This window comes from Stenotrophomonas sp. ZAC14D2_NAIMI4_7 (assembly GCF_003086675.1).
In the GTDB taxonomy this organism is placed as follows: Bacteria; Pseudomonadota; Gammaproteobacteria; order Xanthomonadales; family Xanthomonadaceae; genus Stenotrophomonas.
On record NZ_CP025995.1, the window covers coordinates 4,267,315 to 4,323,978 of the forward strand.

Below are 56,664 nucleotides of genomic sequence, written 5' to 3' on the forward strand. Positions count from 1 at the left end.
GACGCCGCGGGCGTCGGGCAGTACGCCCAGGTGGCGGCGCACTTCCACCGGATCGCGCGCCGCGTCGATGCCATCGACGGTGATGCTGCCCTGGTCGGGGGTCATCAGCGTGTACAGCATGCGCATGGTGGTGGTCTTGCCGGCGCCGTTGGGGCCCAGCAGGCCGGTGATGCGGCCATCAGCAGCAGTGAAGCCGACGTTGGCCACGGCCTGGATGCGGCCGGTGCGGGTGTCGAAACCCTTGTGCAGGTTCTCGGCGACGATCATGGGGCCCATCCGTTGAACGAGGTGAATGCCGGCACGTAGCTCAGCGTGTCCAGGCAGCTGGCATCCAGTGCCTTGGCGTCGGTGGTGTCGATGAACTGGCCGAGCAGGCGCGGCATGCAGCCGGCGCTGAGCGTGCCGTGGCCCTGGCCGCGGGCGACCAGGGCGCGCCCGTTGGGCAGGCCCTTGACCACCTGGTCGGCGTAACGCGGCGGGGTGACCGGGTCCAGTTCGCCGGACAGCAGCAGCACCGGCAGATCGCCCTTCAGCGCGGCGGTGGTGGCTGCCGGCGCCGGCTGGTGCGGCCACACCGGGCAGGCGGCGAAGAACGCGCGTGCCGCTTCGGCACCGAACAGGGCGTCATCGCTTTCCGGCGGGGCCTGGAAGCGCGGCGCGTCTTCGCTGCAGATGACCGACCACTGCATGCCGCGGTTGATTTGGAAATCCATGCTGCGGGTGGCACCGCGTACCAGCGAGGCCAGCGGCGCGTAACGGCCCTGCGCCGCTTCATCCAGCACCAGCGGCAGCAGCGATGAATATTCGGGCACGTAGGAGAAAGCGAACGCCAGACCGGCCACGCTGTCCGGCGACAGCACGTCCTGGCGCGGCGCATTGGTGCCGGGGTCGCGGTAATCCACAGTGACCGGCGCGCGGCGCAGGGTGTCGGCCACGCTGCGCAGCTGTTCGCGGGTATCCACCGGGAAGCGCGTGCTGCAGGCGGCATCCTTGCGGCACTGCGCCGACTGCAGGGTGATGGCGTTGTCGAAGGTCTTGGCGAACTCGCCGCCGACCACCAGGTCGTTGGGCACCACGCCGTCAATGACGATGCTGCGGGTGTGCTGCGGGTAGGCCATGGCATAGCGCTGGGCCACGCGCGTGCCATACGAGCCGCCCACCAGGTTCAGCTTTTCCGCACCCAGCGCCTGGCGCACGGCGTCCAGATCGGCGATGGCTTCGGTGGTGGTGTAGAAGCGCGGGTCGGCACGGCCCTTCAGCGAGGCCAGGCACTGCGTGGCGAAGTCGCGCATCACCGCTTCGGTGGGCGCAGCGTCTTCGTCCAGCTGCAGTTCCTTGCCATCGGCACCCAGGCAGCTGAGCGGGTTGGAGCCGCCGGTGCCGCGCTGGTCGATCAGGAAGATGTCGCGCTGCTTGCGCACCTGGCGCAGGGCGGTATCGACAATGACGGCCACCTCGCTGGCGGCCTGGCCCGGCCCACCGGCCAGGAAGAACACCGGGTCCGGCGCACCGGCACCGCTGTTGCCCGCTTCCAGCAGGGCAATGCGCAGGTCGATGCTGCGGCCGGCCGGGTTGGCGCGGTCCTCGGGCACCTTGAAGGTGGCGCACTGTGCTTCCACGTTGGCGCTGGCGCCCACGGTGGACAGCGTGCAGGGACGGAAATCGATCTGGCCGTAACGGCGGCTGGGACTGTCACCGCCATCGGCGGTGCCAGCGGAAGGCGGCGCGCTGCAGCCGGCGGCAAGCAGGCTGGCCAGTACCCCGGCCAGTACAAGTGGGTGCTTTTGCATCGTGCGTGTTTCCCCTGGAGGACGTTCCTGTCGACCACGACGCGCGGTCGCGGCGGATGTGACCAACTGCAGGGGACAACTTACACGGGCGCGCTGCTGGCGGCGATGGGCAATCGCGCTGGGCGCTGTCTGCGCTCGGCCTTGGCGCCGTGCAGCGCGGCACCGGCACGGGCGAAAAGCCCTGCCAGCCCAGGTTCCCTGCGCGTCCTGGCGGTCCTGATGCTGCAGGGGGGCCCGTGCACGGGCGAGGAGAGCACGGGCTTTGCGGTGCACGTCCCATGGAAACGGTTAACGCGTTCGCATTCGTGCGCTTTTAGGAATCGTTGCATGGTCGGAACAGCGCCTGATTCGGAGACTGGACGCTCTTCCACACGCCCAAGGACACCCTACATGCCCCCCCCGCCTCCTGCTCGCCCTCGCCGCGACTCAGATCTGGAAGCGTTCTGCACCCTGGGCAATGTGCCGCTGTCGGAAGGTGGCGTGTACAAACTGGATGTCCCGCTGCCCGAGCGCAGCGGCCAGCACGTGATCCGCAACACCTGGCAGCGCTCGGATTCGCAGGAGGCGTTCTACACCTGTGCCGACGTGCGCTTCGAGGGCAGTGACGTGACCCCGCCGACGCAATGGCCGCTGGTGCTGGCGCGCAAGACCCATGCCACTGCCGCACAGGCGCGCGTGGGCATCCTGCGCGATGGCGTGGGCTCGGCCTGGCGGAATGCCTGGATTCCCTACTGACCCTTGAATGAGCGCGGTGCCGACGGCCGGCAGCGCGCACGTGCCGGCCGTCGCCGCTGCGGTGGCCGGCGGCTCATACACGAAGGAACACACCGCATGAATTTTCTGAAGTGGGACCTTGGCCATCTGAAAGCAGGTGACGTGCTGCGGATCACGCTGACCCGGGCGGCCAACGTCCGCCTCATGACCACCAGCAACCTTTCCAGTTACCGGAGCGGGAGACGCCACCACTACCATGGTGGTCTGGTGCGGCAGTCCCCGTTCGACCTGACCATCCCATCGGGCGGCGTCTGGCATCTGGTCGTGGATATGGCAGGCCTTGCCGGCACCACGCAGGCCTCGGTGGAGGTTGTGCCCCGCCCGCTGCCACCTGCCATCTAGGCCACCTACTTGCTGCTGACGTACTTCTCGCGCCGCACCTGCGGGTTGCCCAGGCCGGCCGCCTTCAGCGCCTCGGCGCAGGCATCGACCATGTCCGGGTTGCCGCACAGGTAGGCGATGTCGGTGGCCGGGTCCGGCTGGATGCCGGCCAGGGCCTGCTGCACGTAGCCGTGGTGCACGTCCGGGTGCGGCTCGGCCGGCAGTTCGCGCGACAGGCACGGCACATAACGGAAGTTCGGGTGCTTTTCGGCGAAGCTGTAGAAATCATCGCTGTACAGCAGTTCACCGGGGCTGCGTGCGCCCTGCAGAAGCACTACCTGCACGCCGCGCTCGGCCATGGCCGTTGCCAGCAGCGGCAGCATCGACCGGTACGGGGTGACGCCGGTGCCGGTGGCGATCAGCAGGTAGCGGGCATTGTGGTCGCCGGGCTGCAGGCAGAAGCGGCCGTACGGGCCGGACGCGCTGACCTGGCCGCCGATGTCCAGCGCCTCGAACAGCGCCGTGGCGGCGCCGCCGGGCACGAAGCTGACGGCGATGTCGACCGCCTCGCCAGGGCCCAGGGCGTGGTCATGGATGGTTGCCAGCGAGTAGCTGCGCTTGGTTTCGGTGCCGTCGGCGTAGGCGAAATGGACCTGGATGAACTGGCCGGGCTGGAAATCCAGCGGCTGGCCGTCATCACGCACGAACTGGTAGTGGCCGATGGTCGGCGCCAGCATGCGGCGGCCGACCAGCTTGATGGGGAATTGGACAGGCACGACTTTTCGGGACAGTGTGTAGCCGGGGCAAGCCCTCGGGGTCTTCTATAATAGACCCTCCCCGCCCCTCTCCTGCGCCAGCCCATGGGCGCGAAGGCTGCAAGCTTGGCTTCCCTGAACGAAACGGCGCCCGCCCTGCGCGTGCGCGACCTGCGCAAGACCTACGACAACGGCACCCAGGCCCTGAAGGGGGTCTCGCTGGAGGTCGCCCCGGGCGACTTCTTCGCCCTGCTGGGCCCCAACGGCGCCGGCAAATCGACCCTGATCGGCATCATCAGCTCCCTGGTCAACCTGAGCCAGGGCAAGGTGGAAGTGTTCGGCAGCGACCTGGTGCAGCACCGCAGTGCCACCATGCGCCTGATCGGGCTGGTGCCGCAGGAAATCAACTTCAACCTGTTCGAGAAGCCCTTCGACATCCTGGTGAACTACGCCGGTTTCTACGGCGTGGCCCGCGAGGAAGCCGAGCAGCGCGCCGAAGAGGAGCTGAAGCGTGCCCACCTGTGGGAAAAGGCGCAGGTGATGAGCCGCACCCTGTCCGGCGGCATGAAGCGCCGCCTGATGATCGCCCGCGCGATGATGACCCGGCCGCGCCTGCTGATCCTGGACGAACCCACCGCCGGCGTGGACATCGAGATCCGCCGCGACATGTGGCGAGTGCTGAAGGAGATCAATGCCGCCGGCACCACGATCATCCTCACCACCCATTACCTGGAAGAGGCCGAGTACCTGTGCCGCAACCTGGCCATCATCAACCACGGCCAGATCGTGGAGCAGGGGCCGATGCGCACCCTGCTGGCCAAACTTGATGTGGAAGGCTTCCTGCTGGACATCGACGGTGACCTGCCGGCGCAGCTGCCAGTGATCGAGGGCGCGACCCTGACCGCGCCCGATGCGCACACGCTGGACATCGACATGCCGCGCGCCATGGACCTCAACCGCGTGTTCGCCACGCTGAACGAGGCCGGCATCCGCGTACGTTCGATGCGCACCAAGAGCAACCGCCTGGAGGAGCTGTTCGTGCGCCTCACCGGCAACCAGGAGACGTCTGCATGAGCACCACCGAGCTGACCGACGGCCAGCGCAACCGCATCGCGCTGATGACCATCGTGCGCCGGGAAGTCGCGCGCATCCTGCGCATCTGGGGCCAGACCCTGGTGCCGCCGGCGATCACCATGACCCTGTACTTCCTCATCTTCGGCCGCCTGATCGGCTCGCGGGTGGGCGACATGGGCGAATACAGCTACATGGAGTTCATCGTGCCGGGCCTGGTGATGATGAGCGTGATCCAGAACAGCTACGGCAACATCAGTTCCTCGTTCTTCGGCGCCAAGTTCGGCCGCCACGTGGAAGAGCTGCTGGTCAGCCCGATGCCGAACTGGGTGATCCTGTGGGGCTACGTGGCCGGTGCGGTGCTGCGCGGCCTGATGGTTGGCGTGATCGTGCTGATCATCGCCATGTTCTTCACCCCGGTGCGCATCCCGCACCCGCTGGTGACGCTGAGCACGGTGATCCTGGGCGCGACCATCTTCTCGCTGGCCGGCTTCATCAACGCGGTGTACGCCAAGAAGTTCGATGACGTGGCGATCGTGCCGACCTTCATCCTGACCCCGCTGACCTACCTGGGTGGCGTGTTCTATTCGGTGAAGCTGCTGCCGACCTGGGCCGAAGCGGCCACCCACGCCAACCCGATCTTCTACATGGTCAACGCGTTCCGCTACGGCCTGCTGGGCAGCAGCGATGTGCCGGTGTGGGTGGCCTATGCCCTGATGATCGGCTTCGTGGTGGTGCTGACCGCGCTTGCGCTGTGGCTGCTGCGCCGCGGCGTGGGCATGCGCAGCTGAGGTTCCCCCCCTGCGGGGGTGAACCGCTACCGGTGGCGCCAGGGCACTTGCCTGGCGCCCGGTTCGGTCGTCTAATCGATGCGCTTCATCAGACCGACCAGCGGGCCCCCGGGCCGGCTGGTTTTTCATATGTCATGGACGCACCAGGGGACCCAACCAGATGTTCACCCGTCGTACTGCCGGCCCTGCCCGGCTCGTCGCTGCATCGCTGTTCCTGCTCGTTCTGGCCGGCTGCGCTTCCCGGCCCATTCCGTTGAACTACGCCCCCAGTTCGGTGCTGACTGCCGAAGGCCGGGTGGATGTGACCGCGTTCGAATACCTGCCGGCCAAGGGCGGGGAGATCAAGCCCAACCAGGTGCGCAACACCGCCATGGGCAACATCCTGTTCGAGAAGAACGTGGATGCGATCATGCGCGATGCGGTGTTTTCCGAGCTGCGCCTGGTCGGCATCAAGATGGACAAGGAAGGCAATGTGCTGAGCGGCAAGGTCGAAGAGTTCCTGATCGACGATCTGGGCTACAGCGTGGACTGGACGCTGCGCGTGCGCTACATCGTGACCGACCCGCAGGGCCAGGTGGTCTACGACCAGGTGAAGAACGTGCAGCGCAACACCTCCAAGTTCGTGAACATCTTTGGTTCGCTGAACGAGACCATCAAGCTCAACATTGAACAGACCATCAAGGATCCGGCCTTCATCACCGCGATCAATTGAACCCTGCCGGGTAATCCATGTGCTGCGTGGATGCCAGCAGCTGAAGAGCCGGGCGCATGCCCGGCTTTTCTTTCTGCGGCGACACCGAATTCGGAAGGAGCCAACCGCCGCGGGCCGCGATCTCCGGCACAATCGGCAGGTGACCCCTCAACTGCGGTGACGGTGTGATGCGTATCCTGATTCTTGGTGCCGGTGGCACCGGCGGTTACTTCGGCGGCCGCCTGGCCCAGTCCGGCGTGGATGTGACCTTCCTGGTGCGCCCCGCGCGCGCCGCCCAGCTCGACCGCGACGGGCTGGTGATCCAGAGTCCGCTGGGCGATGCGCGCTTCCCGGTGCAGCATGTCACCGCCGATGCCCTGCCCGCGCTGGCCGCCGCGCAGCCGTTCGACCTGGTGATGCTGAGCTGCAAGGCCTACGACCTGGACAGTTCGATCGATGCCATCGCCCCGGCCGTGGGTGCCGGTACCACGGTGCTGCCGATCCTCAATGGACTGCACCACTACGGCGCGCTGGACGCACGCTTCGGCCGCGAGGCGGTACTGGGCGGGCTGTGCTTCATCAGTGCCACCAAGGCCGCCGACGGCGCGGTGCTGCACCTGGGCCGGCCGGCCAAGCTGACCTTCGGCGAGCGTGATGGCGGCGCCCTGTCGCCGCGCGTGCAGGCCTTCGCTGCCGCCTGCGTGCAGGCCGGCGTGGACCACCTGGCCAGCGGCCAGATCGGCCAGGAGCAGTGGATCAAGTACACCTTCCTGACCGCGCTGGCCGCCGCCACCTGCCTGCTGCGCGCGGACATCGGCACCATCGTGGCCACCGATGATGGCCAGGCCATCGTGCGCGGCCTGTACGACGAATGCCTGGCCGTGGCCGAAGCCGCCGGCGAACCGATTCCCGATGATGCGCAGGACGTTGCCCGCAGCACCCTGACCCAGGCAGGTTCGGCGCTGAAAGCCTCGATGCTGCGCGATCTGGAAGCCGGGCAGCAGGTCGAGGCTGGGCAGATCGTGGGCGACATGCTGGCCCGTGCACGCAGCGCCGGGCAGGAGGCCTTGCTGCTGCAGGTGGCCTACAGCAGCCTGCAGGCCTACCAGGCGCAGCGCGCGGCGTGAGCGCGGCGCTGCCCGCACCGGTGCTGATCCTGGGCCTGGGCTGGAGTGGCCGCGTGCTGGCCGCCCGCCTGCAGGCGCTGGGGGTGCCGGTGGCAGGCACGGTGCGTGACCCCACCGCCGCGCCGGCTGATGGGCTACACCGGTTCGCGCTGCGCGCCGATGCGGCGCCGTCAGCGGCCCTGCTGCAGGCCGTCTCGCAGGCGCAGGCCGTGCTATGCAGCGTGCCAGCCGATACCGAGGGTGATCCAGCGCTGCGCCTGCTGCAGCCTGCATTGCTGGCCAGCCCGGCGCTGCGCTGGGTCGTCTATCTGTCGTCCACCTCGGTGTATGCCGACCGCGATGGTGGCTGGGTGGATGCGCACAGCGTGGCCGACAGCACCGACACCGCGGGCGTGCAACGCCTGCGCGCGGAGGCGCAGTGGCAGGCACTGGCGGATGCACGCGGCAGCGCATCGGCGGTGTTCCGCCTGCCGGGCCTCTATGGGCCCGGGCGCAATGCGCTGCTGCAGCTGGCGCAGGGCCGCGCCCGCCATGTGGTGCGCCCCGGGCTGGTGTTCAACCGGTTGCACGTGGAGGATCTGGCCGCGGTGATCATCGCGGCGATGCAGCGGCCTGTGCCGGGTGGACTGTACCTGCCCGCCGACGACGAACCCGCGCCACCGCAGGACGTGCTGGCGTATGCCGCGCAGCTGGGGGGCTTCACCCTGCCACCGGCGGTGGCCTGGGATGACCCGGCGGTGAGCGCGACGCTGCGCCGCTTCTATGCCAGCAACAAGCGCATCGACAGCCGTAGCACGCGCGAAGCGCTGGGGTGGGCGCCGCGGTTTGCGACGTATCGCGAGGGGCTGGAAGATCTGGCCGATTCGCTCGCCGGGCACGGCCCGGCGCTACCCGATGCCTGCGTTGGCGGGTTGCCGGCACCGTAGCGGCAACGTCGGTTCGTTCAACATCACGACGCGCGGCGTTTGGCCACGCCGCCCCGCGGTCAACCCGCGTTGGGCAACCGGAAGAACGTGCGCGTGGCCGCGGTGGCATTGGCTGAGGTCACCGCCACGTCTTCGCCACGGTCACGGGCCAGCTCTTCCACGATGTGCGACAGGAACATCGGTTCGTTGCGGCGGTCCTTCGGCATCGGCTTCAGGGTGCGCGGCAGCAGGTACGGCGCGTCGGTCTCGATCATCAGGCGGTTGGCCGGAATGTTCTTCACCAGTTCGCGCAGGTGCGCGCCACGGCGTTCGTCGCACAACCAGCCGGTGATGCCGATGTACCAATCCTGGTCCAGGTAATCGAACAGCTCGTCACGTTCGCCGGTGAAACAATGCACCACCGCCGGGCCCAGGCGGCCGTCGAAGTTCTTCATCTGCGCCATGAAATCGGCGTGCGCGTCGCGCTGGTGCAGGAACAACGGCTTGCCATTGTCGGCCGCCAGTTGCAGTTGGCGCTCGAACGCACGGTGCTGGGCCGGGCGCGGGGCGAAATCACGGAAGTAATCCAGCCCGCATTCGCCCACGGCCACCACTTCGGCATGCGCATGCAGCGCGCGCATTTCCGCATCGCATTCGTCGGTGTATTCCACCGCGTGGTGCGGGTGGACGCCGGCGGTGGCGTACAGGAAGCCCGGGTGCTGCTGCGCCAGCTGCAGGGCCAACGGCGAATGCTCGCGGCTGGCGCCGGTGATCACCATCTGCACCACCCCGGCCTGGCGTGCGCGGTCCAGTACGGCGTCGCGGTCGCGATCGAAGGAATCGTGGGTGAGGTTGGCGCCGATATCGATCAGGTGCATGGGGGCAGCAGAGACAGGAAAACCCGCGCATTGTACCTGCGCCGCGCTGCGCCCCTTATCCTTTGCACATGAATGCCCCGCTCTTCCCGATTTCGCCGCTGCTGCCGCAGATCCAGCGGCACCTGGCCGACCACCCGCGCCTGGTGCTGGAAGCCCCTCCCGGCGCTGGCAAGACCACCCAGGTGCCGCTGGCCCTGCTGGATGCACCGTGGCTGCAGGGCCGGAAGATCATCCTGCTGGAACCGCGCCGGGTGGCCGCACGCAGCGCGGCGCTGTTCATGGCCCGGCAACTGGGCGAGGACGTGGGTGGCACGGTGGGCTACCGCATCCGCTTCGAGAACAAGGTTTCGGCGCGCACCCGCATCGAGGTGGTCACCGAGGGCATCCTGACCCGCATGCTGCAGGACGACCCGATGCTGGAAACGGTGGGCGCGATCCTGTTCGATGAATTCCACGAGCGCCATCTGAGCGGCGACCTGGGTCTGGCACTGGCGCTGGACGTGCAGGCGCAGCTGCGTGACGACCTGCGCCTGCTGGTGATGTCGGCCACCCTGGACGGCGAGCGCCTGGCGCGCTTCCTGGATGCGCCACGACTGAGCAGCGAAGGCCGCAGCTACCCGGTGGCGATCAGCCACTTCCCCGCCCGGCGCGACGAGACCCTGGAACTGCAGGTACGCCGCGCGGTGCAGCAGGCCCTGGCCGAACACCCTGGCGACGCGCTGGTGTTCCTGCCCGGCCAGCGCGAGATCGCGCGCGTGCAGGCCGGCCTGCAGGACGCGCTGGACAGCAGCGTGGAGGTGCTGGCCCTGCATGGTGAACTGCCGGTGGAACAGCAGGCGCGCGTGCTGCAGTCGGCCAGCGATGGCCGCCGCCGCGTGGTGCTGGCCACCAACGTGGCCGAATCGTCGGTGACCCTGCCCGGCGTGCGCGTGGTGATCGACAGTGGCCAGGCCCGCGAACCGCGCTACGACCCCAACAGCGGCTTCACCCGGCTGGACGTGGTGGCGATCGCGCAGGCCTCGGCCGACCAGCGTGCCGGCCGCGCCGGCCGCGTGGCCGAAGGCGTGGCCTGGCGGCTGTGGCCGCAGTCGCAACGGCTGGAGCCGCAGCGGCGTGCGGAAATCGAACAGGTGGAACTGGCCGGGCTGGCGCTGGAGCTGGCCGCCTGGGGCACCAGCAATCTGCGCTTCGTCGACACCCCGCCGAGCGGGCCGATGGCCGCCGCGCGCGAACTGCTGCAGCGGCTGGGCGCGCTGTCGGAAACCGGCGCGATCACCGCGCTGGGCCGCCGCGTACTGGCGCTCGGCACACACCCGCGGCTGGCGGCGATGCTGCTGGCCGCCGCGGATGCGCGCGCGCAGGCACTGGCCGCCGATCTGGCCGCGTTGCTGGAAGCACGTGATCCACTGCGCCAGGGCGGCGATGCGCTGGCGGCGCGCTGGCGTGCACTGGCCGCGTTCCGCAATGGCCGTGCACCGGCCGATGCCAACCGCAGCGGCCTGGCCGCGATCGATGCGGCTGCCAAGCAGTGGCGCCGACGCCTGCGCTGCGATGCGCTGCCACCGTCCAGCATTGAAGCGCACGAACTGGGCGATCTGCTGGCCCACGCCTTCCCCGACCGCATCGCGTTCCAGCATCCGTCCGACCCGCTGCGCTACCTGCTGGCCAACGGCCGCAGCGCGCGCCTGCACGAGCTGAGCGACCTGCGCGGTGAACCGTGGCTGGTGGCCAGCGAACTGCGCTTCGAGGCCCGCGACGCACTGCTGCTGCGCGCCGCGCCGGTGGACGAAGGCTATCTGCGTGCCACCTGGCCGCAGCGCTTCGTGACCGGGGACACCGTTCGCTGGGACGGCGAGCGGCGTGCCTTGGTAGCGCTGCGCGAGACGCGCTTCGACCGCATCGTGCTGGACAGCCGTTCGGCCGGGCGGGTGGACCCGCAGCACGCCGCGCAGGCGCTGACCGATGCCGTGGCCGAACTGGGCCTGCAGGCATTGCCGTGGACCGAGGGCCTGCGCCAATGGCAGGCACGGGTGGAGTCGCTGCGCCGCTGGATGCCCGACCTGGGCCTGCCCGACTGCAGTGATGCGGCCCTGCTGGCCAGCCGCGCGCAGTGGCTGCAACCGGCCTTTGCCGGCAAGACGCGGCTGGATGCGCTGGACGAGAGCAGTTTCGGCGAAGCGCTGAAATCGCCGCTGGAGTGGGCGCAACGGCAGCTGGTGGAACGCCATGCGCCCACCCGCATCAGCGTGCCTTCGGGGCTGGAACGGGCGATCACCTATGGCCTGGATAGTGAAACCGGCGAACCGCAGCCACCGGTGCTGGCGGTGAAGCTGCAGGAGCTGTTCGGCCTGGCCGACACCCCGCGCATTGCCGATGGGCGGGTGCCGCTGACCCTGCACCTGCTGTCGCCCGGCGGCCGCCCGCTGCAGGTCACCCAGGACCTGCGCAACTTCTGGGAAAACACCTATGCCGAGGTGAAGAAGGAAATGAAGGGGCGCTACCCGCGCCACCCGTGGCCGGATGACCCGTGGACGGCCACCGCGACCCACCGCGCCAAACCGCGCGGGACCTGAGTGACGGGGTCGGATCCCTTTGCAACGCAAAGGGCTCTGACCCCGGGGCGCGGCTGGGGGGGTCAGAGCCCTTTCCCGGGGGAAAGGGATCCGCCCCCGGCCTGCCGGATGCTGAACGGCTGCGGTTGCGTCAAGGCGCGTACCCACCTGCCTGACATACCGTTTACAGGCAGCACGACACACTGGACTTCGACCCGAGGCAAAGGACCCCCGCATGAGCAAGCTGACCGTAATCACCGACCGCGCCCTGGAGCGCGCCCTGGACCTGGCCCACAGCGCTGGCGATGGCCTGAAGAGTGCCGGCGGCAGCCTGCGCCACCTGGGCCCGCAGGCCAGCGACTGGATCAAGACCGGCGCTGCGCTGGGTGCGGTGAAGACCGGGGGCAAGGTGGCCACCAAGTTCGCCCGCCGCAACCCGGCGGTGACCATTGCCGCCGCGGCGGTGGGCGTGGGCCTGCTGGGCTACGCGCTGTACCGCAAGCAGCAGAAGAAGAAGGCGGCCAACGGCCATGTGGTGAATGGCCAGGCGCAGCGCATCCACGCGCGTGACCGCCGCAACGACACCGTGGTGGACGAGCACAGCGATATCGGCAGCGATACCTGAGCCCCATCAGGGGTCGGAGCCCTTCCTGCGGAAGGGGTCTGACCCCGATCAAGGGTCGGAGTCCTTCCGCAAGGAAGGGCTCCGACCCTTTTCGTTTCAGCCGATCTGCCGCCACTGCCCCGGCTGCAGATCATCCAGCCGGTACGGGCCCATCGCCACGCGCACCAGGCGCAGGGTCGGCAGGTTCACTGCGGCCGTCATGCGCCGCACCTGGCGGTTGCGGCCCTCGCGGACGGTGATGGCCAGCCAGCTGTCGGGCACGGTCTTGCGGAACCGCACCGGCGGATCGCGCAGCCACAGCGCCGGCGCCGGATCGAGGCGCTCGATCTTCGCCGGCAGGGTCGGCCCGTCATTCAGTACCACGCCATCGCGCAGCTGCTGCAGCTGCTCGTCGCTGGGCGTGCCTTCCACCTGCACCCAGTAGGTCTTGTCGGCCTTGTGCCGCGGGTCGGTCAGCTTGTGCGCCAGCGTGCCGTTGTCGGTCAGCAGCAGCAGGCCCTCGCTGTCATGGTCCAGGCGGCCGGCGGCATACACGCGCGGCGGCAGGCCGAACCCGGCCAGGGTCGGCCGCGGCGGCACGCTGCGGTCGGTGAACTGGCAGAGCACGTTGAAGGGCTTGTTGAAGGCGATCAGCATTGCAGGGGGCGGCAGGCGGCGATGGGCTATTGTCCCACGCCGCGCTGCGCGCTCGCCGGGCGCTGCCCGGCACCGACGGCTTACGGCTTCACGAAACGCAGGGTCATGCGGTCGCTTTCACCGATGGCCTGGTACTTGGCGTCGTCGGCCTTGTCATGCTGGTTGGTCGGCGGCAGCGTCCACACGCCATTGGGGTGGTCCTTGGTATCGCGCGGGTTCGCATTCACTTCGGTACGCGCGTCCAGCTTGAAGCCGGCGGCCTCGGCCATGGCGATCACCTGCTGCTGGCCCACATAGCCGGTGTCATCGTCGTCGGCCACGTCGGCCTTGGCACGGTGCTCGACCACGCCCAGCACGCCGCCCGGCTTGAGCACGTTGAAGAAGCCCTGGAACATGGCTTGTGCCTGGCCGGCCTTGCGCCAGTTGTGCACGTTGCGGAAGGTCAGCACCACATCGGCCGAAGCGGCCGGGCCGAACACCGGCTTGGCCGGGTCGTAGGCCACCACGGCGGTCTTGTCGAACTGCGCCGGAGCGCCGGCGAACTTCTTTTCCAGGCCGTCGCGGCTGCGCTGCTGGTAATCGCGGCCGCGCCCTTCAGCCACCGCCTGCGGATCGACCACTGCGGCAATGTAGTGGCCCTTGTCGCGCAGCAGCGGCGCCAGGATTTCCGAGTACCAGCCGTTGCCGGGGGTGATCTCGATGACGGTCTTTTCCGGTGCCACGGTGAAGAACGCCAGCGTCTGCGCAGGATGACGGTATCCGTCACGCTTCACGTTGCTGGCATCGCGGGTGGGTGCCTTGATCGCGGCCTGCAGTGACGGCGATACCTGGATCTTCGCCGGCGCCACGACGGCAGCGGGCGCGGCGATGGCGGGAAGCGCTACCAGCAGCGCCGAAGCAAGCAGCAGGCGGCAACCACGCAGGGACGAAACAGCATTCATCGGGACGACTCCAGCGGAAGATGCGGCGAGACTAGCAGTCGCCGCGCCGCAGGTGTTCACAAAACGTTAGCGGCGTGCGCGTTGCGGAACACTGTTTTGTGGTCACCGCCGCAACACGGTCACAGGGGGCGCTCTATGCTGGAGGACTTCCCCCAAGGAGTCCGTGTCCATGACGGCAACCCGCGAACTCGGCCGTTCCGGCCTGCATGTACGTCCGCTCGCCTTCGGCGGCAATGTGTTCGGTTGGAGCGCCGATGAAAAGGCCAGCTTCGCCCTGCTCGATGCCTTCGTCGATGCCGGCTTCAACCTGGTCGATACCGCCGATGTGTATTCGGCGTGGGTACCGGGCAACCAGGGCGGTGAATCGGAAACGCTGATCGGCAAGTGGTTCGCCCGCAGCGGCAAGCGTGACAAGGTCATCCTGGCGACCAAGGTGGCCAAGTGGGCCGAGCGCCCGGGCCTGACCCCGGACAACATCGATGCGGCGGTGGAAGATTCGCTGCGCCGCCTGCAGACCGATGTGATCGATCTGTACCAGGCCCACGAAGATGATGAATCCACCCCGCTGGAAGCTACCCTGGCCGCGTTCGGCCGGCTGATCGAGGCTGGCAAGGTGCGCGCCATTGGTGCCTCCAACTACAGCGCCACGCGTCTGGCCGATGCGCTGAAGGTATCCAGCGACTACAAGCTGCCGCGCTATGAAACCCTGCAGCCGGAATACAACCTGTACGACCGCGCCGGCTATGAAACCGAACTGGAGCCGCTGGTGCAGCGCGAACAGATCGGTGTAATCGGCTACTACGCGCTGGCCAGCGGCTTCCTGAGCGGCAAGTACCGCACCGCTGCCGATGCGGCCAAGAGCCCGGCGCGTGGCGAGATGGTGGTCAAGCGCTATCTGAACCCGCGCGGCCTGCGCATCCTGCAGGCGCTGGACGATGTGGCCAGCACGCACAACGCCAGTGCCGCGCAGATTGCACTGGCCTGGCAGATCGCACGGCCGTCGGTCACCGCACCGATTGTCAGCGCCACCAGCGTTGAACAGCTGCACGATCTGCTGGCCGCGGCCAACCTTGGCCTGAGCGTGCAGGACATCGCGCAGCTGGATGCCGCCAGCGCGGAAGGCTGAGGCAACGGACCAATCGCCGTGCATTGCGTGGTTGCGCACCACGGGTTCGTGGTTTATGGTGCGCGCCACGTTTCAACAGCTACCGGATTCCTTCCTTGAACACACCCGCCGTCGCCATCGCCAACCTGCTGCCATGCCTGCGCATGGACGTGGCGATCCGTGCGTCGGTGAAGGAATTCCCGCTGACAACGGCCTGATACCCGCGCTGCGGAGATCGGTCGCCCCGATCTCCGAGGCTTGGCGACGCCCTCGGAATGCAGTTCCGGGGGCGTTTTCGTTTGCGTCGTCACACGTATCGGCATTGCGCCGCGCACGCCTCCGTGCCCGCACTGCAACCACAGGAAAATGCCCACGGCCGCACCGTGGTGCCGACCTGTGCAGGACATTCATCACGACATGGACATTCAACACAATTATCAATGGCTGCATGCCGAAGGCAGCACGCCGATCAAGGGCTGGGTGGACGGCGTTCCGCTGGAAGCCGAGGCACACGCGCAGCTGCGCAACATCGCCGCGATCCCGTTCGTCGGGCCGTGGGTGGCGGTCATGCCCGACGTACACCTGGGCAAGGGCGCAACCGTCGGCTCGGTCATCCCCACCCGGGGCGCGATCATTCCGGCCGCGGTGGGCGTGGACATCGGCTGTGGCATGGCCGCGGTACGCACCACGCTGCGTGCCAACGACCTGCCCGATGACCTGCGCCAATTGCGCAGCGGCATCGAGCGCAGTGTGCCGGTCGGCAACGGCCGTGGCGGCGAACACCAGCGGCTGCCCGACAGCATCGGCACCCGATTGGTGCAGTCGGGGTTGGCCGCGGGGCTGGAGCGCATCAAGGAAAAGCACCGGAAGATCCGCACCGACAAGCTGGATTGCCAGCTGGGCACGCTGGGCGGTGGCAACCATTTCATCGAACTCTGCCTGGATGAAACCGATGCAGTGTGGGTGATGTTGCACAGCGGCTCGCGCGGCACCGGCAACCTGATCGGCACCTACTTCATCGAACAGGCGCGGCGTGAACTGGAGCGCCGCGTGCTCGGCTTCCATCTGCCCGACAAGGACCTGGCGTTCTTCATGGAAGGCGAACCGCTGTTCGACGATTACGTGCAGGCGGTGTCGTGGGCGCAGGACTACGCGCGGCAGAACCGCGAGGCGATGATGGCGCGCGTGCTGGTCGAGATGCGCCAGCGCCTGCCGAAGTTCAAGCTGGCGGCGATGGCGGTGAACTGCCACCACAACTACGTGCAGAAGGAATCGCACGCCGGGCAGGAACTGCTGGTGACGCGCAAGGGTGCAGTCAGCGCCCGTGCGGGCGAGCTGGGCATCATCCCCGGCAGCATGGGCACGCGCAGCTACATCGTGCGCGGCAAGGGCAACGCGGACAGCTTCCACAGCTGCAGCCACGGTGCCGGCCGGGTGATGAGCCGGGGTGCGGCGCGACAGCAGATCACCCTGGCCCAGCACCGCGAAGCCACCGCGCACGTGGAGTGCCGCAAGGACAGCGGCGTGCTGGATGAATCACCGGCGGCGTACAAGTCGATCGATGATGTGATGGCCGCGCAGCGGGACCTGGTCGAAGTGGTGCACACGCTGCGCCAGGTGCTGTGCGTGAAGGGCTGAGGGTTCCCACCGCTCCGGTAGGTGTCGACCTTGGTCGACACATCGAATCCACGCCCTGCACGGTGGTGGATCCACGCCATGCGTGGATGCGGGGGTCAGAGCCCTTTCTGCGAAAGGGATCCGACCCCGGATCCGACCCCGCTGCTGTCTTCGCCCACCAGGGCGTGGTGGACGCCGATGCCGGCGCGCACGCCTTCGGCCATCGCCAGGGTGATGTTGCCCACGGTGGTGGCATCGCCGGCGGCATATACGTTCGCCACGCTGGTCTGCTTCATCGCGTCCACCTGCACCAGTACGCCCATCGGGTGTTCCACCGGCGCGCAGCCCAGCTGCTGGACCAGCGGGGTCGCCATCGCCTGCGGCGCGGCCACGAACAGCGCACGCTGGGCAATGCGGCGGCCATCGGCCAGCTCCACTTCCAGCCACGTGTCCTGATCGCCGCGCACGCCCAACACCGGCGTGTCTTCCACCTGCACGTTGCGCTGCTGCATGGCCGCGCGCTCATCGTCGCTGATCGGCAGGCCCTGGCTGTAGAACGTCACGTTGCCCCATTCGGCGAACAGCGGCGCCTTGCCTGCCGACAGCGGATGGCCACCCAGCACGCCGATGGCACCGCCGCCCACCTCGTAGCCATGGCAGTACGGGCAGTGCAGCACGGTGCTGCCCCAGCGCTCGGCCAGGCCCGGCAGATCCGGCACCTGGTCGGCGATGCCGGTGGCCAGCAGCAGCTTGCGCGCGGCCAGCACCTGTCCATCGGCAGTGCGCACCTGCACGCCATCGTCGCCGGCCTGCGCATCCACCGCTTCGCCCTGCAGCCAGCGCACGGTCGGGTAGTCCAGCAGCTGCTGGCGCGCGTTCTTCAGCAGCTCGGCACCGCTGATCCCGTCCTGCCCTGGCACGCCGTGCGAGTGGCTGGCGAAGCGGTTGCGCGGCAGGCCGCTGTCGATGACGGTGATCGGGCGCCGTGCGCGTGCCAGGATCAGGCCGGCGGCGATGCCGGCGTAGCTGCCGCCGACGATGATGACGTCAGGATTCATGGGGACCTTCCAGGGAACGATGATGGGCAAGGTGACGGGCGAAGTCGGCGCCCAGCTGGTCCAGCGTGCTCGCCTGCAGACGCGCTTCCAGCAGGCGCTGGGCCTCGCGCGCGCCGTCCAGCAGCGCCTGGTTGACCAGCTGCTGGATCGGGCAGCCGCCGCCGCTGTCGCGCGTACCGACCTGCACCAGCGGCGGTGAGCCCACCGCCACGTAGACGTCGTGCAGGCTGATCGCGGCCGCGTCGCGGGCCAGCTGGCTGCCACCGCCGTGGCCGCGGCTGCTGTGCACCAGGCCCGCCTTGTGCAGCTGCGCCAGCAGGCGGCGGATCACCACCGGGTGGGTGGGCAGGCACGCGGCCAGTTGTTCGGAGGTACGCGGGCCCGGCTGGCCGACCAGATGGGCCATAACATGCAGCGCGTCGGACAGTGGATTGGCGGATTTCATGTAACAACAATAGTTACATTTAAACCGCCCGTCTACTGTCCGCTTTCGTTTCGTCTGGACACATTTGTCCTATGAAACACAATCTTCACCTCTCTAAACGGAACGGTAATGTGATCTGAATCTCACTTCAGGAGGCTCAAGAACGGTCGATACCGCATCGCCATTCATCCGTGAGCCCCTTCCATGAACGTGTCGTCCGCTGCGCCGCGACTGCAGTCCAAGTTGCTCGGTGCCGTCTCTGTTGGTCTGGCTGTCGTACTGCTGTGTGCCCTGGCCGGTCTGGCCACGGCCTGGCTGAAGTTGTCCACCGAAGTGCCGCCGGAGGTCGCGCTCAGCCGCGATGCCGAGCGCCTGCAACGCGAGTTCCGCAGCCAGGTGCAGGAATGGAAGAACGTGCTGCTGCGTGGCCACGACGACGCGCTGCGGCAGCGCCATCTGGATGCTTTCGACAGCGAGGGCCGCGTGGTGGCCGAGCTTGCGCAGCGCGTGGCGGCCAGCCCCGATGCGCGTACGCGCGAGCTGGCGCAGGCCTTCAGCGCGCAGCACACGCAGCTGCAGCAGGCCTACCACGGTGCGCTGCAGGCCTTTGCCGAGGCCCAGTACGACCCGGCCGCCGGTGACACCTTGGTGCGCGGCAAGGACCGCCCGGTCGCGGCCGCGCTGGATGCGCTGGGTGACCACACGGCCAAGGTGGCCGAGGCCGCGGTGGCCGCGCGTTCGCAGGCGGCGCGGCACATGCTGGTGGTCAGCGGTGGGCTGACGATAGGCGCTGCCATCGCCCTGCTGCTGGCCCTGGGCTGGTGGCTGCGGCGCGCGGTGGTGCAACCGGTGCTGGCGGTGGAAGCCGCCGCACGCGCGGTCGCCGCCGGCGATCTGGACCACGCGGTGCAGGTCCGCAGCCGCGACGAAATCGGTCGCCTGGCGCAGGCCATGCAGGCCGTGCAGAACACCCTGCGTGGCGTGCTGGCCGCACAGGCCGGCATGGCCGAGCAGCACGAGGCCGGCACCATCAGCCACCGCATGGATGCCAGCGCTTTCCCCGGCGCCTACGGGCGCATGGTGGCCGACACCAACGCATTGGTGGACGCGCACATCCAGGTAAAGATGCGCGCGATCGCCATCATGGGGCGCTATGCCATTGGCGATCTGAGCCAGGACATGGAACGCCTGCCGGGCGAAAAGGCGGTGATCACCCAGGCCCTGGATGCAGTGAAAGCGAACCTGGGCGCGATCAACGGGCAGATCCGCGGTCTGGCCGAAGCCGCGGCGGCAGGTGATTTCAGCCAGCGCGGCGACAGCAGCCGTTTCCAGCACGACTTCCGCAGCATGGTGGAAGGCCTGAACCGCCTGATGCAGACCACCGAGCACAACCTGGGCGAGGTCTCCAGCATGCTGCGCGCCATCGCTGATGGTCGCCTGGGCGCGCGCATGCACGGCGATTTCCAAGGCGTGTTCGCCCGTATTGCCGGCGATGCCAATACCACTGCCGCGCAGCTGGCCACCATCGTCACCGACATCAAGCACACCTCGGGCAGCATCCACAGCGCGGCGGCGGAAATTGCCGCGGGCAACAACGATCTGTCACGGCGCACCGAGCAACAGGCTGCGAACCTGGAAGAAACCGCCGCCTCGATGGAAGAGCTGACCTCGACCGTGCGCCAGAACGCCGAGCACGCACGCCAGGCCAATCAACTGGCGATCGGCGCGCACGGCGTGGCCTCGCAGGGCGGCGCGGTGGTCGGCCAGGTGGTGGCGACCATGGATGCGATTGAAGCGTCGTCGCGGCAGATCGCCGAGATCATCAGCGTGATCGACGGCATTGCGTTCCAGACCAACATCCTGGCGCTGAACGCGGCGGTGGAAGCGGCGCGCGCAGGCGACCAGGGCCGTGGTTTTGCGGTGGTGGCCAGTGAAGTGCGCACGCTGGCACAGCGCTCGGCCGGCGCCGCCAAGGAGATCAAGGCGCTGATCGAAGCATCGGTGGAACAGGTGGGCCAGGGCGCGCAGCACGTGCGCCAAGCCGGCAACACGATGGCCGAAATCGTGGCGTCGGTGCAGCGGGTGACCGACATCATGGCCGAGATTTCCGCCGCGTCGCAGGAACAGAGCGCGGGCATCGAACAGGTCAGCCAGACGGTGATCCAGATGGATGGCACCACCCAGCAGAACGCTGCGCTGGTGGAAGAAGCCAGCGCCGCCGCACGCAGCCTGGAACAGCAGGCCGACCGCCTGATCGACGCGGTGGATGTGTTCGATCTGTCGAGCGACGCCGCAACGAAGGATGCGTTGGCGCGCGCGGCGTGAGGGTTCCGCCGGGCATCGCCCGGCGCTACCAGCGCGGGTCCTGGCCCTGCGCCATCGCCTCGCCCAGGTAATCCAGGAACGAACTGATGCGTGCCGATACGGCGGTGTTGCGGTAGTACACCGCGTGGATCGGCTGGTACACATCCAGCGTCTGCGCGGACAGCACCGGCACCAACGTGCCGGCGGCGCGGTCGCGTGCGGTCACGAAGTCGGACAGGCAGGTGATGCCCACGCCTTCGACCGCCAGACGGCGCAGCGTTTCACCGCTGGAAACGGCCACGTCCGGGCGCACCAGCAACTGCCCGTCGGCATCACCCGGCAGCGGCCAGCGATTCAGCGATTCCGGTTCGTTGAAGCTCAGCAGCGTGTGCTGCCCCAACGCCGCAACGCTGGTCGGCTCGCCATGGGCGGCCAGGTAGGCCGGGCTGGCCACCAGCTGCAACCGATAGCGGCCCAGCGGCCGCGCATGCAGGGTTGAATCGGCCAGCGGACCGATGCGGATGGCCAGGTCGGTGCGCCGCTCCAGCAGATCTATGTAGCGCTCGGAGCTGTTGAGCTCCAGCTGCACCTCGGGATAGCGGGCGCGGTAGCCGGCCACCAGCGGCGCGATCACATGCAGCACGAACGGCATCGCCGCATCCACCCGCAACCGACCGACCGGGCGCTCGCGCCGTGCGGCCATCTGCTCCTCGGCCGATTCCACCGCATCGATGATCGCCCGCGCGTGGCGCAGGTAGGCCTCGCCTTCGGCGGTCAGGTGCAGCCGGCGCGTGGTGCGGGTCAGCAGGGTGGTCCCCAGCTTTTCTTCCAAACGGCCCAGCGCGCGGCTGACCCCCGAAGGGGTCTGCCCCAGCTGCTCGGCGGCGGCCCTGATCGAACCGCTGTCGATCACCGCCAGGAAGGCCTGCATTTCGTCGAGGGTGGTCTTCATGCCGCCATTATTGACCAGCAGGCAAGAGTGATTGGCGTGAAGACCGGTTTTTCAGCAAAGGTGGGCCGCGCACACTGCCCGCCCTCTCCTCCTCTGGACCCTGTCATGATCCGTGGCATTCCCCTGGCCCTGCTGGCGCTGACGCTCGGCGCGTTCGCCATCGGCACCACCGAATTCGTCATCGTCGGCCTCATCCCGATCATCGCCGCCGACCTGCACGTCAGCCTGCCCTCGGCCGGCCTGCTGGTTTCCCTGTACGCGCTGGGCGTGGCCATCGGCGCGCCGGTACTGACCGCGCTGACCGGGCGCGTACCGCGCAAGCAGCTGCTGGTGGCGCTGATGGTGCTGTTCACTCTGGGCAACGTGATTGCCTGGATGGCACCGGGCTACACCTCGCTGATCGCCGCGCGCATCCTCACCGGGCTGGCCCACGGCGTGTTCTTCTCCATCGGCTCGATCATCGCCACCGCGGTGGTGCCGAAGGAAAAGGCCGCCAGTGCCATCGCCATCATGTTCACCGGCCTGACCGTGGCGCTGGTGACCGGCGTGCCGCTGGGCACCTTCATCGGCCAGCACCTGGGCTGGCGTGCCACCTTCCTGGCCGTGGCCGCACTGGGCGTGGTCGCCCTGCTGGGCGCGCTGCTGTTCGTGCCGCGCACCGTGCCGCAGAGCGCGCCGGCCAGCTTCCGCCAGCAACTGGGCGTGCTGGCCCAGCCGCGCTTGCTGCTGGTCTATGCGATGACCGCGCTGGGCTACGGCGGCACCTTCCTGGCTTTCACCTACCTGGCGCCGATCCTGCAGGACGTGACCGGCTTTTCGGCCAATGCGGTCAGCCTGGTGCTGCTGGTGTACGGCGTGTCGGTGGCGATCGGCAACCTGTGGGGCGGCCGCCTGGCCGACCGGCTGGGCCCGGTGCCGGCGCTGAAGCGCATCTTCGCCCTGCTGGCCCTGGTGCTGTTCGTGCTCACCTTCACTGCCCACAACACCTGGTTGATGCTGCTGACCGTGCTGGCGCTGGGGGCAGTCGCCTTCGGAAACGTGCCGGGACTGCAGGTGTACGTGGTCAAGCAGGCGCAGCGCTATGCACCGCAGGCGACCGACGTGGCCTCGGGCCTGAACATCGCCGCGTTCAACATCGGCATCGCCCTGGGCGCCTCGCTGGGTGGCCTGGTGGTGGAGCATATCGGCCTGATGCATACCCCGTGGCTGGGTGCGCTGGTGGTCCTGGCCGCCTATGCACTGACCGCACTCAGCGGCCGCCTGGACCGCCGCGATGGCGTGGACCACCGCGCCGAGGGCATTGCCGCCGCCGCACATTGACCGGCCATGCAATGCACCGTTGCCGGCATGCATACGGTCGCTGCCCTACCCTTCCTGTTCACTCCTTTCCCCCCGTTGGAGCTTCCCATGACTGTCCCCGCCTTTGGCCTTGGTACCTTCCGCCTGAAAGGCCAGACCGTGATCGATTCGGTGCGCAACGCACTGGACGTCGGCTACCGCGCCGTGGATACCGCGCAGATCTATGACAACGAGGCCGACGTCGGCCAGGCGATCGCCGAATCGGGCGTGCCGCGCGAGGATATCTACCTGACCACCAAGGTGTGGATCAGCGAGTTCAAGCACGACGCGCTGCTGGCCAGCCTGCGCACCAGCCTGCAGAAGCTGCGCACCGACCATGTGGATCTGGCGCTGATCCATTGGCCTTCGCCGAACGACAAGGTGGATGTGCCGATGGAGGAATACCTGCCCGCACTGGCCGAGGCCAAGGCGCAGGGCCTGACCCGCGAGATCGGCATTTCCAACTTCACCATCGCCCAGACCCGCAAGGCGATCGAGATCCTGGGCGCCGATGCCATCGCCACCAACCAGATCGAGATCCACCCGTACCTGCAGAACCGCCTGCTGGTGAAGTTCCTGCAGGACAACGGCATCCGCATTACCGCCTACATGAGCCTGGCCTATGGCGAAGTGCTGAAGGACCCGGTGATCCAGGCCATTGCCGGCCGCCACCAGGCCACCCCGGCCCAGGTGGCGCTGGCCTGGGCTCTGCAGCAGGGCTTTGCGGTCATTCCCTCATCGACCAAGCGCGAGAACCTGGCCGGCAACCTGGAAGCTGCGGCGATCCGCCTGACCGACGATGACATGGCGCAGATCGCCAAGCTGGACCGCGGCCATCGCCTGGCCAACCCGGAAGGCATTGCCCCGGCCTGGGATTGATCCCGACTGCGGTTACCGGCTGGAATTGGTAGGTGCCGACCTTGGTCGGCACTGGCCGTTGGTCGGTCGATGAAACTGCGTGCCGACCAAGGTCGGCACCTACCGGAAGCGGGGTTCAGCCCCTGCTCTGCAGCAACCCGCCGCGCATTGCCGCACTGGATTGATCCCGACTGCGGTCAGGGACTGGAATTGGTAGCTGCCGACCTTGGTCGGCACTGGCCGTTGGTCGGTCGATGAAACTGCGTGCCGACCAAGGTCGGCACCTACCCGAAGCGGTGCATCGTGGGTGGTGCAAAGCGCGCTTATGTCGCCAGGACCCCGGCGAGGTGATAATTGGCCGGTCGCCCCAGGGGCCAGACGCGACTGAAAAATAGCGGAGAACGCTTTCCAATGAATCCAATCAAGTCATCTCAATTTCTCGACATCTTGATTGAGAACGCTCTACGTATTCTGGCCGCTGGGTTTGGCGTGAACTCCGCGGAGGCGTCGTTTTTCGAGGTCGTTCGAATCTTGAGAGAAGAGCCCGGCTTGAGAGGTGTGTTTGTTTCAAAGGTTCGTTCTGCCCTGTCTCTCCGCTCTCCGGACCGGCTGGATTCTGGCAGCCTGCCGATCGAGCTGATCGAACTCGTCGCACATGAAATGCGTTGGCCCGAATTGCTGCAGATTGCAGACGACCGAATGCAGAGCTTCTTCAGCGGGGATCGCGCGTTGGCCGTGAATGATATCGCGTCCCGCATTCCCGCAGCCTTCCGCGACGACTGGGAAGATCGCGAGTTTTATCGGCACTACGGGGCTGGTGGGCAGGATTTCCCCTTGAGCTGAAACAGCGTGCCGACCAAGGTCGGCACCTACCCAGAGCGGGGTTCAGCCCCTGCTCTGCAGCAACCAGCCGCGCATTGCCGCACTCACTTCGTCCGGCTTTTCCATCGGTGCCAGGTGCCCGCAATCAGGCACCACCACCAGCTGCGACTGTGGCACCAGCGCGTGCATTTCCTCGCTTACCGCCAACGGCGTGATGCGGTCGTTGGCCCCGCAGACGATCAGCAGCGGATCGCGGTAGGCGGCCAGCACGTCATGGCCATCACGGCGTTCCAGCCCGCTCTGGCGCAGGAATACCTCAGCGCCCAGGCGTGCGGTCATGTCACGCACGCGCTGTACCAGCACGTAGTCATCCAACCGCGAGGCATCGATGTAGCTGCGCATCAGCGCATCGCCAAAGCCATGGAACTTGCCCGGCAGGCGCACGCTGGCGCGCTGGCTGCGGCGCTGCTCGGCGCGCTCCGGCGAATCGGCATGGATCGAGGTATCGACCAGCGCCAGCCGCAGCACGCGCTCGGGCGCGATGCGCAGGATCTGCTGGGCGACGAAGCCGCCCAGGGAGAAACCGGCCAACGCGAAGCGCTCGGGCGCCTGCGCCAGCACGTCCTCGGCCACCGCCTGCAGGGTTTCACCACGGGTCTGGTCGCCCACCGTGCAGTCGGCGATGTCGGCCAGGTCGGCCAGCTGCGCGCGCCACAGCTCGGCATCGTTGAGCAGGCCGGGCAGCAGCAGAAGGGGAATGCGTTCGGTCATGGGGGTATTGTCGCGCCGGCGGGGCGACGTGGCCATGCCGGAACGGGCGATTGCACGGTAGAGTCGAGCTTGCTCGACTGCTGTGCGCAAAGCAGTCGAGCAAGCTCGACTCTACGAAGATCCAGAGCAGCCGAGCTTGCTCGACGCTACGGCGGTGCTGCCGCGATCTCAACCTGCTGCACCGGCAGGGTCACCACCATCACAGTGGGGTCGTCGGGGTCCAGCTTCGCCTTGAAGCCCAGGCTCTGGCACATTGCCAGCATGGTGCTGTTTTCGCGCAGCACCTGCCCTTCCACCACGTCCAGTCCCAGCCACTTGGCGTATTCGATCATGATCGCCATCAGGCGCCAGCCAATGCCGTGGCCCTTCAGATCCGAGCGGATCAGGATGCCGTACTCGCCGCGATGGTAATCGGCATCGGCATGCAGGCGCACCGCGCCCAGCATGTCGCCGCTGCGCGGGTCGATGGCCACCAGCGCGATCGAGCGCGCGTAGTCGAGCTGGGTCAGGCGCGCGATGAATTCGTGGCTGAAGTGCTTCACCGACTGGAAGAAACGCAGGCGCAGGTCTTCGTCGCTGACCCGGGCGAAGAACGCGCGGAACAGCGCTTCGTCTTCCGGCCGTACCGGGCGCACGAAGGCGCGGCCACCATCGGACAGATCGATGGTGCGTTCCCACTCCTTCGGGTACGGGAATACCGAGAAGCGCGGATGGCCACGGCCCTTGTGCAGGATGCGCGAGGGTGCGATGGCCACGCGCGCATCGAGGGCGAGGATGCCCTTGCTGTCCACCAGCAAGGGGTTGATGTCCAGCGTGCGCACTTCGGGAATGTCGGCGGCCAGTTGTGCCAGCTTTACCAGGGCCAGCGCCAGCGCGCGTTCGTCGGCCGCGGGCACATCGCCATAGGCTTTCAGGATGCGCGAGGCGCGGGTCTGGCCGATCAGTTCGTGCGCCAGGCGCAGATCCAGCGGTGGCAGCGCCAGCGCCTTGTCGTTGATCACTTCCACCGCCGTGCCACCGCGACCGACCACGATCACCGGCCCGAAGGTTGCATCATCGGCAATGCCGACGATGATCTCGCGCGCCTTCGGCCGCACGATGGTGGGCTGCACCAGCAGACCGTCAATGCGCGCATCGGGGCGCAGCTGGCGCGCGCGGGCAAGAATCGCGTTGGCCGCGCTCTGCACCGCCGGCAGCGTGGCCAGGTTCAGGCGCACGCCATCCACTTCCGATTTGTGCGGGATATCCGGCGACAGAATCTTCAATGCGACCGTGGCGCCGCGTTCCAGCAGCGGCTGGGCCAGATCCATCGCCTCGTGCGCATCGCGCGCATGCATTACCGGCGCCGACGGAATGCCGTAGGCCTTCAGCAGTTCATGGGTGGCCAGCGGATCGAGCCACTGCTGGCCGTTGCCCAATGCAGATTCGACCAGGGTGCGCGCCCGCGCGGTGTCCACGCTGAAATCCTGCGGCAAGCTGGGGGGCGTTTCCATCAGCGCGTTCTGCGCTTCGCGGTAGCGCACCAGATGCTGGAAACCACGCACGGCTTCGGCTTCGGTCGGATAGGTCGGCACGCGCGCGGCGTTGAGCGTGGCGGTGGCCTGGTCATCGTTGCCCAGCCACACGGCGAACACCGGCTTGTCGCGGTGGTGGCGCGGGCGCAGGCCCAGGGTGCGGGTCAGCGCCTGCGCCGCATCGGCCGACGAGGTGAACGCGGTGGGCACGTTGACCACCATCACCGCATCGTTTTCGCTGTCGGCCAGCAGCGCCTCGATGGCGGCGGCGTAGCGGTCACCGTCGGCGTCCACCACGATGTCCACCGGGTTGCTGCGCGACCAGCCCTGCGGCAGCACCTTGTCCAACGTTTCGACCGTGCTGTCGGACAGCTGTGCCAGGGTGCCGCGCAGGGCGACCAGCTGGTCCACGGCCAACCGGCCGACGCCGCCACCGTTGCTGAGCACGGCCAAACGACGGCCCGGGAAGGTGCCCAGGCGGCCGAGGGTTTCGGCGGCGGTGAACAGCTCGTCCAGCGCACTGACGCGCAGCAGCCCGGCGCGGTTGAAGGCGGCGCCGTAGACATCATCGGCGCGTGCCAGCGCCTGCACGTGGGTATCGGCGCTGCCGGGCTGCACGCGCTCGGCGCGGCCGGACTTCACCACCACCACCGGCTTGGCACGCGCAGCGGCACGCGCGGCCGACATGAACTTGCGCGCGTCCTTGATGTGTTCGACGTACAGCAGGATGGCGCGGGTGCGATAGTCGGTGGCGAAGTAATCGAGCAGGTCACCGAAGTCGACGTCCAGGGTGTCGCCGAGCGATACCACGGCGGAGAAGCCGACCGAACGTGCCACGCCCCACTCCACCAGCGCCGCGGCAATCGCCGAAGATTCGGAAATCAACGCGAGGTCGCCGGCCTGCGGGAAATGCGCGGCGATGCTGGCATTGAGCCGCGCGTGCGGCGCGATCACGCCCAGGCAGTGCGGGCCGAGGATGCGCAGGCCGCGCTTGCGCGCCACCGTTTCCACCTGTTCGGACAGCGAGCCCGGGCCTTCGCCCAGGTGCGCGGTGAGGATGATGGCCGCCTGCACGCCGCGTTCGGCGGCGGTACGCACCACCTGCGGCACGATGGCCGCTGGCGCGGTGATCACCACCAGGTCGGGTACCCAGTCCAGGTCCTTCAGCCGCTTCACCGTGCGGATGCCATCGATCTCGGCATGGCGCGGGTTGATCCACGCCACTTTGCCGGGGAAGCCGGTGCCACGCAGGTTGCGCATCACCGCGCGGCCGGCCGAGCGTTCGCGCGGGCTGCCGCCGATCACCGCAACCGACTGCGGGCGGAACACGGACTGCAGGTGGTAGGTACTCATGCGCCTACGGTACCCAAATTCCGTGGTGAAGGGGTCGGATCCCTTTCCGCGGGAAAGGGCTCTGACCCCGGCGTGACCGTTGCGTGCCCACCAAGGTGGGCACCTGCCAGAGCACGCGGCGCGCGTTGGCGAAAGGGGTCGGATCCCTTTCCGCAGGAAACGGCTCTGACCCCGGCGTGACCGTTGCGTGCCCACCAAGGTGGGCACCTGCCAGAGCACGCGGCGCGCGTTGGTGAGGGGGTCGGATCCCTTTCCGCAGGAAAGGGCCCTGACCCCGGGCGTGACCGTTGCGTGCCCACCAAGGTGGGCACCTACCAGAGCAGTTACAGCAGGGTGCCGTGCAGGATCATCGCGGCGATGCTGAAGTAGATGACCAGGCCGGTTACATCCACCAGCGTGGCCACGAACGGGGCCGAGGCGCTGGCCGGGTCGAAGCCCAGGCGCTTGAGGATGAAGGGCAGCATGGAGCCGGACAGCGAACCGAAGGTGACGATGCCCACCAGCGCCGCACCAATGGTGATGGCCAGCAGCACCCAGTGCTCGCCGTAGTCGTGCAGGCCGCCCAGCTGCCAGATGACGATGCGCACGATGGCCAGGCAGCCCAGGATCGCGCCCAGCACCATGCCGGTGGGCACTTCGCGCAGGGCCACCTTCCACCAGTCGCGCAGGCGCAGTTCGCGCAGGGCCAGGCTGCGGATCAGCAGCGAGGTGGCCTGGGAACCGGAATTGCCACCGGAACTCATGATGAGCGGAATGAACAGGGTCAGCACCACGGCCCGTGCCAGTTCATCCTCGTAATGCTGCATGGCGCTGGCGGTCAGCATTTCGCCCAGGAACAGCACGCTGAGCCAGCCGGCGCGCTTGCGCAGCATCTCGAAGAAGCCGATCTGCATGTACGGCTTGTCCAGCGCTTCCATGCCGCCGAACTTGTGCGCGTCCTCGGTCGACTCTTCAATCAGGGCGTCCAGCACGTCATCGACGGTGACGATGCCCAGCAGGTGCTGCTGCGCATCGACCACCGGAATGGCCAGCAGGTCGTGGCGGCGGATCAGCCGTGCCACTTCTTCCTGGTCCAGCAGCGCATCGACGGTGACCGGCGGGTTGACCTGGGCCACGTCCAGGATCGATTCCTCCGGCAGGCCGGTGATCAGCCGGCGCATGGTCACCACCTGCTGCAGCTGCTGGCTGGCCGGGTCCAGCACATAGATGGCGTACACGGTTTCGCGGGTGCGCTCGACCTGGCGGATGTGCTGCAGGGTCTGGGCCACGGTCCAGCTGGCCGGCACCGCCACGAATTCGGTGGTCATCAGCGCACCGGCCGTGTTCGGCGGGTAGCTGAGCAGGGTCTGGATGGCCTGGCGGGCTTCGCTGCCCAGCAGCGGAATCAGCCGGGCGCGCTCGTCTTCGTCCAGCTCGTGCACGATGTCGGTGGCACGGTCGTCGGCCATCAGGCCCAGCAGCGCCGCTGCTCGCGCCGGCGGCAGTGCGGCCACCAGTTCACCGCTGCGGTGCAGTTCCGGTGCTTCCAGCATCTTCACCGCGCGCGGCAGCGGCAGTGCCGCCAGCGTGTCCGCGGCGCGCTCGAGTTCCAGGGTGTTGAGGAATTCCACCGCGTCGGCGGTGTTGTAGTCGGCCAGGGGGGCGGCCAGTGCGGCGGCATCGGCCACCGGACGCAGCAATTGCTTCTGGTTCATGGATCTGCCTTTCGTGGGTGCGACCTCGCGCAACGCCAACGCAGGCAGACCGTCCCGATGTCAGGCGGTTGCCATCGCTGGCGTCGAACGAGGTCGACTTCTACTGTCGCTGGACATGGGTTGGGGACTCCGGATGGGTGTACTGCCGCAAGACACCGGCAGCGGCGGGCAGTCTGGACCTGCCCACTGCCGCGGTCAACCCCGGTTCCGGCGCTGGCCGGTTGCCGGTTGCGGTGCCGTTGTCGTTCGTGCACGGGCAGGCGCGCATAATGCGCGCAGGGCACTCCACCGCCCTTCCCCCAACCGAACGGACGCGCCCCGGCCACTGCGATGACCAGGTATTCCCATGCATAGCGGTGGTCTGGAACTGGCACTGGTGCTGCTGCTGGCCGCGGTGATCGCCGTGCCGGTGTTCAAGAAGTTCGGCTTCGGCGCGGTGCTGGGCTACCTGGCCGCCGGCGTGGTGCTGGGCCCGGACGGGCTGGGCTTCGTGCAGGATGCCGACCGGATCCTGGGCGCGGCCGAGATCGGCGTGGTGATGCTGCTGTTCGTGATCGGGCTGGAACTATCGCCGTCGCGCCTGAAAGTGATGCGGCGCTCGGTCTTCGGTGCCGGTGCAGCGCAGGTGGCGGTGTCCGGCCTGCTGCTGGGCGGGCTGTTGCTGCTGGACCATTTCCAGTGGAAGAGCGCGCTGGTGGTGGGCATTGCGCTGGCCCTGTCGTCCACGGCGGTGGGCCTGCAGCTGCTTTCCGAACACAAGGCGCTGAACAGCGATCACGGGCGGCTGGGCTTTGCCATCCTGCTGTTCCAGGACCTGATCGCCATTCCGCTGCTGGCCGCCATTCCGCTGCTGGGCGGGGCGCGCAACCAGACCCTGCGCTGGGAAGACGCGGCGGTGGCGCTGGGCGCGCTGGCGGTGGTGATCCTGTGCGGGCGCCCGGTGCTGCGGCGGGTGTTCGGCGTCATCGCGCGCACGCGCAGCCCCGAAGTGTTCACCGCCACCGCCCTGTTGGTGGTACTGGGCACCGCCTGGTTCATGCAGGAAGCCGGGCTGAGCCCCAGCCTGGGCGCGTTCCTGGCGGGCGTGCTGCTGTCCGATTCGGAATTCCGCCATGAACTGGAAGCGCAGATCGAGCCGTTCAAGGGCCTGCTGCTGGGGCTGTTCTTCATTGCCGTGGGCATGGGCATCGACCTGGACCGCATTGCCGCCGAGCCTTGGCTGATCGCCACCGGCGTGGGCGCGCTGCTGCTGGTGAAGTTCAGCGTGCTGTATGCGATCGGCCGGGTCGCCCGGCTGACGTCGCGGCAGTCGCTGCTGCTGGGCAGTGTGCTGTGGCTGGGCGGCGAGTTCGCCTTCGTGGTGTTCAACGAAGCGCAGCGCGCGCACCTGCTGGGCAATGCCAACCACGACCGGCTGGTGGCGGTGGTCGGCCTGTCGATGGCCATCACCCCGCTGTTGATGATCGCGCTGCTGAAACTGCTGGGGCGCGAGCGCGCGGCGCCGCATGATGCCGCGCCGGCCGACAAGGTGGCGCCGGACAACCAGCCCAAGGTGCTGATTGCCGGCATGGGCCGCTTCGGCCAGGTGATCGCGCGCCTGCTGACCGCGCAGAAGGTGCCGTTCGTGGCGCTGGAAGCGAACCCGGACACCGTGGCCGACCTGCGCCGCTTCGGCAACCAGCTGTACTACGGCGACCCGACCCGGCCGGAAATGCTGCGCGCGGCTGGCGGCGAGCGCATCGATGTGTTCGTGATCACCGTGGACGACCCGGAAACCAACCTGCGCGCGGTGCGCATGGTCCGCCGCCTGTACCCGGAAGCGAAGGTGCTGGCGCGTGCGCGCAACCGCCAGCATGCGTGGCGCTTGATGGACATGTCGGCCGAGCCGTTCCGCGAAGTGTTCGGCACCAGCCTGGAAATGAGCGGCCGCGTGCTGACCGCGCTGGGCGTGGCGCCCGATGTGGCCGAGCGCCATGTGCAGCGGTTCCGCGAGCACGACGAACAGCTGCTGCGTGACCAGTACCTGGTGTACGACGATGAAGCGGCGGTGATCCAGACCTCGCGCGATGCCCGCAACGACCTGATGCACCTGTTCGAAGCCGACGCCGAGCGCGACAAGTAGATCCACGCCATGCGTGGATGAGCGTGCATGACGCCATGCAGGGGTCAGAGCCCTTTCCTGCGGAAAGGGATCCGACCCCGCACCTCAGCCGTTGTCGCGCAGGAAGCGGGCCATGGAGGACACGCCGGGGACGCGCGGCTCGAATTCGCCGGCCACGTCGATGAAGCCGCGCATGACCGCGATCTCGCGCGGGCTGCGGTTCAAGCTGTCGCGGGCTTCCGGGTCGGCGCCGGCGCGCAGCAGGCGCTGCACCAGCAGCGGCAGGCCGTGCAGGGCGGCCAGATGCAGCGGGCCGAAACCACGCGGATCGCGCACGTCCAGGCTCACCTCTTCATCCAGCAGGCGCTCCACGGCAGCCATCACCACCTGCTCGTCGCAGGCCGTACCCGGCTCGGCGCGCGCACCCAGCAGCAGCAGCAACGGCGTAACCGAACCGGCAGCGGCCTGGTCCGGCTCGGCACCGGCCAGCAGCAGCGTATCCAGCAGGGCCAACAGGCGCGAACGGTCGCGCGCACTGAAACCGTACAGCGCTGCGCAGTGCAGCGGCCCCAACTGCTGGGCATCGCCGGCATGCACGTCGGCGCCGGCGGTCAGCAGGCGCGCCACGATGTCCGGCAGACCCAGCGCCGAGGCCAGCATCAGCACGGTCACACCGCCGGGCAGGCGGTGTTCCAGCTGCGCACCGGCATCAAGCAGGGCCGACACGATATCGACCTGGCGCATGCTGACCGCCGCCGACAACGGCGTGGCACCACTGGCCGCGCCATGCTGCGGATCGGCGCCACGGGCCAGCAGCAGATCGACCACCGCCAGGTGGCCGCCACCGGCCGCGCGCAGCAGGGCCGTGCAGCCCTGCGCATCCACCGCATCGATGGCAAAGCCCAGATCGTTCAGACGGCGCACGGCGTCGACATCACCGGCCATGGCGGCGGCCGGCAGATCGCTCTCGCGCAGCGTGCGCCGCGGCAGCGGCCACACGCGCCAGTCCAGCCAATCGGCCAGGTCGCGACGGCCGATCGACAGCGCCACGCCCAACGGAGTCTGGCCGTCGGCAGCGCGCGCTTCGGGCGATGCACCGTGCTGCACCAGCAGCTTCAATGCGCCTTCGCGGGCCAGGGCGGTGGCCAGGTGCAGGGCGGTCATGCCGTGGCTGTCGCGCGCTTCGCGGTCCACGCCAGTGTTCAGCAGGGCCTGCTGCAGGCGCAGCCAGCCCAGGCGCACGGCCAACGACAACGGCGGATCACCGGCCGGCGAAGGCGCGAACGGATCGGCGCCGCGTTCCAGCAGTTCCAGCGACAGCTGTTCCAGGCCACGGGCGGCCTGGTCGTGCTGTGCGCAGGCGGCCAGGAAGCGCGCCAGGCCACCACGGCCGGCCGGTGACAGGCCACGCTGGAGCATTACCTGCAGCGCCGGCACGGCATCGATGCCACGCGCCAGCAGGGCGAACATCGGGGTGTCGGCGCAGGCGTCGCGCACGTAGGGGTCGGCGCCATGGCCCAGCAGCCAGTCCACCGCGCGCGGTTCCAGGGCCAGTTCCGGGTCCAGCAGCAGGCTGCCCAGTTCTTCAGGCTGGCACAGCCTGGCCAGGGCGGCCATGCCGTCGGTATTGCCGAAGCCCAGCGCTTCGCGCAGCAGGGTCAGCGGCGGGCGGTCCGGCAGCAGGCCGCTGGCGGTGGCGGCATCGCCACGTTCGGCCAGGCCATCGCTGACAGCGGCCGGCAGTGGGTAGCTGGGATCGAGCAGGGCCACGATCGCCCAGCGCCCGGCTTCGGCGGCGTAATCGACGGCGCGCCGGCCCAAGGGATCGCTGGCGTCGGCGGCAATGCCCAGGTCCACCAGGCGCTTGACCAGCAGCGGCGACACATCGTCGGCCATGGCGGCCAGCAGCACCGCGTTGCGGCCTTCGCCATCGACGGCGGTCAGGTCGGGCTTGTGCGGCAGCAGGTGTTCGATCACCGCCGCGCGGCCGGCACGGGCTGCTTCCAGCCACGGGGTGCGGCCCAGCGCGTCGCGGGCTTCCAGGTTGGCACCGGCGCCCAGCAACACGCCGATGATGTCCACGTGGCCGGCCAGCGCGGCGTCGTGCAGCGCACTGCGGCGCTGGCGATCACGCGCATCGGCACGGGCCTTGTGCTTCAGCAGCAGCTGCACGCCGGCCGGGTCATCGTCTTCGGTGGCCGCTGCGGCCAGCAGCACCGGGGTGCCCTCGGCCGGTTCGGTACGCGCGCCGCGCTCCAGCAGGAAGCGTGCAAGGCGCCAGTTGCCGACCTGGCAGGCCACCGCCAGCGGCGACCAGCCTTCATGGTTCAGCGCGTCCACCTCGGCGGCGGCGTCGCGCAGCAGCGCGGCCACGCCCGGGTCGGAACTGCGTGCGGCATGGTGCAGCGGGGTATTGCCATCGCTGTCGGTGGCGCGCGAGTCGGCACCGTTGGCCAGCAGGGTCATCACCGCTTCGGGGCGGCCATGCCAACTGTCACGGGTGGCGGCCAGCAAGGGGGTCATGCCGCGGTGCGGAGCGTTCACGTCGACGCCGCGGCCGATCAGTTCACGCAGCAGGCGCAGGTCCGGCAGTACCGCTGCCAGCACGGCCAGGCTGCGCTGGTCGCGCCAGGTCGAATCGGGCAGCGCGTGCGCGTCGGCACCGGCCTGCAGCAACTGCAGCGCGCGGTCGACACGGCCGTGGCGGGCCGCTTCGAACAGCGACGGGGTGAGTTCCTGCGGCGCCATGGCTTCCAGCGGGGTGCTGTCGGCCACGGCAGTGAACAGCGGTGCCGCGTCGTCGCCGGCGGTGTCCACCACACGACTGCGCAGTGCCACCAGCGGTGCCGGCTGCACCTTCTGCAGCAGCAGGTGCAGCGGCGGCGACAGCAGCAGCACGGCCAGCGCGGCCGGCCAGCGCGCGCCTTCGGGCAGCAGCTCGGGCCAGGCCGGCAACACCACCAGCGCAGCCAGCGCCACCACGATCGCGGCCACGCCCAGGCCACGCCAGGCGCTCAGGTCGCGACCGGCCAGTGCCTGCCAGTGCGGGCCCAGGCCACCATCCAGACGTTCGACATCATTCCACAGCGGCCAGGTACGCCAGGCCGCCAGCAACGCGGCGCTGACCAGCACGCTCAAGCCGAGCACGGCGGCCAGGCTGCCGCTGTCGCGCAGCGCCGCCAACGGCCAGGCCAACAGCAGGGCCAGCAGCAGCGGCGCGGCCAACCACAGCGCCAGCAGCGCCGGCACGTCCTGGCGCAGGGCCTGCTGCAGCGGCAGCAGCGCACGGCTGCGCCGCCACCACGACACGCCCAGCGCGAACGCCGGCTGCGCCAAGGCGGCAAGCAGCGCACCCGGCAGGCCACCCAGGGCCGAACCCAGCGCCAGCACGGCGCCCAGCCCGAAGGCCGCCGTCAGGGCGCGCGAACGGGACAGCTCAGTCATAGTGGCGCGGCATCAGGCTGGCCACCGACGGCGGCACCTGCAGGTAGAAACCACGTTCGGTCAGTTCGCTGCGGACCTTGGCCGGATCGGCCTGGGCCAGGCGGCGCGAGGCATCCAGCGCGACATCCAGCACGAAGGTGAGCGCGCCCAGCGACGCTGCCAGCGGCGCAGGCAGCGCACTGAAGTCATCACGACGGGCGAGATAGACGTAGGTGTCCGGCTTTTTTGGGCTTTTATAGACGTAGGCGTGCATGTCCGCGGGACGATAACCCGGGAAGAGCCATGATTGTGTCGGAAAGCCGGGGGCGGGGAAAGCCGTCACGCGACGATGGCGGCGCGATCGACGGCGTTTCCCCACCGGGGTTCAGCAATGTGGCGGTGGCGTTCAGCCAGCACCGGGCGCTGCGCGGGCCTTACTTGACCTTCGCGTAGGTGCCCTTCAGCGCCACGCCTGCCAGGATCGCGCCGGCATAGCATTCGTAGTTGGTGGCGCTCTTGAACTCGTTCTTCTTGTAGTAGCTGACGATGTCGACCACGGCGTTGGCGCCGCGCGACTTGGCGCCGTCCTGCAGCGCGCGCAGCGCCGACAGGGCCACCCAGCGGCAGGCTTCTTCGTCGCTCTTGTTGGCGGCGTTGGTCTTCTTGTTGGTCACGTCCTCGCCCAGGCGCTGCTGCACGCTGACCGGCTGGCCGGCCAGGTAGAAGCGGACGCTGCCATCGATGCCGGCATCTTTGGCGGCCTGCGAATTGACCAGGTCACGCAGGGACTGCTCGACGCGGGTATCACGGGCCGAGGCGGTGGAGGACAGGGCCAGCAGCGCGGTGGCGGCGGCGATCAGCAGGGTGCGGCGCATCGGAACATCTCCTTGTTGGGGTGCGGGTACAGCGGGTCACTCGCTCCAGCGGCGGAACACCAGCGAGGTGTTGATGCCGCCGAAGGCGAAATTGTTGCTCATTACGTATTCGGCCTGCAGTTCACGGCCCTGGCCGGTGATGAAATCGAGCTGGCCGCAGCGCGGATCGACCTCGCCCAGGTTCAGGGTGGGCGCGAACCAGCCGGCGCGCATCATCTCGATGCTCATCCAGGCTTCGAACGCGCCGCAGGCGCCCAGCATGTGGCCGACGTAGCTCTTCAGCGAACTGATCGGCACGGCGTTGCCGAATACCTGCGCGGTGGCCTGCGTTTCGGCGATGTCACCGTGGTCGGTGGCGGTGCCGTGGGCGTTCACGTAGTCGATCTGCGACGGCTCCAGGCCGGCGTCTTCCAGGGCCAGGCGCATGGCCTGGGCCATGGTGTCGGCGCTGGGCTGGGTGACGTGCTGGCCGTCGCTGTTGGTGCCGTAACCCACGATCTCGGCGAGGATGGTGGCGCCGCGCGCCTGCGCGTGCTCCAGGTCTTCCAGGATGAGCGTGCAGGCGCCCTCGCCCAGCACCAGGCCATCGCGGCCGGCATCGAACGGGCGCGGGGTCGTCTGCGGCGCGTCGTTGCGGGTGCTGGTGGCGAACAGGGTGTCGAACACTGCTGCGGCGGTGGCGTCCAGCTGTTCGGCACCGCCGGCCACCATCACCGTCTGCTTGCCGCTGCGGATCGCCTCGTAGCCAGCGCCCACGCCCTGGCTGCCCGATGTGCAGGCACTGGAGGTGGTGTAGACGCGGCCGGACAGGCCGAAGAACACGCCGATGTTGACCGGCGCGGTGTGGCTCATCATCTTCAGGTAGGTGGTGGCGCTGATGCCATCGGTGGTGAATTCGTGCAGCATGCGGCCGAATTCACCGGTGGCTTCATGGCTGCCTGACGACGACCCGTAGGCCACGCCGGCACGGCCGCTGCGCAGTACCGGGTGCTCGTACAGGCCGGCTTCGCGCAGTGCTACTTCGGTGGCGCGCACCGACATGATGGCGACCTTGCCCATCGAACGGGTGGTCTTGCGGTTGTAGTTCGGCGGCAGCTCGTAATCCTGCGCGGGCGCGGCCAGCTTGGTGTTCAGGCCGGCATAGACATCCCATTCGGGCATGCTGCGCACCGCATTGCGGCAGCTGCGCAGATGCGCCTGGATGGTCGGCCAGTCGTGGCCGAGCGGACTGATGGCGGCGGCACCGGTCACCACTACGCGACGATCGGCGGCCATCAGATCATGCCCCCGTTCACCGAAATGACCTGGCGGGTGATGTACCCGGCCGGCTCGGACAGCAGGAAGGCCACGGTGGCGGCCACTTCGTCCGGGCGGCCGACGCGGCCGGCGGGAATCAGCTTCAATGCGTGTTCGACCACTTCTTCATTCAGCATGTCGGTCTCGATCAGGCCCGGGGCCACGCAGTTCACGGTGATCTGGCGGCTGGCCAGTTCCAGCGCCAGTGCCTTGGTGGCACCGATGATGCCGGCCTTGGCCGCGCTGTAGTTGACCTGGCCACGGTTGCCGGCCACGCCGGACACCGACGACAGGGTGACGATGCGGCCCGGCTTGCGACGGCGCACCATCGGCATGATCAGCGGGTGCAGCACGTTGTAGAAACCGTCCAGGTTGGTGTGGATGACCTGGTCCCAATCGTCCTCGGACAGCGCCGGGAAGGCGCCATCACGGGCGATGCCGGCATTGCAGATTACGCCGTAGTACGCACCATGTGCTTCCACGTCGGCTTCCAGCGCCGCACGCGCGGCGGCGCGGTCGGCCACGTCGAAGGCCAGCACGCGGGCCTGTTGGCCAAGCGCCTGGATTTCCGCGGCCACGGCCTGCGCTTCCTCCACGCGGCTGCGGCAATGCACCACCACGTCGAAGCCATCGCGCGCGATACGCAGCGCGATGGCCCGGCCGATACCCCGGCTGGCGCCGGTTACCAGCACACTCCGATTCCCTGTCATGCCTGTCCACTCTCCAGATAGGCCATCGAGTCGGCCGGTTCGAACACCGACACGTTGGCAACCGCCCATTCTTCCTCGCCAACCAGAATGCGGCAGGCGAACATTCCCAGCCCATTGTCGCCCAACAGCTCGCAGTGCGCCTGTACGCGCAGGCAGGTGCCGCTGGGGAAGCTGCTGCGGTGGCTGCTGTAGCGGCGGCTGCCGAGCAGGAAGCCCAGCTGCGGGGGCCGCCCGGCGGTGCGTGCGCGGCACCCCGCCCATGCGGCAATGGCCTGGGCCATGTATTCGATGCCCACCCAGGCCGGAATGCCGCCGTCTTCGACGAACAAGCCCGCCTCTGGCACGACCAGTTCGGCCTCGAGGCCGTCATCATCCCAGCGCACGATGCGGTCCAGCAGGCACATGTCCTGGCGGTGCGGCACCACTTCTTCGATGGCGTACAACGGCCTGCTCACAGGCGCTCCAGCGCCAGCACGGCGTTGCTGCCACCGAAGGCGAACGAGTTGCTGAGGGCGCGCCACGGTGCCTGCGCCGTGCGCGTACCGGGTGCCACCAGCGGCAGCACCGGCAGCGCCGGGTCGGCCACGCCGTCCCACCAGTGCGGCGGCAACTGCTGTTGCGGGTTGTCGGCCAGCACGATCCAGCACAGCGCGGCTTCGATCGCGCCGGACGCGCCCAGCGTGTGCCCGGTCAGCGGCTTGGTGGAACTGGCCGGCACGGTGGTGCCCAGCACCTGCGCAACCGCCTGGCTTTCCATGGCGTCGTTGTGGCCGGTGGCGGTGCCGTGCAGGTTCACGTAGTCCACCTCCTGCGCGGCCCAGCCGGCGCGCTGCAAGGCCTGCTGCAGCGCGTCGATGGCACCCAGGCCCTGCGGATCGGGTGCGGACATGTGGTGCGCATCGGCCGATTCACCCCAGCCGGCCAGCCGCACGCCGCCCGGCTCGCGGGTCAGCAGGAACAGCGCGGCGCCTTCGCCGATGTTGATGCCACTGCGGTGCTGCGAGAACGGATTGCAGCGCTGCGGCGAGACCGACTCCAGCGCACTGAAACCGGCGACGGTGAAACGGCACAGCGAATCGGCACCGCCGGCGATGACGGCGTCGACAACGCCGGTGCGCAGCATGCGTGCGGCCGACATCAGCGCCTTGGCGCTGGACGAACAGGCCGTGGACAGCGTCCATGCCGGGCCCTGCGCGCCACTGCGCTGTCGCACGAACTGGGCGGCGGTACCCATTTCCTGCTGTGCGTAATCGAAACCTTCGGGCCAGTGGCCCTGCTCGGCGCGGGTGCGCAGCGCCTGTTCGGATTCACCGATGCCCGAGGTGCTGGTGCCCAGCACCACCGCCACGCGCGACGCGCCATGGCGGGCGATGGCCGCGGCAACCGACGGCGCGATCTGTGCCAGCGCCACGTCCAGAAGCGCGTTGTTGCGGCCACGCATGGCGACCGGCAGATCATCCAGCGCCGGCAGCGGCGTGTGCACTTCACCCAGCGCCAGGGTCTGCCCCGGCAGCAGGGTGTGGTTGTCGCTGAGCCCACCGGGGGCGTCGGCGAACAGCGCGGCGGCCACCTCGGCGCGGCCCGCGCCCAGCGCGCAGACCACGCCCAGGTCGTTCAGGAAAATCGGTGCGGTCATTCGTGCTGCCCGGCCATGTCGATCGATTCAATGCGCAGGGCGTAGCCCTCGGCGCGGTTGTCCAGTTCCACGCTGCCATCGGCGCGGCGCTGCAGCAGCAGCCATACCGTGCCGTCGCGTGAGAGCGTGCGCTGCTGGCCGTCATCGGCCACCTGCCAACCCGGCGGCAACGCCGCGGCAATCGCGGCGGTCGGCCAGAGCGCGAACTGCAGGTCGTCCAGCACGCGCTCGGCACGCACCTGCGGCGGCAACCACGGCGCGCGCTGCTGGGTCAGCTGCTGGCCATCCCACTGCAGGCGCACGCCGGTCTGGCCCATGGCCTGCACCGCCAACTGCACCTGCTGGGCATCTGCTTCCAGCAGCGCATCCAGGTCGCGCTCGTGGCTGCCGAAGCGGAAATGCAGCTGCTGCTGCAGCGCCAGCGGCGCCGGCAGACTGGCCGGCGGCAGGCGCAGCGGCGGCAGTTCGACCAGGGGCCGCGGCATGCGGCTGGCACAGGCGGCCAGCAGCACGCACAGCAGCACGGCCGTGAAACGGACGATCAGGCGCTGCACAGTTCCTCCAGTACACGCATGCGGCGGCCGCTGTCATCGGCCACGTACGGGTTCTTGGTATCCCACGCATAGCCGGCCAGGATGGAGCTGATCATGTCGCGCACGGCAGGCTGCTGGTCGGGGTGGTAGATGATCTTCTGGAAACCGCCCTGATACCAGGCTTCGACGAAACGGCGGAAGGTCTTCACGCCGGCGCGCAGCGGAATGGAGAACTCCGCTTCCCAATCCACGGTTTCACCGGCGTAGCGGCGCTTCAGGCATTCGCTGGCCAGCTGCGCCGACTTGAAGGCGATGGTGACGCCGGAGGAGAACACCGGATCGAGGAACTCGCCGGCATTGCCCAGCAGTGCGTAACCCGGGCCCCACAGCGAGCTGACATTGGCCGAATAGCCGGTGATGCGGCGCACCGGCAGCACCGCCCATTCGGCGTTGGCCAGCAGGCGGGTCAGGTTCGGGTCTTCGCCCACGATGGCCTGCAGCTTCTGCAGATCGTCGCCTTCATAGCGTTCGAAGAACGACGGTTCGGCCACCACGCCCAGCGAGCAGCAGCCGTTGGAGAATGGAATGGTCCAGTACCAGACGTCGATGTGCTCGGGGTGGGTGGTGATCAGGATCTTGTTGCGATCGAAATCGGCTTCGGCCGGAATGTTGTCGCGCACGTGGCAGAAGATCGCGCCGCGCACCGGGAAGTTCGACGGCGATTCCAGGTCCAGCAGGCGCGGCAGCAGGCGCGCGAAACCGGAGGCATCGAGGATGAAGTCGGCCTGGATGCGGTACTCGCTGCCGTCGGGACGGCGCACGCTGACCACCGGCTGTTCGCCCGGCTCGACCGCCAGCACTTCATCGCCGAAGCGCAGCGTGGTGCCCATGCGCTCGGCGCCACGCGCCAGCACGTTGTCGAAGTCGGCACGCTGCACCTGGTAGGTGGTGCCCCAGCCCGGCGAGAACTTCTGGCGGAAATCGAAGGCGGTACGCGCTTCGCCGTGCACGAAGGCCGCGCCGTTCTTGTACTGGAAGCCCGCTTCCACCACGTCCTGCAGCAGGCCGGCCGCTTCGATGTATTCCATGCTCTGCGGCAGCAGGCTTTCACCGATGGAGAAGCGCGGGAACTGCTGGCGCTCCAGCATCAGCACCTGGCGCCCCTGCTGGCGCAGCATCGCGGCGGCCACCGAACCGGCGGGACCGGCACCGATGATCAGGATTTCAGTACGTTCGACAGCATCCACAGCAGTGTTCATCGGGGCGTCCTTGTTGCTCGATCAGGTGGAAAGAAGGGAAAACGGCGGTGCCGGCGTCAGGCCGGCGGCAGGTCGTGCGGCGGTGGCCGGAACAGCGGCGAGATCAGCCAGACCAGACCGATGCCGAACAGCAGGGTGAGACCAAACGCGCGCAGCGCCGGGGTCTGCGACAGGCCCAGCAGGCCGAACGACAGCCAGGTGCTGGCCGCGCCCACGCACACCGCCAGCCAGGCACTGGCATCGCCGCGGTGCTCGATCAGGAAGATGCCGTAGTCGATGCCCATGCCCAGCAGCAGCATCAGCGCCAGCACGTTGAACAGCTGCAGCGGCTGCCCGAACAGGCCCAGCAGACCCAGGGTGAGCGCACCGGCAATCAGGGTGGGTGCGAACACCCGCCACGCCTGGCGGCGGTAGCGCAGCCACAGCGCACCGAACACCAGCGCGATGCCGACCAGCAGCAGGCCGCCCATCAGCTTGCGGTAGTGGCCCAGCAGCTTGGAGAAATCGGCGGTGCGATCGACCCAGCGCACGCCGGGCAGGCCTTCGGCCGCGCCCTGCAGGGTAGCCAGTGCATCGGCCCGCGACAGGTCATCGACCATCACCACGCTGACCTGCTGCCCGCCCACGCTGCCCACCCACAGGTGGCGGAACGGCTTGGATGCCGGCGAGGCCAGGAACGCCTGCGCGGTAAGCGGACCGGCAGCGAAATCCGGGCGCGGCAGCGCTTCGCCCACCGCTTCGCCCACCGCAGACAACACGCCCGGTTCGACCTTCGCGGTCAGCGCGGCATCGGCCTGCTGGCGCGCCGGCGAGGGCAGCCAATCGCTGATCGCACGGTAGCCACCAATGCGCTTGTCGCTGGCCAGCACGCGCAGGCGCTCGGTCAGCGCTTCTTCGCGCTGCAGCAGCTGTGCGTCATCGTCGCCCTGCACCAGGTAGAACTGCGCCGGGCTGGGCATGCCCAGCAGCTGGCTCAGGCGGATCTGTTCGGCCATCAGCGCCGGCGGCGATGACTGCAGGCTGCGCAGATCATCGTTGCTCTGCAGGCGCGCGATGCCGATGGCCGACAGCGCCAGTGCGGCGACGATGAACACCGTGACCGGGCGGGTGCCGTGCAGGCGCGGGAAGCGCTCCAGGGTATTGCCCAGCCACTGCGAGAAACGGGTCTGGCGGATGTCACCGCCGTCCAGCCACGGGAACCAGAAGATCACCGTCAGGAACGCGGCCGCCAGGCCCACCACCGAGAACAGCGCCATCTGCCGCAGGCCGGGGAACGGGGCCAGGCCCAGGGCCAGGTAGGCCAGCGCGCTGGTCAGCAGGGCCAGCCACAAGCCAGGCAGCAGGTGCCGCAGCAGCTTCCAGCGGCGGTCCGCCGGTTCGGCCTGGCGCGAGGCAAACCAGTGGATGCCGTAGTCCTCGGCCACGCCCACCAGCGATGCACCGAACACCAGGGTCAGTACGTGCACCTTGCCAAACACCAGCACGGTGACCGCCAGCGCCACGCCACAGCCGATCAGCAGCGATGCGGCCACCAGCAGGATCGGGCGCAGCGAACGGAACGCCAGCCAGACCAGCAGCAGCACGGCAGCCAGCGAGCCCCAGCCGATGGTGTTGATTTCCTGGTTGGCCTGCACGGCCGCCGCTTCGGCATGCAGGGGTACGCCGGCATGCAGGATCTCCAGATCCGGCGCGGCGGCCTTGGCGGCCTGCCCGGCACGTTCCAGCAGGCCATCGATATGGCGTTCGCCATCGAGCTGGAACGCCGAACCCGGCGTATCGAACTGCAGCGCGGCCCAGTGCTTGCCCTCGGCTTCGAGCAGGCCATCATCGCCCAGGCGCAGGCCGGAGCCCTGGGCCTGCTGCTGCCACCATTGCGGCCACAGCGACAGCGGGTCCTGCCGCCAATCGGTCAACCGCGGTGCGCCCATCGGGCCATACAACGCGCCCAAGGCCTGTTCGGCCAGCGCACCCGGTTCGGCCTGCTGCAACTGTTCGCGCTGGCCTGGGGTCAGCAGGCGGTCGCGGTACGGCGCGTAGAACGCACGCGCTTCATCGAACCAGCCTTCGATCGAGCCACTGGGGACCAGCAGCCCGCTGTCGGCATCGCTGGCCATCGCCTTGGCGAAGGCGGCCTGCGCGCGCTTGGCGGCGGCGCCACCGGTACTGCCCAGCAGCACCACCACCTGGCGCGAGCTGCCATCGGCAATGCGCCGGGTCACATCGCTCAACAGGCGATCGTGTGCATCCTGCGGCAACAGCGCCAGGATGTCGGTGTCGATCCGCGACTGTTCGCTCCACAGCCGCCACTGCTGCACGCCCAGCACCAGCAGCACCAGCAGCCAGGCAATGCCCAGCCAGTGCCACCAGCGGCGCAGGCGGTCCGCTCCGTTCGCGCTACCCAGATCAGTCAAAGCGGCGCGCCTCGTCGGCATTCAGCGTGGCCGGTGCTTCGCTCAGCGCGCTGAACTGGATCTGCGTGCGGTCCTTGTTGGCCTCCACGATCTGCACCTGGCGCACGTAGCGGTCGCCCTGCAGGGTCAGCGATTCGAAGGCCTTGGCCAGCATCGCCGACTTCGGGGTCAGCTTCAGCGTCCAGCCCTGCCCTTCGCGGCTGGCCTGCACGTTGAACTGGCTGGACAGCGCCTGCACGTCACCGCTCATCAGCGCGAACATGATCGCGTTCACCGAGCGCATGGCCGGCTGCTGCCGCGCATCCAGTTCGACCCGGGTGCTGCCGTCGCGCTGGCGGCTGAGGATGCGGTCGGCGGTGACCACCACTTCCGAGGGGAAGGGCTTGAGCGTGGTCCAGATGACGCCGTGCTGGCGCGCGACCACGAACTGGCCCTGCGAACGCAGCGGGTTCTTGAAGCCGCTGACCTGCTTTTCCTGGGTGAACTGGCCACGCAGCACGTCCGGCCGCGCCACCGCCTGGGTGATCGCATCCACTGCCGGGTCGGCGGCCTGGGCCAGCGGCGCAGCGGCCAGCAGCAGCGCGCACAGCAGCGCGCGCGGAACGGTGAACAGGGTCTTCATGGTGCAGGCACTCCCAGGCGCTGCCACAGCACCGGCGGGCACTGGTACAGCATTTCCTTGCTGGCCGCGTCCACCGCGACCTGGATGGTCATTGCACGGGTCAAGCGCTGGCCGCTGCCCGCATCGAAGATTTCGTACTCGATCTTCAGCCGGTTCTCCCATTCCACGATGCGCGCCACGATGCGCAGCGGCTGGTTGAACAACAGCGGGCGCACGTACTTCACCCGCGCATCGACCACCGGCCACAGGTAGCCCGACTCGAGCATCTGCGGGTAGTCGTAGTCATAGCGGCCGAGCAGCGCGCAGCGCGCGATCTCGAAGTACTTGAAGTAGTTGCCGTGCCAGACCACGTTCATCGGATCGCAGTCATGGAAGGCGGGGGTCAAGGTGATTTCCCCGACCAGTTCCGTGTGTTCATTCACCGGCATACAGTTCCCAGCGTTGCGCGCGGATCTCCACCAGCAGTTCCCGCAGTTCGCGATCCAGCGCGCGGTCTTCTTCGACCAGGGCGATGCGCTGCCCCAGGTCGGCGTACATGTCGGCCAGACTGCCATGCAGCTGCGCGTTCAGGCCAACCCGTTCGCGCAGGGCCAGGCCCTGGCGGGCGGCGATCAGCATGGCCGCCGCCACCTGCTCGGTCAGTTCGATCACGCGCAGGCAGTCGCGCGCGGCGATGGTGCCCATGCTGACCTTGTCCTGGTTGTGGCATTCGGTGGAACGCGAGAACACGCTGGCCGGCATGGTCTGCTTCAGGGCCTCGGCGGTCCACGCCGACACGCTGATCTGCAGCGCCTTCAGGCCATGGTTGATGGCCGCGCGCGGGCCGGTGGCCGCCGACAGGTTGGCCGGCAGGCCATGGTTGTAGCGGGCGTCGACCACCAGCGCCAGCTGCCGGTCCAGCAGGTCGGCCACGTTGGCCACGGTGTTCTTCAGCGTATCCATCGCCAGCGCGATGTGGCCGCCGTAGAAATGACCGCCATGCAGGATGCGCTCGCCGTCGGCATCGATCAGCGGGTTGTCGTTGGCGCTGTTCAGTTCGGTTTCGATCAGCTGGCGCAGGAACGGCAGGCTGTCTTCCAGCACACCGATCACGTGCGGCGCGCAGCGCAGCGAGTAACGGTCCTGCAGGCGCTGTTCGTTGCGCGGCGGGCGCTCGCTGTGCAGGTCGCTGCGCAGGCGCGCGGCAATGCGGCCCTGGCCGGGATGCGGCTTGGCGGCGAACAGGGTTTCATCGAAGTGGTGCGCGTTGCCGTCGCTGGACAACACGCTGAACGCGGTCAGGCGCGTGGCCATGCGGGCCAGGTAGTCGGCGCGATGCCAGGCCAGGCAGGCCAGACCGGTCATCACCGCGGTGCCGTTCATGATCGCCAGGCCTTCCTTCGGGCGCAGCTTCAGCGGGGTCATGCCGATCTTCGCCAGCACCGGACCGGCCGCCTGTACCTGGCCTTCGAACAGCACCTCGCGCTCGCCACACAGCACGGCGGCCACGTAGGACAGCGGGGTCAGGTCACCACTGGCGCCGACCGAACCTTCGGCCGGGATCAGCGGCAGTACGTCGTGCTGCAGCAGGGTGGCCAGGCCTTCCAGCAGCGGCACGCTGACGCCGGACATGCCGCGCACCAGCGAGGCCAGGCGCGCAGCCAGCACGGCACGCGTTTCCGCCGGGTCCAGGTAACGGCCCAGGCCACAGCCGTGGTAGGTGTACAGGTGGTGCGGCAGTTCGGCCACCAGCGCCGGCGGAATATTCACCGTGCACGAATCACCGTAGCCGGTGGTCACGCCATAGATCACCCCATCCTCGCGCAGCAGGCGGTCGAGGAAATCGGCACCGCGCTGGATGTGCGCGCGGAAAGCCGGCGCTTCGCTCAGGGCGGCCTCGCACTGGCGCTGGGCCAGCGCCACCACGTCTTCAATGGTCAGCGGTGCATCACCGAAACGGCATACGGGTACGGCGTCAGTCGTCATGGGGGGCCTGATCCCAGAAGGGGAAGAAATTGAACCAGTCCAGCGGGGACTGGATGACCTGGAGTTCCAGCCAGCGCGCGAAGCGCTGCGCCTGTTCGGCCAGGGCGGCATCACGCGAACCGCGCGGCAGCACCACGCGTTCGGCGAACTGTTCGAACGCCACGCGATAGCCATCGCCATCGTGCAGGCAGGACATGGTGTACACCGGGCAGGCCAGCGCAGAGGCCAGCACGTAGGCACCGATCGGGAACGGCGCGCGGTGGCCCAGGAAATCGGCCATCACGCTGCGCCCGCCCTGCACCGGCACGCGGTCGCCGACGATGGCCACAAAGCCACCGGAAGCGACCTTGTCGGCCAGCATCATCGCCGTGGCCGGGCCCATTTCGGTCACCTGCACCAGCTCCACCGCGGCCAGCGGGTCCAGCCGCTGCAGCAGGCGGTTGAAGCGCTGCGCATGGGCAGTGTGCACCAGCACGGTAATGCGGAAGCCGGGCACCTGTTCGGCCAGCACCTGGCACAGTTCCAGGCAGCCGATATGCGCGGTCAGGATCAGGCCGCCTTCGCGGCGCGCGATCTTGCCCAGCACCAGGTCGCGCTGCAGGTGGATGCGTTCGGGCGGGTAGCGCCCGCCCAGGCCCAGCAGTTTGTCCAGCAGGGTATCGGCGAAGCTGAAGAAGTGGCGCAGGCTGTCGCGCCAGGTGGGCGCATGGCCCAGTGCACCACTGTGCGCCTGCAGCCGCTGCAGGTACTGCATCGACGCCTGGCGGCCAACACGGTTGCCCAGCCAGTGGCAGGCCACCACCGGCCACACGCACAGGTGGAACGGCCAGCGCCCGAACCAGCGGTGCACCCAGCACAGGAACAGCACACCGGCCACCGAGGTGGATTCACCGATGTCGGCCCAATGCGGTGCGTCCTGCGTGCGCGCCATGTCAGCCCTGGCCCCGCAGGCGGCGCCACAGCAGGCGCGGCGCGCGCGGCAGCATGCCGAAGAACAGGCGTGTGTGCATGCGGCTGATGCGCACGTTGTCGCGCCACACATCGAAGTGCGACACGCCATCGGCCGGATAGGTCACGCGCGTGGCCAGGTGTTCCACCGGTACGTGCCGCCAGTAGAGGCGGACCATGATTTCGGTATCGAAATCCATGCGCCGGCCGATGGTTTCCTGGCCGACCAGGGCCAGCACCGGCGGCAGCGGATACACCCGGAAGCCACACATGGTGTCGCGCAGGTGCAACGACAGCGTGTTGATCCAGACCCAGATGTGGGTGGCGTAGCGACCGTACAGGCGCGCCTTGGGCACGCTGGCATCGTAGGCGGGAATGCCGCAGATCACCGCCTGCGGGCGGGCGTGCGCAGCGGCGATGAAGCGCGGCAGATCGCCGGTGTCGTGCTGGCCGTCGGCATCGATCTGCAGCACATGGCTGTAGCCGAGCCGCGCTGCTTCGGAAAAACCGGCCAGCATCGCGCCGCCCTTGCCCTGGTTCTGGTCCAGCCGCAGCAGATCGACGCCGGGCTGCGTGGACAACGCGCGCAGCACGGCCGCGCACGCAGGCGATGATCCATCGTCCACCAGCAGGCACGGCAGGCCCGCGGCCTGCACGCCCTGCACCACCGCGCCGATGGCGTGTTCGTGGTCGTACACGGGAATGACCACCAGCGGCGCGAAGGCGCCCCCGGTCGGCGCCGGCTCAGTGCGCATCGGTCAGAATCACCTTGCCGCTGGCATGCACGCCGTGCAGGGAGGTGTAGCGGAAGGTCAGCACGCCGCGCGGCGCATCCCAGTCCAGCTGCAGGGTCAGCTCGTCGCCGGGCCGCGCCACCTTCTGGAACTTCACCACGTCCATGCGCACGAAGCCGCCTGGCAGGTTGAAGGCCTGGCGGCCGAAGCGCACCGCCCAGTCCAGCTGGGCCACGCCGGGCAGGATCGCCGCCTGCGGGAAGTGGCCCTGGAACGCACGCAGCGCCGGGTCCAGGGTCATGCGCAGGGTCGCGCTGGCGTCGCCGCGCTGGTCCCACTGCGGCACCGGCAGCAACGGCTGGAACAATGCGGCCAGCGCCGCCTGGGTCACCTTGCCCTGGGCATTGATCGGCAGTGCCTGCACCAGCCGCCAACGGCGCGGGCGGGTCACCGCATCATGGCCCTGCGCCAGGCGGGCGCCCAGCCGCTGGCCCAGCGCGCGCCGTGCGGCATCACCGGCCTCGGCCAGCGCCGGATCGGCGGGCACCACCACGGCGGCCAGTTGTTCACGGTGCCCCTGCAGCACCAGCACGCGCGCGTCTTCCACTTCGGGGTCTTCGCGCAGGGCGCGTTCCAGCGCGTCCAGGGAAACCCGGCGCTCCTCGATCTTGACGATGCGGTCGGCACGCCCCAGCAGGCGGAAGCGGCCATCGGCCAGGGCTTCCACCCGATCCTGGGTCCGCCACCAGTCGGCGTTTTCCAGATGCGCCGAGGCCACCGCCAGGCAACCCTCTTCAATGCGCCACTGCACGCCCGGCAGCGGCTGCCACGGCGGCATGTCGGTATCCCAGCGGCGCCAGGCGATGCCGCCGGTCTCGCTGCTGCCATACACCTCGGTGGGTGCCACGCCCAGCCAGCCGCGCACCTGTCGGGCGGCGTCTTCGGGCAGCGGGCCGCCGGAGGAAAACACTGCGCGCAGGCGCCCATGCAGGCTGGCCCAGTCCAATTGTTCGGGCAGGCGCTTCAGGTGCGCCGGGGTCGCCACCAGCACGCTGTCGGCCGCGGCCAGGGTCGCGACCAGGTCTTCATGGAAGAACCGCCGCGGCTGCACCGGCCGCCCCGCCGCCAGCGGCCACAGCACGCGGAACAGCAGGCCGTAGATATGCTGGTGGGACACGGTGCCGTGCACCTGCGCGCCCTCCACCTGCGCACCGAAGGCCGCCTGCAGCGCATCGACCTCGCGCGCCAGCTGGTCCATGCGCTTGCTGATCGCGCTGGGCTGGCCGGTGCTGCCGGAGGTGAACACGCACAGTTCGCAGGCGCGTTCATCCAGTGCGTGCAGTGCGCCATCGGTGGGGGCAGCGGGACGCAGTGGCCGGTAATCGGCCGACACATCGCCCGCAAAGCCAGCGACCTGCGGCTGCAGCGCCTGCAGGGTGGCCGGCAGGTTGTCGGCGGCCAGGAATACGCGCTTGCCGGCATGCCACGCGCCGAACAGGGCCGCGGCGAAGGCGATGGCATCGTCGAAATACAGCGCCCAGTCGCGGCCCTCGGTCGCAGCGAACGCATCACGCCAGGCCACCACGCGCTGGCGCAGCGCGCTGTGGTCCAACGCCACCTCGCCACACAGACCGACCGGACGACCCGGCTGCGCGGTGACCATCAGGCGGTCCAGGGCGATCCACTCAGCCATGCGCATGTGCCGCCTTCACCCGCCGCCGCACCAGCCACTCACCTGCAAACAACACGCCCATCATCACGTACGCCAACAGTCCGTTGTAGAGCATCCAGACCCGATCCGACGCGTACAGCGCGGTGAGCAGGGCCAGGCCTCCGTTGAAAACGAAAAAGCCGCACCACACCTGGGTGACGCGACGGGTATAGACCACCGCGAACGGTGGCAGGTCCGGTTCCTGCAGGCGCGCCAGGCGCTCCACCAGCGGCGGGCCGAAGCGCAGGCTGGTGGCGAACACGCACAGCATCACCACGTTCACCAGCGCCGGGTACAGCTTCAGCGGCAGCGCCTGGTTGAGGACGGTGGCCAGCCCGGCCAGCAGGCCGGCACCGGCGGCGGCGGCCCACCACAGCGGTTGCCGGGTGGTCAGCGCGCGCAGCAGGGCCAGGCCGAACAGCAGCAGCGACAGCCAGCGTGGCTCGAAGCGGCCCATCGCGGCGTACACCAGCACGGGGTAGGCCAGCGAAAGCGCTGCCACCACGACCACGCGTGCCCGAGCCATGGCCGTGCCGTCTGCGCTGCGGTCAGGCGGCAGCCTGACCAGGCAGCAGGCCATGCACTACATCAACGATGTCCTGCACGGTGCGCACGGCCTTGAAGGCTTCCGGCTGCAGGTTGCGGCCCAGCAGCGGCTTCAGCTGCACGATCAGGTCGACCGCATCGATGCTGTCGATGTCCAGGTCGTCATACAGGCGCGCCTCCGGGGTGATCCGGGCCGGCTCGATCTCGAAGCTGTCGGTCAGGATGCGGACGATGCGCTCGAAAAGTTCATTCTTGGTCATGGCTGTTCCTGCGCCTTACGACTGGCGGGCGGCGACGAACTCGCCGAGCGCGCGCACGCTGGAGAAATGGCGACGGGTTTCTTCAGAGTCGGCCGAGAGGCTGACACCGTACTTCTTCTGGAGCGCCAGGCCCAGTTCCAGCGCATCGATCGAATCGAGGCCCAGGCCTTCAACGAACAGCGGCGCGGTCGGATCGATGTCCTCCGGCGTGATGTCCTCCAGTGACAGCGAGGAAATGATCAATTCCTTGATCTCGTGCTCAAGTGCTTGCACGGGTCGGATCTCCAGACAGGTCGAAATAACGAGTGAGGTGGTCGGTGACGCGACGGGCCGCCAAGGCATCCCCCCTCGGCGAGTCATCTTCGGCCAGGAACGGCGCGATCGCGATATCTTCGCCGATCTGCAGCTGAACGTGAAAACGACGTGAGGGCACACGATACCACTTCTGGCCCTTGGTCAGCGTGGGCGGGGTGCAGGTAATGCGCACCGGGGTGATGTCCAGCCGGCCACGCACGGCAATGTTGGCCGCGCCGCGCTGCAGGCGCAGCGGCTGGCCCGGCACGGTGCGGGTGCCTTCGGGGAAGATGACCAGGGTGCCGCCGGCATGCACGGCTGCCACGCAGTCATCCACCAGCCCGGCGCCATCGTCATTGGCGATGTAGCCGGCGGCGCGTACCGGACCGCGCATGAACGGGTTGCAGGCCACGGCCCGCTTCACCACGCAGTCGGCATTGGGCAGCAGCGCGATCAGGCAGACCACGTCGATCAGTGTGGGGTGGTTGGCCAGCACCAGCAGGCCGTCGCGCTGCAGGCGCTCGCGCCCTTCCACGTGCAGGGTCATCACCCCCAGACGGCACATCAGCCAGACGTGGCTGGCAAACGCGCCCTGCACCACCCGTCGCGCACGCCGCCGCCGCGCCACCGGGTCGCGCATCAGCAGCAGCAGCGGCATCACGAACACGCCCAGCAGCAGCCCGCCCACACCGAAGGCAGCAAAGCTCAGGCCGGTGCCGAACACCCGCCAGGCATGATCGAGGCGGCGCAGCGCCTCAGACACGGCGGCTCCAGCGCCAACGCTGGCCCTGGCTGACGTGCTCCAGGCTGGCGTCCTGGCCCAGCAGGAAGCGGTGCAGGTCCAGCGCGTGCGGCAGCAGGCCCGGGGCGGTCTGCGGCGCGCCCTCGGCCGCCTGCCAGGCCAGACGCAGGCCGGTACCGGCGGCATCAGCCGGCGCCAGGCGCCAGCACCAGGCGAAGAACGGGTCGGGTTCGTCGGCGAATTCCGCGTAAACGGCGGGCAACGAGGATTCATAGACCACGATGCGTACTTCCGGCGCGCCATCGGCCAGCAGCCCCACCGCTTCCAGACAGGCCGCTTCCACGGTGGCCTGGCCGGCGGCCAGCGCCAGGTAGTTGCCGCGGTGGCCGCGGGCGATGGAATACAGCGCGGCGATGGCGTTGTGCACCGACAGCCCGAAGCCGGTGGGCGACAGCGGCTCGTTGGCCGCCAGCGAACCCAGCAGTTCCATTGAACGGGCCACGTCGCCATGGCGGCTGGCGAACACCAGCGGCACCTGGCTGTCGGCGCCCTGCCCGTCTTCGCACCAGCAGGCGGTCTGGATGGCCATGCGGCCCAGGCGCTCGATGCGGCGCCGCTGCATGGCGGGAATTTCGGCCAGCGCAGGCGTGCCCTCGCCCTGCGGCAGGAACGGCGTGCGGGCCCAGTCCATCCATTGGCTGCGTTCGGTCAGCCCGGGTGCCCAGGCAGCCCAGTCGACTACGGAAAATTCAATCATTACCGGTGATGTTTGGATGGGCAGACAAGAGGCACGAGCCATTCATGGCGACGCGCGGCGGCCCCCCATTCCTGCAGCCGTGCGTCCGTCCAGGACGTCGCCGGCAGCCCCCCTGGCGGCCGGAAAGGAGCGCACGCTAGCACGTCCGGCGCAGGGAATACATGTTTCACAAACCCCAACGGGCAGCGGTCACCGGCCGCTGCCGTGGGTCCCCCCTCAGTGGTAGCCGGCGCCGGCGTGCACCTTGCCGCGGAAGACCCGGTACGACCATGCGGTATAGCCCAGGATGACCGGCAGCAACAGCACCAGCCCGACCAGGCTGAAGCCCAGCGACGAGGCCGGGGCGGCGGCCTGCCACAGGGTCATCGACGGCGGCAACAGGTAGGGCCACATGCCCAGCACCAGGCCGGCGAAGCCGAGCACGAACAGGCCCAGGCTGAGCAGGAACGGCGGCAGGTCGCGGCGCGGGTGGGTGGCGCTGTGCCACAGCGCGGCCGCCACCGCCAGGGTCAGCAGCGGTACCGGTGACAGCCACCAGAAGTTGCCGTCGCTGAACCAGCGGTCCATCAGCCGCGAGTGCAGGAATGGCAGCCAACTGCTGACCAGCCCCATCGCCACGATCACCGCGGCTACCAGCGGCCGGGTCAGCTGCCGCGCCAGTGCCTGCACGCGCCCTTCAGTCTTCAGGATCAGCCAGGTGCTGCCCAGCAGCGCGTAGCCAGCCACCAGTGCGGCACCGGTCAGCATCGCGAACGGGCTGAACCACACGAACGCCCCACCGCTGAAGCGACCATCCAGCAGCGGAATGCCCTGCACAAGGGTGCCCAGGATCACGCCCTGGGCGAAGGTCGCCAGCAGCGAGCCCAGGCCGAAGGCCACGCTCCACAGCCGGCGCGAACGGTGCGCCTTGAAGCGGAATTCGAAGGCCACGCCACGGAACACCAGCGCCACCACCAGCAGCAGCACCGGCAGGTAGAGCGCCGACAGCAGCACCGCATAGGCCTTGGGGAACGCGGCCAGCAGACCGGCACCGCCCAGCACCAGCCAGGTCTCGTTGCCGTCCCAGATGGGCGCGGCGGTGTTCATCATCAGGTCCAGTTGTTCCTCGTCCTCGGCGAACGGGGCCAGGATGCCGATACCCAGCACGAAGCCGTCCAGCACTACATACATCAGCACGCCGAAGCCGATCACCGCGAACCATGCCACCGGCAGCCAGGTCATCAGGTCCATCTCAACGCTCCTCCAGCGGTTCGTCAGCGGCCGACAGCGGCCGCGCCGGAGTGTGGCTGCCATGGTCCAGCGACGGCCCCTGGTCATAGGGCTGCGGGCCATGGCGCAGGATCTTCACCAGGTACCAGATGCCCCAGCCGAACACGAAGGCATAACCCACCACGTAAACCGCCAGCGACAACGCAGTCATCCATGCACTCTGCGGGCCCACCGCATCGGCGGTGCGCAGCACGCCATACACCACCCACGGCTGGCGACCCATCTCGGTGACGAACCAGCCGGACACCAGCGCGATGAAGCCGCTGGGCAGCATCCAGTTCCAGCCGCGCAGCAGCCACGGCGAATCCAGCAGTTTCTTCCGCCACAGCTGCACGGCCGACACCCAGGCCAGCAGCAGCATCAGCGTGCCTAGCCCGACCATGATGCGGAAGGCAAAGAACACCGGCGTCACCGGCGGCCGCTCGCTGGCCGGTACAGACGTGAGCGGATCGAAGGTGCCGTCCAGCGAATGGGTCAGGATCACGCTGCCCAGCTTGGGGATGGCCACTTCGAAATCGTTGCGCTGTTCTTTTTCGTTGGGCAGGGCGAACACCACCAGCGGCACGCCCTCGCCGGCCTTGCTTTCATGCCAGTGCGCTTCCACCGCCGCGATCTTCATCGGCTGGTGCTTCAGCGTGTTCAGGCCATGCATGTCGCCGACGAAGATCTGCACCGGCACGGTCAGCGCGGCAAACGCCACCGCGGCGATCAGCATGCGCCGGCCCGCCTCGACGTGCGTGCCCTTGCGCAGGTACCACGCGCCGACGCCACCGATCACGAAACAGGTGGTGATGAACGAACCCAGCGCCATGTGCGCCAGCCGATACGGGAAGGACGGGTTGAACACCACCTGCCACCAGTCCACCGGGTGCACGATGCCGTTGATCATTTCGTAGCCGGCCGGCGTGTGCAGCCAGCTGTTGGACGACAGGATCCAGAACGTGGAGAACAGCGTGCCCAGCGCCACCATGCAGGTGGACAGGAAATGCAGGCGCGGCGACACCCGGCCCCAGCCGAACATCATCACGCCGAGGAAGCTGGCTTCGAGGAAGAACGCCGTCAGCACTTCATAGGTCAGCAGCGGGCCGATGACCGTACCGGCCACTTCACTCAGTCGCGGCCAGTTGGTGCCGAACTGGAAGGCCATGACGATGCCGCTGACCACGCCCATGCCGAAGGACACGGCGAAGATCTTCTGCCAGAAGAAGTAGAGATCGCGCCATACGGGCAACTTCGTGCGCAGCCAGCGCCATTCGATGAAGGCCAGCCAGCTGGCGGTACCGATGGTGAAGGCGGGGAACAGCACATGGAAACTGATGACGAATCCGAACTGGATCCGCGACAACAACAACGCGTCCAAGGGACGCCTCCTGCCGGGTACGGGTGGGATACCGGACCACTTTAGGAGGATTTGGTTAAGCCGGGATGCGACTGGGTGACGCGCTGCTTCACTTTGTCGCAGGGGTCAACCGCTCTGGTAGCTGCCAACCTTGGTTGGCACACATCCAGGCGCCGACCAAGGTCGGCATCTACCAACAGCGACTGGCGCGCCCCATGCCCGGCGGGGGCTGTCAGTGCCAGAAATACCAGGCCGCTGCACCCAGCAGCTCGCCAAACAACAGCACCTGCACCACCACGTACAGCACACCGCTGTCGCGCGCTTCCGCCATGCAGCCGCTGCTGCAGCGCCTCGCTCACATCAGGCACGGCGTGCCTGCAGTTCCTGCTCAAGATGCGTCGGCGCCAAAATACGGAAAGTGCATTACAATGAACGTCCTTAGGACGTTCATTGTAATGCACTATTCAATTGCAACGCAAGAATTCGACCCGAAGGCCATAAGTGCCTGTTTTATTAACGTTAAAAAACCTCAGCCCGTGCGCATTCTCGCTGGTTTGACGTACAATTTAACCATACGATACAATCTACGTCCTAAGGACGTAGATTGTATCGTATGTTCTAATTTATCGAGGCATCGGGAGGTGTCCGCGACCAGGGTCGCGCCCAAACGAGCTCGCTTACGCTTGGGCTGTCAGGGGCCCAAGCGCGCTGAACCCGCCTTGCACTCAGTCCAGTAGCAGCAGTGTGGCCGGAGGGGCCCAGGCCCTCCTGACAGTCGCGCACGGTAATGTCGACCGTTGGCCGGCAGCCAGTGATGGCGTCCGAGTGCGCCCGTTAAGCGTGGATCGGCCCGCTTTCAGTGTCGTGTACGCGAGCATTAAGGATCGCCAAGACCCCCCGCATCACTGCCACGGCAGCCACTTCACCCTCTTTGCCGCGGACCATCAGTGACTGATAGAAGCCCCCCAACGGGACTGATGCCCCATGACTGACGTCGCCGCCATGTAAAGCACTTAACGGATCTCCGCTCTACCGCGCCGGATGCTTCACTCTCCTCGCATCGCGTCGCCGTCGCCGTCGCCGTCGCGGGATATGGGGCCGCCCCGACTAGGCCACAGGGCGATCGTCGAGATCCGGCTCGCACGACCGCCCACGCCGGCTCTCGACGTCTACCTCGCTAGATTCCGATCAGATAAGACCTTGGCGCAAGGCCCAGGTACGCCTGACTTGACTGGCGCTGCGGTCGAGCGGCACCGGAAATGTTGCGGGCTCACTTCGCATCGCGACAACACCATCAAGAAACGCTCAACTCAAAAAACGGAAAGTGTATTACACTGAACGTCCTAAGGACGTTCAGTGTAATACACTATTCAAATTCAATGCAAGAGTTCAAGCAGAGGGCGTAAGTGTTTGTTTTATTAATGTTAAAAATCTGAGCCGATGCATTTGCTCGCCGGGTTGCTCTAAATTTCGCACATGCGCTACAATCTACGTCCTTAGGACGTAGATTGTAGCGCATGTAGGTATTTTTCGATACGTAAGGAGGTGTCCGTGACTAAGGTCGTG

The 56,664-nt window shown here is 68.2% G+C and carries 51 protein-coding genes and 2 pseudogenes (2 of these 53 cut by a window edge); 17 read left to right on the forward strand and 36 right to left on the reverse strand.

What is annotated here, in order from left to right; translation table 11 throughout:
• Together C1922_RS19440 and C1922_RS19445 are read right to left on the reverse strand one after the other, a co-directional pair.
• On the reverse strand, window positions 1-267 hold the beginning of the coding sequence (locus tag C1922_RS19440) for an ATP-binding cassette domain-containing protein (RefSeq protein ID WP_108751282.1). Its footprint begins 480 nt before the window's first position; only the first 267 of its 747 coding nucleotides appear in the window; it begins with the start codon at window positions 265-267; its stop codon lies off the left edge, out of view.
• Window positions 264-1,790: an alpha/beta hydrolase gene (locus C1922_RS19445; protein ID WP_108751283.1), complete on the reverse strand. Its 1,527-nt coding sequence runs from the start codon at window positions 1,788-1,790 to the stop codon at window positions 264-266. Before C1922_RS19445 ends, C1922_RS19440 begins: the two co-directional genes overlap by 4 nt.
• A 414-nt stretch (window positions 1,791-2,204) precedes the next feature.
• On the opposite strand from C1922_RS19445, the pseudogene C1922_RS20840 reads away from it, so the two are divergent.
• Window positions 2,205-2,489: pseudogene (locus tag C1922_RS20840) on the forward strand (lytic polysaccharide monooxygenase); the annotation flags it as partial.
• 132 nt (window positions 2,490-2,621) lie between these two features.
• On the forward strand, window positions 2,622-2,906 hold the full coding sequence (locus C1922_RS19455; RefSeq protein WP_108751285.1) for a DUF1883 domain-containing protein: 285 nt from the start codon (window positions 2,622-2,624) through the stop codon (window positions 2,904-2,906).
• A 5-nt stretch (window positions 2,907-2,911) separates the two neighbouring features.
• Here C1922_RS19455 and C1922_RS19460 read toward each other — a convergent pair whose 3' ends face one another.
• On the reverse strand, window positions 2,912-3,661 hold the full coding sequence (locus C1922_RS19460; protein WP_108751286.1) for a ferredoxin--NADP reductase: 750 nt from the start codon (window positions 3,659-3,661) through the stop codon (window positions 2,912-2,914).
• 84 nt (window positions 3,662-3,745) lie between these two features.
• Here C1922_RS19460 and C1922_RS19465 point away from each other — a divergent pair, with 84 nt between their 5' ends.
• From C1922_RS19465 to C1922_RS19485, 5 genes are all read left to right on the forward strand, one after another.
• Complete coding sequence (locus tag C1922_RS19465; protein ID WP_164274990.1) at window positions 3,746-4,714, forward strand: ABC transporter ATP-binding protein; 969 nt, start codon at window positions 3,746-3,748, stop codon at window positions 4,712-4,714.
• On the forward strand, window positions 4,711-5,502 hold the full coding sequence (locus tag C1922_RS19470) for an ABC transporter permease (RefSeq protein ID WP_108751287.1): 792 nt from the start codon (window positions 4,711-4,713) through the stop codon (window positions 5,500-5,502). The genes C1922_RS19465 and C1922_RS19470 overlap by 4 nt, the downstream gene beginning before the upstream one ends.
• A 160-nt stretch (window positions 5,503-5,662) precedes the next feature.
• A complete protein-coding gene (locus C1922_RS19475) occupies window positions 5,663-6,214 on the forward strand; it encodes a hypothetical protein (protein WP_108751288.1) in 552 nt (183 codons plus the stop codon).
• Window positions 6,215-6,381: 167 nt separating this feature from the next.
• On the forward strand, window positions 6,382-7,320 hold the full coding sequence (gene panE / locus C1922_RS19480; RefSeq protein ID WP_108751289.1) for a 2-dehydropantoate 2-reductase: 939 nt from the start codon (window positions 6,382-6,384) through the stop codon (window positions 7,318-7,320).
• Window positions 7,317-8,246, forward strand: coding sequence for an NAD-dependent epimerase/dehydratase family protein (locus tag C1922_RS19485; RefSeq protein ID WP_108751290.1), 930 nt, complete (start codon window positions 7,317-7,319; stop codon window positions 8,244-8,246). The genes panE and C1922_RS19485 overlap by 4 nt, the downstream gene beginning before the upstream one ends.
• A 59-nt stretch (window positions 8,247-8,305) precedes the next feature.
• Here the strand turns inward: C1922_RS19485 and C1922_RS19490 are convergent, their stop codons facing one another.
• Window positions 8,306-9,103 (reverse strand): TatD family hydrolase, encoded by a 798-nt coding sequence (locus C1922_RS19490; RefSeq protein WP_108751291.1) that lies wholly within the window; start codon window positions 9,101-9,103, stop codon window positions 8,306-8,308.
• A gap of 68 nt (window positions 9,104-9,171) precedes the next feature.
• Here C1922_RS19490 and hrpB point away from each other — a divergent pair, with 68 nt between their 5' ends.
• Window positions 9,172-11,676, forward strand: coding sequence for an ATP-dependent helicase HrpB (gene hrpB, locus C1922_RS19495; protein WP_108751292.1), 2,505 nt, complete (start codon window positions 9,172-9,174; stop codon window positions 11,674-11,676).
• Window positions 11,677-11,890: 214 nt separating this feature from the next.
• On the forward strand, window positions 11,891-12,280 hold the full coding sequence (locus tag C1922_RS19500) for a hypothetical protein (protein WP_108751293.1): 390 nt from the start codon (window positions 11,891-11,893) through the stop codon (window positions 12,278-12,280).
• Between the two features lie 96 nt (window positions 12,281-12,376).
• On the opposite strand, the gene C1922_RS19505 is transcribed toward C1922_RS19500, so the two are convergent.
• Window positions 12,377-12,916: a pseudouridine synthase gene (locus tag C1922_RS19505; RefSeq protein ID WP_108751294.1), complete on the reverse strand. Its 540-nt coding sequence runs from the start codon at window positions 12,914-12,916 to the stop codon at window positions 12,377-12,379.
• Between the two features lie 80 nt (window positions 12,917-12,996).
• Window positions 12,997-13,857 carry a class I SAM-dependent methyltransferase gene (locus C1922_RS19510; protein ID WP_108751295.1) on the reverse strand — a complete coding sequence of 287 codons (861 nt, stop codon included), beginning with the start codon at window positions 13,855-13,857 and terminating at the stop codon, window positions 12,997-12,999.
• 169 nt (window positions 13,858-14,026) lie between these two features.
• On the opposite strand from C1922_RS19510, the gene C1922_RS19515 reads away from it, so the two are divergent.
• Together C1922_RS19515 and C1922_RS19525 are read left to right on the forward strand one after the other, a co-directional pair.
• Window positions 14,027-14,983, forward strand: a complete 957-nt coding sequence (locus C1922_RS19515) for an aldo/keto reductase (protein WP_108751296.1) — start codon at window positions 14,027-14,029, stop codon at window positions 14,981-14,983.
• 396 nt (window positions 14,984-15,379) lie between these two features.
• Window positions 15,380-16,600, forward strand: a complete 1,221-nt coding sequence (locus tag C1922_RS19525; RefSeq protein WP_108751298.1) for an RtcB family protein — start codon at window positions 15,380-15,382, stop codon at window positions 16,598-16,600.
• Window positions 16,601-16,695: 95 nt separating this feature from the next.
• Here the strand turns inward: C1922_RS19525 and C1922_RS19530 are convergent, their stop codons facing one another.
• Window positions 16,696-17,637 (reverse strand): NAD(P)/FAD-dependent oxidoreductase, encoded by a 942-nt coding sequence (locus tag C1922_RS19530; RefSeq protein ID WP_108751299.1) that lies wholly within the window; start codon window positions 17,635-17,637, stop codon window positions 16,696-16,698.
• Entirely contained in the window at window positions 17,627-18,082 is a 456-nt protein-coding gene (locus C1922_RS19535; protein WP_108751300.1) for an Rrf2 family transcriptional regulator, read from the reverse strand. Before C1922_RS19535 ends, C1922_RS19530 begins: the two co-directional genes overlap by 11 nt.
• 183 nt (window positions 18,083-18,265) lie before the next feature.
• On the opposite strand from C1922_RS19535, the gene C1922_RS19540 reads away from it, so the two are divergent.
• Window positions 18,266-20,386, forward strand: a complete 2,121-nt coding sequence (locus C1922_RS19540) for a methyl-accepting chemotaxis protein (RefSeq protein WP_108751301.1) — start codon at window positions 18,266-18,268, stop codon at window positions 20,384-20,386.
• A gap of 25 nt (window positions 20,387-20,411) precedes the next feature.
• On the opposite strand, the gene C1922_RS19545 is transcribed toward C1922_RS19540, so the two are convergent.
• A complete protein-coding gene (locus C1922_RS19545; RefSeq protein ID WP_108751302.1) occupies window positions 20,412-21,317 on the reverse strand; it encodes a LysR family transcriptional regulator in 906 nt (301 codons plus the stop codon).
• Window positions 21,318-21,422: 105 nt separating this feature from the next.
• On the opposite strand from C1922_RS19545, the gene C1922_RS19550 reads away from it, so the two are divergent.
• From C1922_RS19550 to C1922_RS19560, 3 genes are all read left to right on the forward strand, one after another.
• On the forward strand, window positions 21,423-22,637 hold the full coding sequence (locus tag C1922_RS19550) for an MFS transporter (protein ID WP_108751303.1): 1,215 nt from the start codon (window positions 21,423-21,425) through the stop codon (window positions 22,635-22,637).
• A gap of 87 nt (window positions 22,638-22,724) precedes the next feature.
• A complete protein-coding gene (dkgB, locus tag C1922_RS19555; protein WP_108751304.1) occupies window positions 22,725-23,534 on the forward strand; it encodes a 2,5-didehydrogluconate reductase DkgB in 810 nt (269 codons plus the stop codon).
• A 390-nt stretch (window positions 23,535-23,924) separates the two neighbouring features.
• Window positions 23,925-24,356 (forward strand): hypothetical protein, encoded by a 432-nt coding sequence (locus C1922_RS19560; RefSeq protein ID WP_108751305.1) that lies wholly within the window; start codon window positions 23,925-23,927, stop codon window positions 24,354-24,356.
• Window positions 24,357-24,398: 42 nt separating this feature from the next.
• On the opposite strand, the gene C1922_RS19565 is transcribed toward C1922_RS19560, so the two are convergent.
• The 3 genes from C1922_RS19565 to mgtE form a co-directional block, all read right to left on the reverse strand.
• Window positions 24,399-25,106 carry an alpha/beta hydrolase gene (locus C1922_RS19565; RefSeq protein ID WP_108751306.1) on the reverse strand — a complete coding sequence of 236 codons (708 nt, stop codon included), beginning with the start codon at window positions 25,104-25,106 and terminating at the stop codon, window positions 24,399-24,401.
• A 146-nt stretch (window positions 25,107-25,252) separates the two neighbouring features.
• On the reverse strand, window positions 25,253-27,973 hold the full coding sequence (locus C1922_RS19570) for a bifunctional acetate--CoA ligase family protein/GNAT family N-acetyltransferase (protein WP_108751307.1): 2,721 nt from the start codon (window positions 27,971-27,973) through the stop codon (window positions 25,253-25,255).
• Window positions 27,974-28,296: 323 nt separating this feature from the next.
• Window positions 28,297-29,667 carry a magnesium transporter gene (gene mgtE, locus C1922_RS19575; protein WP_108751308.1) on the reverse strand — a complete coding sequence of 457 codons (1,371 nt, stop codon included), beginning with the start codon at window positions 29,665-29,667 and terminating at the stop codon, window positions 28,297-28,299.
• A 346-nt stretch (window positions 29,668-30,013) separates the two neighbouring features.
• Here mgtE and C1922_RS19585 point away from each other — a divergent pair, with 346 nt between their 5' ends.
• Window positions 30,014-31,789, forward strand: coding sequence for a monovalent cation:proton antiporter-2 (CPA2) family protein (locus tag C1922_RS19585; RefSeq protein WP_108751309.1), 1,776 nt, complete (start codon window positions 30,014-30,016; stop codon window positions 31,787-31,789).
• A gap of 84 nt (window positions 31,790-31,873) precedes the next feature.
• Here the strand turns inward: C1922_RS19585 and C1922_RS19590 are convergent, their stop codons facing one another.
• From C1922_RS19590 to C1922_RS20750, 24 genes and pseudogenes are all read right to left on the reverse strand, one after another.
• A complete protein-coding gene (locus tag C1922_RS19590) occupies window positions 31,874-35,212 on the reverse strand; it encodes an ankyrin repeat domain-containing protein (RefSeq protein WP_108751310.1) in 3,339 nt (1,112 codons plus the stop codon).
• Window positions 35,205-35,465, reverse strand: a complete 261-nt coding sequence (locus tag C1922_RS19595; protein WP_108751311.1) for a YcgL domain-containing protein — start codon at window positions 35,463-35,465, stop codon at window positions 35,205-35,207. Before C1922_RS19595 ends, C1922_RS19590 begins: the two co-directional genes overlap by 8 nt.
• 160 nt (window positions 35,466-35,625) lie before the next feature.
• Complete coding sequence (locus C1922_RS19600; RefSeq protein ID WP_108751312.1) at window positions 35,626-36,066, reverse strand: excinuclease ATPase subunit; 441 nt, start codon at window positions 36,064-36,066, stop codon at window positions 35,626-35,628.
• A gap of 36 nt (window positions 36,067-36,102) precedes the next feature.
• A complete protein-coding gene (locus C1922_RS19605; RefSeq protein ID WP_108751313.1) occupies window positions 36,103-37,341 on the reverse strand; it encodes a beta-ketoacyl-ACP synthase in 1,239 nt (412 codons plus the stop codon).
• A complete protein-coding gene (locus tag C1922_RS19610; RefSeq protein WP_108751314.1) occupies window positions 37,341-38,072 on the reverse strand; it encodes a 3-ketoacyl-ACP reductase FabG2 in 732 nt (243 codons plus the stop codon). Before C1922_RS19610 ends, C1922_RS19605 begins: the two co-directional genes overlap by 1 nt.
• Window positions 38,069-38,476 (reverse strand): hypothetical protein, encoded by a 408-nt coding sequence (locus tag C1922_RS19615; protein ID WP_108751662.1) that lies wholly within the window; start codon window positions 38,474-38,476, stop codon window positions 38,069-38,071. Before C1922_RS19615 ends, C1922_RS19610 begins: the two co-directional genes overlap by 4 nt.
• A 47-nt stretch (window positions 38,477-38,523) precedes the next feature.
• Entirely contained in the window at window positions 38,524-39,708 is a 1,185-nt protein-coding gene (locus C1922_RS19620) for a beta-ketoacyl-[acyl-carrier-protein] synthase family protein (RefSeq protein ID WP_108751315.1), read from the reverse strand.
• Window positions 39,705-40,262, reverse strand: a complete 558-nt coding sequence (locus C1922_RS19625) for a DUF3261 domain-containing protein (protein WP_108751316.1) — start codon at window positions 40,260-40,262, stop codon at window positions 39,705-39,707. Before C1922_RS19625 ends, C1922_RS19620 begins: the two co-directional genes overlap by 4 nt.
• A complete protein-coding gene (locus C1922_RS19630; protein WP_108751317.1) occupies window positions 40,250-41,500 on the reverse strand; it encodes an NAD(P)/FAD-dependent oxidoreductase in 1,251 nt (416 codons plus the stop codon). Before C1922_RS19630 ends, C1922_RS19625 begins: the two co-directional genes overlap by 13 nt.
• Before the next feature lie 56 nt (window positions 41,501-41,556).
• Complete coding sequence (locus C1922_RS19635; RefSeq protein WP_199912204.1) at window positions 41,557-43,911, reverse strand: MMPL family transporter; 2,355 nt, start codon at window positions 43,909-43,911, stop codon at window positions 41,557-41,559.
• Window positions 43,904-44,533: an outer membrane lipoprotein carrier protein LolA gene (locus C1922_RS19640; RefSeq protein ID WP_108751319.1), complete on the reverse strand. Its 630-nt coding sequence runs from the start codon at window positions 44,531-44,533 to the stop codon at window positions 43,904-43,906. The genes C1922_RS19635 and C1922_RS19640 overlap by 8 nt, the downstream gene beginning before the upstream one ends.
• Window positions 44,530-44,961, reverse strand: a complete 432-nt coding sequence (locus C1922_RS19645; protein ID WP_108751320.1) for an acyl-CoA thioesterase — start codon at window positions 44,959-44,961, stop codon at window positions 44,530-44,532. Before C1922_RS19645 ends, C1922_RS19640 begins: the two co-directional genes overlap by 4 nt.
• Window positions 44,948-46,498 (reverse strand): aromatic amino acid ammonia-lyase, encoded by a 1,551-nt coding sequence (locus C1922_RS19650; RefSeq protein ID WP_108751321.1) that lies wholly within the window; start codon window positions 46,496-46,498, stop codon window positions 44,948-44,950. Before C1922_RS19650 ends, C1922_RS19645 begins: the two co-directional genes overlap by 14 nt.
• Window positions 46,488-47,429: an acyltransferase gene (locus C1922_RS19655; protein ID WP_108751322.1), complete on the reverse strand. Its 942-nt coding sequence runs from the start codon at window positions 47,427-47,429 to the stop codon at window positions 46,488-46,490. The genes C1922_RS19650 and C1922_RS19655 overlap by 11 nt, the downstream gene beginning before the upstream one ends.
• A 1-nt stretch (window position 47,430) precedes the next feature.
• Window positions 47,431-48,201 carry a glycosyltransferase family 2 protein gene (locus C1922_RS19660; RefSeq protein ID WP_108751323.1) on the reverse strand — a complete coding sequence of 257 codons (771 nt, stop codon included), beginning with the start codon at window positions 48,199-48,201 and terminating at the stop codon, window positions 47,431-47,433.
• On the reverse strand, window positions 48,191-49,873 hold the full coding sequence (locus tag C1922_RS19665; protein ID WP_108751663.1) for an AMP-binding protein: 1,683 nt from the start codon (window positions 49,871-49,873) through the stop codon (window positions 48,191-48,193). Before C1922_RS19665 ends, C1922_RS19660 begins: the two co-directional genes overlap by 11 nt.
• Window positions 49,866-50,417, reverse strand: coding sequence for a hypothetical protein (locus C1922_RS19670; RefSeq protein ID WP_108751664.1), 552 nt, complete (start codon window positions 50,415-50,417; stop codon window positions 49,866-49,868). Before C1922_RS19670 ends, C1922_RS19665 begins: the two co-directional genes overlap by 8 nt.
• A 22-nt stretch (window positions 50,418-50,439) precedes the next feature.
• Entirely contained in the window at window positions 50,440-50,697 is a 258-nt protein-coding gene (locus C1922_RS19675; protein ID WP_108751324.1) for an acyl carrier protein, read from the reverse strand.
• 15 nt (window positions 50,698-50,712) lie between these two features.
• Window positions 50,713-50,970, reverse strand: a complete 258-nt coding sequence (locus C1922_RS19680) for a phosphopantetheine-binding protein (protein WP_005411610.1) — start codon at window positions 50,968-50,970, stop codon at window positions 50,713-50,715.
• Window positions 50,957-51,754 (reverse strand): lysophospholipid acyltransferase family protein, encoded by a 798-nt coding sequence (locus C1922_RS19685; protein WP_108751325.1) that lies wholly within the window; start codon window positions 51,752-51,754, stop codon window positions 50,957-50,959. Before C1922_RS19685 ends, C1922_RS19680 begins: the two co-directional genes overlap by 14 nt.
• On the reverse strand, window positions 51,747-52,490 hold the full coding sequence (locus C1922_RS19690; RefSeq protein WP_108751326.1) for a beta-ketoacyl synthase chain length factor: 744 nt from the start codon (window positions 52,488-52,490) through the stop codon (window positions 51,747-51,749). Before C1922_RS19690 ends, C1922_RS19685 begins: the two co-directional genes overlap by 8 nt.
• A gap of 216 nt (window positions 52,491-52,706) precedes the next feature.
• Window positions 52,707-53,720, reverse strand: coding sequence for a cytochrome d ubiquinol oxidase subunit II (gene cydB, locus C1922_RS19695; protein ID WP_108751327.1), 1,014 nt, complete (start codon window positions 53,718-53,720; stop codon window positions 52,707-52,709).
• 1 nt (window position 53,721) lies between these two features.
• Entirely contained in the window at window positions 53,722-55,119 is a 1,398-nt protein-coding gene (locus C1922_RS19700; protein ID WP_108751328.1) for a cytochrome ubiquinol oxidase subunit I, read from the reverse strand.
• A gap of 813 nt (window positions 55,120-55,932) precedes the next feature.
• Window positions 55,933-56,159, reverse strand: a pseudogene (locus C1922_RS20750) (IS110 family transposase); the annotation flags it as partial.
• Between the two features lie 490 nt (window positions 56,160-56,649).
• On the opposite strand from C1922_RS20750, the gene C1922_RS19705 reads away from it, so the two are divergent.
• Window positions 56,650-56,664, forward strand: the 5' portion of a protein-coding gene (locus tag C1922_RS19705) for a hypothetical protein (protein WP_108751329.1). 897 nt of this gene lie beyond the right edge of the window; the window shows 15 of its 912 coding nt (coding positions 1-15); it begins with the start codon at window positions 56,650-56,652; its stop codon lies beyond the right edge, outside the window.

Excerpts from the sequence above, each read along its gene's own strand:
- C1922_RS19650 (WP_108751321.1), bottom strand. The coding sequence starts at position 46,498 with ATGACGACTGACGCCGTACCCGTATGCCGTTTCGGTGATGCACCGCTG.
- C1922_RS19610 (WP_108751314.1), bottom strand. The coding sequence starts at position 38,072 with ATGACAGGGAATCGGAGTGTGCTGGTAACCGGCGCCAGCCGGGGTATC.
- C1922_RS19615 (WP_108751662.1), bottom strand. The coding sequence starts at position 38,476 with ATGTGCCTGCTGGACCGCATCGTGCGCTGGGATGATGACGGCCTCGAG.
- cydB (WP_108751327.1), bottom strand. The coding sequence starts at position 53,720 with ATGGACCTGATGACCTGGCTGCCGGTGGCATGGTTCGCGGTGATCGGC.
- panE (WP_108751289.1), top strand. The coding sequence starts at position 6,382 with ATGCGTATCCTGATTCTTGGTGCCGGTGGCACCGGCGGTTACTTCGGC.
- C1922_RS19645 (WP_108751320.1), bottom strand. The coding sequence starts at position 44,961 with ATGCCGGTGAATGAACACACGGAACTGGTCGGGGAAATCACCTTGACC.
- C1922_RS19445 (WP_108751283.1), bottom strand. The coding sequence starts at position 1,790 with ATGCAAAAGCACCCACTTGTACTGGCCGGGGTACTGGCCAGCCTGCTT.
- hrpB (WP_108751292.1), top strand. The coding sequence starts at position 9,172 with ATGAATGCCCCGCTCTTCCCGATTTCGCCGCTGCTGCCGCAGATCCAG.
- C1922_RS19515 (WP_108751296.1), top strand. The coding sequence starts at position 14,027 with ATGACGGCAACCCGCGAACTCGGCCGTTCCGGCCTGCATGTACGTCCG.
- C1922_RS19600 (WP_108751312.1), bottom strand. The coding sequence starts at position 36,066 with ATGCGCCGCACCCTGCTGATCGCCGCCGCCACCGCGCTGCTGGCCCTG.
- C1922_RS19590 (WP_108751310.1), bottom strand. The coding sequence starts at position 35,212 with ATGACTGAGCTGTCCCGTTCGCGCGCCCTGACGGCGGCCTTCGGGCTG.
- C1922_RS19595 (WP_108751311.1), bottom strand. The coding sequence starts at position 35,465 with ATGCACGCCTACGTCTATAAAAGCCCAAAAAAGCCGGACACCTACGTC.
- C1922_RS19690 (WP_108751326.1), bottom strand. The coding sequence starts at position 52,490 with ATGATTGAATTTTCCGTAGTCGACTGGGCTGCCTGGGCACCCGGGCTG.
- C1922_RS19525 (WP_108751298.1), top strand. The coding sequence starts at position 15,380 with ATGGACATTCAACACAATTATCAATGGCTGCATGCCGAAGGCAGCACG.
- C1922_RS19565 (WP_108751306.1), bottom strand. The coding sequence starts at position 25,106 with ATGACCGAACGCATTCCCCTTCTGCTGCTGCCCGGCCTGCTCAACGAT.
- mgtE (WP_108751308.1), bottom strand. The coding sequence starts at position 29,667 with ATGAACCAGAAGCAATTGCTGCGTCCGGTGGCCGATGCCGCCGCACTG.
- dkgB (WP_108751304.1), top strand. The coding sequence starts at position 22,725 with ATGACTGTCCCCGCCTTTGGCCTTGGTACCTTCCGCCTGAAAGGCCAG.
- C1922_RS19490 (WP_108751291.1), bottom strand. The coding sequence starts at position 9,103 with ATGCACCTGATCGATATCGGCGCCAACCTCACCCACGATTCCTTCGAT.
- C1922_RS19560 (WP_108751305.1), top strand. The coding sequence starts at position 23,925 with ATGAATCCAATCAAGTCATCTCAATTTCTCGACATCTTGATTGAGAAC.
- C1922_RS19605 (WP_108751313.1), bottom strand. The coding sequence starts at position 37,341 with ATGGCCGCCGATCGTCGCGTAGTGGTGACCGGTGCCGCCGCCATCAGT.
- C1922_RS19550 (WP_108751303.1), top strand. The coding sequence starts at position 21,423 with ATGATCCGTGGCATTCCCCTGGCCCTGCTGGCGCTGACGCTCGGCGCG.
- C1922_RS19530 (WP_108751299.1), bottom strand. The coding sequence starts at position 17,637 with ATGAATCCTGACGTCATCATCGTCGGCGGCAGCTACGCCGGCATCGCC.
- C1922_RS19640 (WP_108751319.1), bottom strand. The coding sequence starts at position 44,533 with ATGAAGACCCTGTTCACCGTTCCGCGCGCGCTGCTGTGCGCGCTGCTG.
- C1922_RS19570 (WP_108751307.1), bottom strand. The coding sequence starts at position 27,973 with ATGAGTACCTACCACCTGCAGTCCGTGTTCCGCCCGCAGTCGGTTGCG.
- C1922_RS19660 (WP_108751323.1), bottom strand. The coding sequence starts at position 48,201 with ATGCGCACTGAGCCGGCGCCGACCGGGGGCGCCTTCGCGCCGCTGGTG.
- C1922_RS19510 (WP_108751295.1), bottom strand. The coding sequence starts at position 13,857 with ATGAATGCTGTTTCGTCCCTGCGTGGTTGCCGCCTGCTGCTTGCTTCG.
- C1922_RS19470 (WP_108751287.1), top strand. The coding sequence starts at position 4,711 with ATGAGCACCACCGAGCTGACCGACGGCCAGCGCAACCGCATCGCGCTG.
- C1922_RS19475 (WP_108751288.1), top strand. The coding sequence starts at position 5,663 with ATGTTCACCCGTCGTACTGCCGGCCCTGCCCGGCTCGTCGCTGCATCG.
- C1922_RS19465 (WP_164274990.1), top strand. The coding sequence starts at position 3,746 with ATGGGCGCGAAGGCTGCAAGCTTGGCTTCCCTGAACGAAACGGCGCCC.
- C1922_RS19670 (WP_108751664.1), bottom strand. The coding sequence starts at position 50,417 with ATGGCTCGGGCACGCGTGGTCGTGGTGGCAGCGCTTTCGCTGGCCTAC.
- C1922_RS19535 (WP_108751300.1), bottom strand. The coding sequence starts at position 18,082 with ATGAAATCCGCCAATCCACTGTCCGACGCGCTGCATGTTATGGCCCAT.
- C1922_RS19505 (WP_108751294.1), bottom strand. The coding sequence starts at position 12,916 with ATGCTGATCGCCTTCAACAAGCCCTTCAACGTGCTCTGCCAGTTCACC.
- C1922_RS19585 (WP_108751309.1), top strand. The coding sequence starts at position 30,014 with ATGCATAGCGGTGGTCTGGAACTGGCACTGGTGCTGCTGCTGGCCGCG.
- C1922_RS19675 (WP_108751324.1), bottom strand. The coding sequence starts at position 50,697 with ATGACCAAGAATGAACTTTTCGAGCGCATCGTCCGCATCCTGACCGAC.
- C1922_RS19500 (WP_108751293.1), top strand. The coding sequence starts at position 11,891 with ATGAGCAAGCTGACCGTAATCACCGACCGCGCCCTGGAGCGCGCCCTG.
- C1922_RS19455 (WP_108751285.1), top strand. The coding sequence starts at position 2,622 with ATGAATTTTCTGAAGTGGGACCTTGGCCATCTGAAAGCAGGTGACGTG.
- C1922_RS19620 (WP_108751315.1), bottom strand. The coding sequence starts at position 39,708 with ATGACCGCACCGATTTTCCTGAACGACCTGGGCGTGGTCTGCGCGCTG.
- C1922_RS19545 (WP_108751302.1), bottom strand. The coding sequence starts at position 21,317 with ATGAAGACCACCCTCGACGAAATGCAGGCCTTCCTGGCGGTGATCGAC.
- C1922_RS19665 (WP_108751663.1), bottom strand. The coding sequence starts at position 49,873 with ATGGCTGAGTGGATCGCCCTGGACCGCCTGATGGTCACCGCGCAGCCG.
- C1922_RS19630 (WP_108751317.1), bottom strand. The coding sequence starts at position 41,500 with ATGAACACTGCTGTGGATGCTGTCGAACGTACTGAAATCCTGATCATC.
- C1922_RS19655 (WP_108751322.1), bottom strand. The coding sequence starts at position 47,429 with ATGGCGCGCACGCAGGACGCACCGCATTGGGCCGACATCGGTGAATCC.
- C1922_RS19540 (WP_108751301.1), top strand. The coding sequence starts at position 18,266 with ATGAACGTGTCGTCCGCTGCGCCGCGACTGCAGTCCAAGTTGCTCGGT.